The 57,671-nt window shown below is 59.8% G+C and carries 51 protein-coding genes and 1 CRISPR repeat array (2 of these 52 only partly in view); of the genes, 24 read left to right on the top strand and 27 right to left on the bottom strand.

Annotated features, from left to right (window positions below):
- Positions 1–788 carry the final stretch of a protein translocase subunit SecD gene (secD, locus tag KI614_RS04075; protein ID WP_226408072.1) on the top strand. Its footprint begins 1,096 nt before the window's first position, so only the last 788 of its 1,884 coding nucleotides appear in the window; its start codon lies off the left edge, out of view; its stop codon occupies positions 786–788.
- Positions 789–800: 12 nt separating this feature from the next.
- Positions 801–1,745: a protein translocase subunit SecF gene (gene secF, locus KI614_RS04070; protein WP_226408071.1), complete on the top strand. Its 945-nt coding sequence runs from the start codon at positions 801–803 to the stop codon at positions 1,743–1,745.
- A gap of 84 nt (positions 1,746–1,829) precedes the next feature.
- Here the strand turns inward: secF and KI614_RS04065 are convergent, their stop codons facing one another.
- The 5 genes from KI614_RS04065 to purB form a co-directional block, all read right to left on the bottom strand.
- A complete protein-coding gene (locus KI614_RS04065) occupies positions 1,830–2,522 on the bottom strand; it encodes a cytochrome b/b6 domain-containing protein (protein WP_226408070.1) in 693 nt (230 codons plus the stop codon).
- A 69-nt stretch (positions 2,523–2,591) separates the two neighbouring features.
- Positions 2,592–3,047, bottom strand: coding sequence for a c-type cytochrome (locus KI614_RS04060; RefSeq protein ID WP_203468811.1), 456 nt, complete (start codon positions 3,045–3,047; stop codon positions 2,592–2,594).
- 163 nt (positions 3,048–3,210) lie between these two features.
- On the bottom strand, positions 3,211–3,528 hold the full coding sequence (locus KI614_RS04055) for a DUF2322 family protein (RefSeq protein WP_226408069.1): 318 nt from the start codon (positions 3,526–3,528) through the stop codon (positions 3,211–3,213).
- Positions 3,529–3,804, bottom strand: coding sequence for a zinc ribbon domain-containing protein (locus KI614_RS04050; RefSeq protein WP_226408068.1), 276 nt, complete (start codon positions 3,802–3,804; stop codon positions 3,529–3,531).
- A complete protein-coding gene (gene purB, locus KI614_RS04045; protein ID WP_226408067.1) occupies positions 3,805–5,172 on the bottom strand; it encodes an adenylosuccinate lyase in 1,368 nt (455 codons plus the stop codon). It lies immediately after the preceding gene.
- A gap of 95 nt (positions 5,173–5,267) precedes the next feature.
- On the opposite strand from purB, the gene KI614_RS04040 reads away from it, so the two are divergent.
- Both KI614_RS04040 and KI614_RS04035 read left to right on the top strand, forming a co-directional pair.
- Positions 5,268–5,876 (top strand): glutathione S-transferase, encoded by a 609-nt coding sequence (locus tag KI614_RS04040; RefSeq protein ID WP_226408066.1) that lies wholly within the window; start codon positions 5,268–5,270, stop codon positions 5,874–5,876.
- A 77-nt stretch (positions 5,877–5,953) separates the two neighbouring features.
- Positions 5,954–7,426 (top strand): IS1182 family transposase, encoded by a 1,473-nt coding sequence (locus KI614_RS04035; RefSeq protein WP_226408065.1) that lies wholly within the window; start codon positions 5,954–5,956, stop codon positions 7,424–7,426.
- Between the two features lie 146 nt (positions 7,427–7,572).
- Here the strand turns inward: KI614_RS04035 and KI614_RS04030 are convergent, their stop codons facing one another.
- The 5 genes from KI614_RS04030 to KI614_RS04010 form a co-directional block, all read right to left on the bottom strand.
- Positions 7,573–8,487 (bottom strand): patatin-like phospholipase family protein, encoded by a 915-nt coding sequence (locus KI614_RS04030; protein ID WP_226408064.1) that lies wholly within the window; start codon positions 8,485–8,487, stop codon positions 7,573–7,575.
- A gap of 9 nt (positions 8,488–8,496) precedes the next feature.
- Positions 8,497–9,075 carry an OmpA family protein gene (locus KI614_RS04025; RefSeq protein WP_226408062.1) on the bottom strand — a complete coding sequence of 193 codons (579 nt, stop codon included), beginning with the start codon at positions 9,073–9,075 and terminating at the stop codon, positions 8,497–8,499.
- A 269-nt stretch (positions 9,076–9,344) separates the two neighbouring features.
- Entirely contained in the window at positions 9,345–10,442 is a 1,098-nt protein-coding gene (mnmA, locus tag KI614_RS04020) for a tRNA 2-thiouridine(34) synthase MnmA (RefSeq protein ID WP_226408060.1), read from the bottom strand.
- Complete coding sequence (locus KI614_RS04015; protein WP_226408058.1) at positions 10,435–10,986, bottom strand: hypothetical protein; 552 nt, start codon at positions 10,984–10,986, stop codon at positions 10,435–10,437. The genes mnmA and KI614_RS04015 overlap by 8 nt, the downstream gene beginning before the upstream one ends.
- On the bottom strand, positions 10,986–11,432 hold the full coding sequence (locus KI614_RS04010; protein ID WP_226408056.1) for an NUDIX hydrolase: 447 nt from the start codon (positions 11,430–11,432) through the stop codon (positions 10,986–10,988). Before KI614_RS04010 ends, KI614_RS04015 begins: the two co-directional genes overlap by 1 nt.
- 90 nt (positions 11,433–11,522) lie before the next feature.
- On the opposite strand from KI614_RS04010, the gene KI614_RS04005 reads away from it, so the two are divergent.
- From KI614_RS04005 to KI614_RS03970, 8 genes are all read left to right on the top strand, one after another.
- Entirely contained in the window at positions 11,523–12,443 is a 921-nt protein-coding gene (locus tag KI614_RS04005; protein WP_203468801.1) for a branched-chain amino acid transaminase, read from the top strand.
- Between the two features lie 15 nt (positions 12,444–12,458).
- The gene (locus KI614_RS04000) at positions 12,459–12,647 is read left to right on the top strand and encodes a zinc-finger domain-containing protein (RefSeq protein ID WP_226408054.1); all 189 of its coding nucleotides are present in this window, start codon (positions 12,459–12,461) and stop codon (positions 12,645–12,647) included.
- A gap of 33 nt (positions 12,648–12,680) precedes the next feature.
- Positions 12,681–13,706 (top strand): lipopolysaccharide heptosyltransferase II, encoded by a 1,026-nt coding sequence (waaF, locus tag KI614_RS03995; RefSeq protein WP_226408052.1) that lies wholly within the window; start codon positions 12,681–12,683, stop codon positions 13,704–13,706.
- Positions 13,703–14,134, top strand: a complete 432-nt coding sequence (locus KI614_RS03990; protein ID WP_226408050.1) for a YybH family protein — start codon at positions 13,703–13,705, stop codon at positions 14,132–14,134. The genes waaF and KI614_RS03990 overlap by 4 nt, the downstream gene beginning before the upstream one ends.
- Positions 14,131–15,135, top strand: coding sequence for a YheT family hydrolase (locus KI614_RS03985; RefSeq protein ID WP_226408047.1), 1,005 nt, complete (start codon positions 14,131–14,133; stop codon positions 15,133–15,135). The genes KI614_RS03990 and KI614_RS03985 overlap by 4 nt, the downstream gene beginning before the upstream one ends.
- Positions 15,132–16,508 (top strand): phosphomannomutase/phosphoglucomutase, encoded by a 1,377-nt coding sequence (locus KI614_RS03980; RefSeq protein WP_226408046.1) that lies wholly within the window; start codon positions 15,132–15,134, stop codon positions 16,506–16,508. The genes KI614_RS03985 and KI614_RS03980 overlap by 4 nt, the downstream gene beginning before the upstream one ends.
- A gap of 9 nt (positions 16,509–16,517) precedes the next feature.
- The gene (locus KI614_RS03975; protein WP_226408045.1) at positions 16,518–17,771 is read left to right on the top strand and encodes an EAL and HDOD domain-containing protein; all 1,254 of its coding nucleotides are present in this window, start codon (positions 16,518–16,520) and stop codon (positions 17,769–17,771) included.
- Positions 17,772–17,888: 117 nt separating this feature from the next.
- The gene (locus KI614_RS03970) at positions 17,889–18,221 is read left to right on the top strand and encodes a hypothetical protein (RefSeq protein ID WP_226408044.1); all 333 of its coding nucleotides are present in this window, start codon (positions 17,889–17,891) and stop codon (positions 18,219–18,221) included.
- A gap of 102 nt (positions 18,222–18,323) precedes the next feature.
- On the opposite strand, the gene alaS is transcribed toward KI614_RS03970, so the two are convergent.
- From alaS to KI614_RS03950, 4 genes are all read right to left on the bottom strand, one after another.
- Positions 18,324–20,945 carry an alanine--tRNA ligase gene (gene alaS / locus KI614_RS03965; RefSeq protein ID WP_226408043.1) on the bottom strand — a complete coding sequence of 874 codons (2,622 nt, stop codon included), beginning with the start codon at positions 20,943–20,945 and terminating at the stop codon, positions 18,324–18,326.
- Positions 20,946–21,040: 95 nt separating this feature from the next.
- Positions 21,041–21,397, bottom strand: coding sequence for a hypothetical protein (locus KI614_RS03960; RefSeq protein WP_226408042.1), 357 nt, complete (start codon positions 21,395–21,397; stop codon positions 21,041–21,043).
- Positions 21,398–21,463: 66 nt separating this feature from the next.
- Positions 21,464–22,207, bottom strand: a complete 744-nt coding sequence (gene ugpQ, locus KI614_RS03955) for a glycerophosphodiester phosphodiesterase (protein WP_226408041.1) — start codon at positions 22,205–22,207, stop codon at positions 21,464–21,466.
- Complete coding sequence (locus KI614_RS03950) at positions 22,207–23,508, bottom strand: extracellular solute-binding protein (protein ID WP_226408040.1); 1,302 nt, start codon at positions 23,506–23,508, stop codon at positions 22,207–22,209. The genes ugpQ and KI614_RS03950 overlap by 1 nt, the downstream gene beginning before the upstream one ends.
- A 92-nt stretch (positions 23,509–23,600) precedes the next feature.
- Here KI614_RS03950 and KI614_RS03945 point away from each other — a divergent pair, with 92 nt between their 5' ends.
- The 5 genes from KI614_RS03945 to KI614_RS03925 all read left to right on the top strand — a co-directional run bounded on the left by KI614_RS03945 (position 23,601) and on the right by KI614_RS03925 (position 30,195).
- A complete protein-coding gene (locus KI614_RS03945; RefSeq protein ID WP_226408039.1) occupies positions 23,601–23,993 on the top strand; it encodes a hypothetical protein in 393 nt (130 codons plus the stop codon).
- A 38-nt stretch (positions 23,994–24,031) separates the two neighbouring features.
- A complete protein-coding gene (locus KI614_RS03940) occupies positions 24,032–26,569 on the top strand; it encodes a sensor histidine kinase (RefSeq protein WP_226408038.1) in 2,538 nt (845 codons plus the stop codon).
- Entirely contained in the window at positions 26,562–26,924 is a 363-nt protein-coding gene (locus tag KI614_RS03935; protein ID WP_203468788.1) for a response regulator, read from the top strand. Before KI614_RS03940 ends, KI614_RS03935 begins: the two co-directional genes overlap by 8 nt.
- A 268-nt stretch (positions 26,925–27,192) precedes the next feature.
- Positions 27,193–28,635 carry a DEAD/DEAH box helicase gene (locus KI614_RS03930; RefSeq protein WP_226409227.1) on the top strand — a complete coding sequence of 481 codons (1,443 nt, stop codon included), beginning with the start codon at positions 27,193–27,195 and terminating at the stop codon, positions 28,633–28,635.
- 87 nt (positions 28,636–28,722) lie between these two features.
- Positions 28,723–30,195: an IS1182 family transposase gene (locus tag KI614_RS03925; protein WP_226408037.1), complete on the top strand. Its 1,473-nt coding sequence runs from the start codon at positions 28,723–28,725 to the stop codon at positions 30,193–30,195.
- Positions 30,196–30,311: 116 nt separating this feature from the next.
- Here KI614_RS03925 and KI614_RS03920 read toward each other — a convergent pair whose 3' ends face one another.
- From KI614_RS03920 to hyi, 7 genes are read right to left on the bottom strand one after another with little or no spacing between them, the layout of a single operon-like run.
- Positions 30,312–31,094: a PP2C family protein-serine/threonine phosphatase gene (locus tag KI614_RS03920; RefSeq protein WP_226408036.1), complete on the bottom strand. Its 783-nt coding sequence runs from the start codon at positions 31,092–31,094 to the stop codon at positions 30,312–30,314.
- Between the two features lie 57 nt (positions 31,095–31,151).
- Positions 31,152–32,036 carry an HDOD domain-containing protein gene (locus KI614_RS03915; protein ID WP_226408034.1) on the bottom strand — a complete coding sequence of 295 codons (885 nt, stop codon included), beginning with the start codon at positions 32,034–32,036 and terminating at the stop codon, positions 31,152–31,154.
- The gene (gene glcF, locus KI614_RS03910; protein ID WP_226408032.1) at positions 32,014–33,267 is read right to left on the bottom strand and encodes a glycolate oxidase subunit GlcF; all 1,254 of its coding nucleotides are present in this window, start codon (positions 33,265–33,267) and stop codon (positions 32,014–32,016) included. The genes KI614_RS03915 and glcF overlap by 23 nt, the downstream gene beginning before the upstream one ends.
- The gene (gene glcE, locus KI614_RS03905; protein WP_226408030.1) at positions 33,267–34,331 is read right to left on the bottom strand and encodes a glycolate oxidase subunit GlcE; all 1,065 of its coding nucleotides are present in this window, start codon (positions 34,329–34,331) and stop codon (positions 33,267–33,269) included. Before glcE ends, glcF begins: the two co-directional genes overlap by 1 nt.
- Positions 34,331–35,812, bottom strand: a complete 1,482-nt coding sequence (locus KI614_RS03900; RefSeq protein WP_413464171.1) for an FAD-linked oxidase C-terminal domain-containing protein — start codon at positions 35,810–35,812, stop codon at positions 34,331–34,333. The genes glcE and KI614_RS03900 overlap by 1 nt, the downstream gene beginning before the upstream one ends.
- A gap of 8 nt (positions 35,813–35,820) precedes the next feature.
- Positions 35,821–37,083 carry a glycerate kinase gene (locus tag KI614_RS03895; RefSeq protein WP_226408028.1) on the bottom strand — a complete coding sequence of 421 codons (1,263 nt, stop codon included), beginning with the start codon at positions 37,081–37,083 and terminating at the stop codon, positions 35,821–35,823.
- Entirely contained in the window at positions 37,080–37,853 is a 774-nt protein-coding gene (gene hyi / locus KI614_RS03890; RefSeq protein ID WP_226408026.1) for a hydroxypyruvate isomerase, read from the bottom strand. The genes KI614_RS03895 and hyi overlap by 4 nt, the downstream gene beginning before the upstream one ends.
- Positions 37,854–37,917: 64 nt before the next feature.
- Between hyi and KI614_RS03885 the strand changes: the two genes are divergently transcribed.
- From KI614_RS03885 to KI614_RS03855, 7 genes are all read left to right on the top strand, one after another.
- Positions 37,918–38,517 (top strand): cob(I)yrinic acid a,c-diamide adenosyltransferase, encoded by a 600-nt coding sequence (locus KI614_RS03885; protein WP_226408024.1) that lies wholly within the window; start codon positions 37,918–37,920, stop codon positions 38,515–38,517.
- A complete protein-coding gene (locus tag KI614_RS03880) occupies positions 38,514–38,798 on the top strand; it encodes a DUF1330 domain-containing protein (RefSeq protein WP_226408022.1) in 285 nt (94 codons plus the stop codon). The genes KI614_RS03885 and KI614_RS03880 overlap by 4 nt, the downstream gene beginning before the upstream one ends.
- A gap of 81 nt (positions 38,799–38,879) precedes the next feature.
- Positions 38,880–39,701, top strand: a complete 822-nt coding sequence (locus tag KI614_RS03875; RefSeq protein WP_226408020.1) for a crotonase/enoyl-CoA hydratase family protein — start codon at positions 38,880–38,882, stop codon at positions 39,699–39,701.
- A 395-nt stretch (positions 39,702–40,096) separates the two neighbouring features.
- Positions 40,097–43,429, top strand: a complete 3,333-nt coding sequence (gene cas9 / locus KI614_RS03870) for a type II CRISPR RNA-guided endonuclease Cas9 (RefSeq protein ID WP_226408018.1) — start codon at positions 40,097–40,099, stop codon at positions 43,427–43,429.
- The gene (gene cas1, locus KI614_RS03865; RefSeq protein ID WP_226408016.1) at positions 43,416–44,318 is read left to right on the top strand and encodes a type II CRISPR-associated endonuclease Cas1; all 903 of its coding nucleotides are present in this window, start codon (positions 43,416–43,418) and stop codon (positions 44,316–44,318) included. Before cas9 ends, cas1 begins: the two co-directional genes overlap by 14 nt.
- Before the next feature lie 27 nt (positions 44,319–44,345).
- A complete protein-coding gene (gene cas2 / locus KI614_RS03860) occupies positions 44,346–44,654 on the top strand; it encodes a CRISPR-associated endonuclease Cas2 (RefSeq protein WP_226408014.1) in 309 nt (102 codons plus the stop codon).
- Positions 44,655–44,717: 63 nt separating this feature from the next.
- Positions 44,718–47,970: a CRISPR direct-repeat array (repeat unit 37 nt; unit sequence GATTGTAGCTTTCCGGGGTGAGAGAGGGAGCTACAAC).
- A 175-nt stretch (positions 47,971–48,145) separates the two neighbouring features.
- Positions 48,146–49,618: an IS1182 family transposase gene (locus KI614_RS03855; RefSeq protein WP_226408012.1), complete on the top strand. Its 1,473-nt coding sequence runs from the start codon at positions 48,146–48,148 to the stop codon at positions 49,616–49,618.
- A 170-nt stretch (positions 49,619–49,788) separates the two neighbouring features.
- On the opposite strand, the gene aroG is transcribed toward KI614_RS03855, so the two are convergent.
- The 6 genes from aroG to KI614_RS03825 all read right to left on the bottom strand — a co-directional run.
- The gene (gene aroG, locus KI614_RS03850) at positions 49,789–50,868 is read right to left on the bottom strand and encodes a 3-deoxy-7-phosphoheptulonate synthase AroG (RefSeq protein WP_226408010.1); all 1,080 of its coding nucleotides are present in this window, start codon (positions 50,866–50,868) and stop codon (positions 49,789–49,791) included.
- Positions 50,869–50,932: 64 nt separating this feature from the next.
- Positions 50,933–51,715 (bottom strand): type IV pili methyl-accepting chemotaxis transducer N-terminal domain-containing protein, encoded by a 783-nt coding sequence (locus tag KI614_RS03845; RefSeq protein ID WP_226408008.1) that lies wholly within the window; start codon positions 51,713–51,715, stop codon positions 50,933–50,935.
- Between the two features lie 98 nt (positions 51,716–51,813).
- Complete coding sequence (locus KI614_RS03840; protein WP_226408006.1) at positions 51,814–52,434, bottom strand: c-type cytochrome; 621 nt, start codon at positions 52,432–52,434, stop codon at positions 51,814–51,816.
- 29 nt (positions 52,435–52,463) lie between these two features.
- A complete protein-coding gene (gene tldD / locus KI614_RS03835; protein ID WP_226408004.1) occupies positions 52,464–53,909 on the bottom strand; it encodes a metalloprotease TldD in 1,446 nt (481 codons plus the stop codon).
- A gap of 10 nt (positions 53,910–53,919) precedes the next feature.
- Positions 53,920–54,693: a carbon-nitrogen hydrolase family protein gene (locus KI614_RS03830; RefSeq protein ID WP_413464190.1), complete on the bottom strand. Its 774-nt coding sequence runs from the start codon at positions 54,691–54,693 to the stop codon at positions 53,920–53,922.
- 32 nt (positions 54,694–54,725) lie between these two features.
- Positions 54,726–57,671: the 3' portion of a YhdP family protein gene (locus KI614_RS03825; RefSeq protein ID WP_226408001.1), read on the bottom strand. The gene runs 933 nt beyond the window's last position; the window shows 2,946 of its 3,879 coding nt (coding positions 934–3,879); the start codon falls outside the window, past its right edge; it ends in the stop codon at positions 54,726–54,728.

Genomic DNA, 57,671 nt, shown 5'->3' with positions numbered 1-57,671 from the left:
CCCGCGAAAATGTCGGCAAGCGGATGGCCATCCTGCTGATTGAAAAAGGCAAGGGCGAAGTCGTTACCGCCCCCGTTATCCGGACTGAAATTGGCGGTGGCCGCGTCCAGATTTCCGGCCGGATGACGACCATGGAAGCGAATGACACGGCCCTGCTGCTGCGTGCCGGCTCGCTCGCCGCCCCGATGGACATCATCGAGGAACGGACCATCGGCCCCAGCCTCGGTGCAGACAATATCCGCAAGGGCTTCCACTCGACGATGTGGGGCTTTGCCGCCATCGCCCTGTTCATGATCATCTACTACCAGATGTTCGGTGTCGTTTCCGTGCTCGCACTGGCGTCGAATCTGCTGTTCCTGGTCGCCATCCTGTCGCTGCTGCAAGCGACGCTGACCCTGCCGGGCATCGCCGCCATCGCACTGACGCTGGGCATGGCCATTGACGCCAACGTGCTGATCAATGAGCGGGTACGCGAGGAACTACGCGCCGGCATGCCGCCCCAGGCGGCCATCTCGGAAGGCTATGAACGCGCTTTCAGCACCATTCTCGACTCCAACATCACCACGCTGATCGCCGGCCTCGCCCTGCTCATCTTCGGCTCCGGCCCGGTGCGTGGCTTTGCTGTCGTCCATTGCCTCGGCATCATGACTTCGATCTTCTCTTCGGTCGTCGTTTCCCGCGCCCTGGTCAATCTGATTTATGGTCGCCAGAAAAAGCTCACCAAGGTTGCCATCGGTCAGATCTGGAAACCAGGCACGGCAAGCCCCACGGTCAACGACCAGAAATAAGGAAAAACGGACATGGAATTTTTCCGTATCAAGCAAGACATACCCTTCATGCGCCATGCGCTGAAGTTCAACATCATCTCGCTGCTCACCTTCCTGCTGGCCGTCGTATTCCTCTTCACCAAGGGACTTCACTTGTCGGTCGAGTTCACCGGCGGCACGCTGATCGAAACCCACTACGAGCAATCGGCCGATCTGGAAAAGATTCGCAGCGCACTGGGTAAATCCGGCTTCAGCGATTATTCGGTACAGAACTTCGGCTCATCCCAGGACGTCATGATCCGCCTGCCGCTCAAGGGCGACCAGAACACCGCCCAATTGGGTGAAGCGGTGATGAAGGCACTGGAAACCGAAGCGTCTGGCGCCGAATTGCGCCGCGTCGAGTTTGTCGGCCCGCAAGTCGGCAAGGAGCTGGCCGAAAACGGTGCCATGGCGCTGTTGCTGGTCATCATCGGCATCATCGTCTACCTTGCGTTTCGCTTCGAATGGCGCTTCTCCGTATCCGCCATCATCGCCAACCTGCACGACGTGATCATCATTCTGGGGTTCTTCGCATTCTTCCAGTGGGAATTCTCACTCTCAGTCCTGGCAGCAGTCCTTGCCGTACTGGGCTACTCGGTGAATGAATCTGTCGTCGTCTTTGACCGTGTCCGCGAAACCTTCAAGGGCAAACGCGGCCTGTCGACGCCAGAAGTACTCGACCACGCAATCACCAGCACCATCAGCCGAACCATCATCACCCACGGCTGCACCCAGTTGATGGTGCTCTCGATGCTGGTTTTCGGTGGCGAAACCCTGCACTACTTCGCCATGGCACTGACCATCGGGATCTGCTTCGGCATCTACTCTTCGGTACTCGTCGCCAGTCCGCTGGTCATGTGGCTGGGCGTATCGCGTGAGCAGTTCATCAAGCCGAAAAAAGCGGTTGAAGGCGCCAATGAAGATGGTGCAGTAGTCTGACCGACTGCGCCGGTCGACAATAAAAAAGCCGCCAGATTGGCGGCTTTTTCATGCCCGGAAAATATCCGGATCAATACAGGAGAATCACCAGGCCGGTGTTTCTGCTGCCGGCGGAGGGGGTGGCGGCTCAGGTAGCCAGAGGCCACTGGCGACATAAACCGCTGCGGCGGCCAGCACCAGAGCGACCAGCAGGGCAAGCACTCCGCCACCTTTGGCCGACTCACCCGAAGCCACGTCCTTCCAGCCCGTGACCATCGGCTTGACCAATTTTTCCTTCTTGACGTGGCCGTAGAAGGCAATCGCGGCCAGATGCAGACCAATCAGCGCAAAAAGGACGTTGGCAGCCAGCGTATGCCACCCAGTCAGCCGGTTACTCAGGTTTTTATCAACCAGGTCGAACAGGGGACCGACAAAGGCAATGTCGTCATTGCTGAACAAACCGCTACTCACCTGAAAAGCCAGCAGGCCGAGCAAGCCGAAAACCGAAAAAGCCCCCAGCGGATTGTGTCCGTGAGCGTGCCAGTCGCCAGCCAGATAAGCCTTGAGCTTGGCCGGGGTCGGAAAAAACTGGGAAAACCGGGCATAGGTTGAGCCAATCAGCCCCCAGACCAGACGAAAAACGACCAGCCCGGCAATCAACAAACCAAAGCGCTCATGCCAGACAATCAAATTCCCGCCGATCAGGCCGCTGATAATCGCCCCACTCACCGAAACAACCAGCAACCAGTGAAAAAGACGGGTGGGCAAATCCCAGAGCCGGATACGTTTGCTGTTCATGTCTATCCTTTATGTTCATGAAAAAACAGGCGCCCGAAGGCGCCTGCTGTCATGCCGAACCTGAGGTGATTATTTCTTGATCTTGAAATCGTCGTGACAGCCCTTGCAGGTACCGCCGAGCTTGCCGAACTGCTCACGGGCCGCGGCGACATCACCGGTTGCCGCAACCTTGGCCATTTCGTTGGCTTCCTTGACGAATGCACCGGCCACCTTGCCGACACCTTCCTTGTTGGTGAACAACTCCGGCTTGACGCGGGTATCTTCCCAGCCCTTGCCCTTGTCGGTACCCGGCAGGTAAAGCGCCCCCATGCCTGAATTGGCAATGGCCTGGATGGCGTTGGCCGCCTTGATGACCTCGTCCTTGTTGTACGTGCCTTCAACGTTGGCCTTGATGCGAGTCATGTTCCAGGCCATGAAGGTATAGCCCGATTGACGGAACTTGATGGCCTCTTCCGGCTTGACCTGAGCGACGGCAGTGCCGGTCAGGGTGACGGCGAGCAGAGCGAGCAAAAGCTTGGATTTCATATTATTTTCTCCGTTGTTGTTGAGGTGAATTGGCCTGCAAAACGGTATACGTCTGCCGGCAGCAATTTATTCCGCACAAAAATTATATCTGTCGCGCATGACAGCACGGGGCGGACTTGTTGATCCTTTCTCACACAAACGGTGAGAAAAGATCAACAATCAATCAGACGGCAAAAACGTGTTTGACACGCAAGGCCGGGGCGCCACTTTCGATCGCCAACAGGCGGTCGATATTCGGATGTTTCCCGGCATGCAAACGGGCATCGTCGGTATGCTCGGCAAAAATCTCCAGCCCCTTTTTCGCGGCTTCAAGATTGATCGAACCATAGGTCTGGGCCAGATGGTTGTACACCGCCAGGGAACCCTGGCTACCCGCCTTGTTTTCGATGGTTGCAACCACGCTTTCTTCCTTGTCGAGCAGGTTGACCGCGGCAAGGTGCGAGATTCCGGGCAATTTTTTCAGATTTTCAGCAAACGACATTTATTTCCAGTCCCGTTTGGCCTTGACCATGCCAATGATCAAACCCGTTGTAAAAGTAGCAATCGGCACGGTAAAAGCGATGGCCTTGATACCGCGCTCGGCACCGAAGTGATAAAGCAGCCAGATCATCGGCAACAATCCGAGGAAAAGGCCGATCGATCCACCGCGGATGCCGCCACGGATCACATCCCGATCCGTGGTTTTACGCTCGCCGACGCAATGCGGGCAATAAATGGCGTCGGCCGGCACGTCCTGCCCGCATTTGGCGCACAACATTTAGATACGCTTGGCCAGTTCGGCCGCCTTGCCGGTGTAATCCCACGGCGTCAGCTTGAGCAATTCGGCCTTGGCAGCTTCCGGAATTTCCAGCGTGGACACGAAAGCCTGCATGCCTTCGCGCGAAACGCGGGTGCCACGGGTCAGCTCCTTGAGCTTTTCGTAGGCATTCGGCACGGCGTAGCGACGCATCACGGTCTGGATCGGCTCGGCGAGCAGTTCCCAGTTGGCGTCGAGGTCGGCCTTCATCAGGTCGGCATTGATTTCCAGCTTGCCCAGGCCCTTCAACAGCGAGTCGTAGCCAAGCAGCGCATAGCCCAGGCCGACGCCCATGTTGCGCAGTACCGTCGAGTCGGTCAGGTCGCGCTGCCAGCGGGAGACCGGCAGTTTTTCGGCGAGGAACTTGAGCATCGCGTTGGCCAGGCCGAGGTTGCCTTCGGAATTCTCGAAGTCGATCGGGTTGACCTTGTGCGGCATCGTGGAAGAACCGATTTCACCGGCCTTGACCTTCTGCTTGAAGAAACCGAGCGAGATGTAACCCCAGACGTCGCGGTCGAGGTCGATCAGGATGCTGTTGGCGCGAGCGAAGGCGTCGAACAGTTCGGCCAGCGCGTCGTGCGGCTCGATCTGAATGGTGTAGGGGTTGAAGGTCAGGCCGAGCGATTCAACGAAGCGCTTGGCGAAGCCTTCCCAGTCGTAGCCCGGGTAGGCGGCGAGGTGGGCGTTGTAGTTGCCGACCGCGCCGTTGATCTTGCCGAGCAGTTCGACGGCGGCGATACGAGCGCGGGCGCGCTGCAGGCGGTAGGCGGTGTTGGCCATTTCCTTGCCCATGGTCGACGGCGTGGCCGGCTGGCCGTGCGTGCGGCTCATCATCGGGATGTCGGCATAGGCGTGGGCCAATTCGACCAGCCTGGCGATGACCTTGTCCAGCGTCGGGAGCATGGCCTGCTGGCGGGCGCCCTGGCACATCAGCGCGTGCGACAGGTTGTTGATGTCTTCGGAGGTGCAGGCGAAGTGAATGAACTCGCTGACCTTGACCACTTCGGCATTGCCCTTGGTCTTGTCCTTGATCCAGTATTCCAGCGCCTTGACGTCGTGATTGGTGGTCGCCTCGATGGCTTTCACCTCGGCGGCCTGTTCCGGCCCGAAGTTAGCGACCAGCGCATCCAGCTCGGCCACGGTCGACGATGAAAAAGCGGCAATTTCGGCAAAGTGCGGCTCGGCGGCCAGCGCCTTCAACCATTCAATCTCGACCTTGAGGCGGGATTTGATCAGGCCGAACTCGGAAAAATGTTCGCGCAGGGCGTCGACTTTGCCGGCGTAGCGGCCATCGAGCGGGGAAAGGGCAGTCAATGGATTGAAGGTCATAAAAACATCCTTTTGAGTAAGCCTGCAATTTTACCTGTCCGACGATCCCCTGCGCCATACGCTATAATCCAACTCCCCAAATCAGAGAGCATGTGATGAAGCTGATCGGCTCCCACACCAGCCCTTTCGTCCGCAAAGTACGGATCGTTCTGGCTGAAAAGAAAATCGAGTACGACTTCGAAATCGATTCCCCTTGGCTGGAAGACAGCAAGGTGCCGAACATCAATCCGCTCGGCAAGATCCCGGTCCTGCTACTCGACGACAACACGCCACTCTTCGATTCGCGCGTCATTGTCGAATACATCGACAATGTGACGCCGAACAACAAGCTTTTCCCGGCACCCAATCGCGAACGCATCGAGGTCAAGCGCTGGGAAGCAGTTGCCGACGGTATCTGCGACGCAGCCGCCAGCGCCTTTCTCGAAGCCAAACGCCCGAAGAAAGAGCAAAGCGCCAGCTGGATCGCCCGCCAACGCGACAAGATCATGCGCGGTCTCGATTTCATGGCCGAAGAGCTCGGCGACAAGGCTTTCTGCATGGGAACGCATTTTTCGATGGCCGATATCGCCAGCGTCACCGCACTGGGCTACCTGGCATTCCGTTTTGCCGACATCAACTGGCAGGAAAGCCACCCCAACCTGGCCAAGCTCTACGCCAAACTGATGCAGCGACCCTCGTTCGCCGATTCAGTACCGCACGATTAAAAAAAGGCGCCAACGGCGCCTCAGACTGCTGACAAAGCCTCCAAGCGATTGGGGGCTTTATTTTTTATAATGCAGGCATGCTCAAGCCTGTCTACCCCGCCCAAACGGAACTGGAGATGGTGACGTTGGAGCAATTGGTCCCGAAAGACCACTTGCTCCGGCTGCTCGACCAGCACATCCGGTTTGATTTCATTCGTGAAGCGACCCAGCACCTGTATTGCGAGAACAATGGCCGACCAGCGATTGATCCGGTGGTGTTGTTCAAGATGTTGTTCATTGGCTACTTGTTTGGGATTCGCTCCGAGCGACGGCTGGTGAAGGAAATAGAGGTCAATGTGGCTTACCGCTGGTTTCTCGGCTTTCGTCTGACGGACAAAGTGCCGGATGCCTCGACGCTGTCGCAGAATCGGCGTCGCCGCTTTGTCGGGACGGACATTGAGCAACGCATCTTCGACGGGATTGTCGAGCAAGCCATTGAGCATAAGCTGATTGGCGGGCGGGTGCTTTACACGGACAGCACGCATCTGAAGGCGAATGCCAACAAACGGCATTTTGAGGTGCATCAGGTCGAGCAAACGCCGGCGGCCTATTTGGCCGAGCTGGATGCAGCCATCGAAACGGACCGAGCCGCCGCGGGCAAGAAGTCGCTCAAGCGTGATGACGATGATTCGACACCGCCGATGAAGGAGGTCAAGGTCAGCACAGTCGATCCCGACGCAGGTTTCATGGCCCGCGACAACAAGCCGACCGGCTTCTTCTATCTGGATCACCGGACTGTCGATGGCGTGCATGCTTTGATCGTCGATACCCATGTCACGCCGGGCAATGCCCATGACAGCCAGCCCTACCTTGCCCGCCTGGATCGGGTCATGGAGCGCTTTGATCTGGCCGTGGGCGCCGTCGGGCTGGATGCCGGGTATTTCACACCGCAAGTCTGCAAGGGCATTCTCGAGCGGGCACTGTTCGGGGTGATGGGCTACAAGCGACCCACACACCGCGATGGCTATTTCTACAAACGGGACTATCTCTACGATGCGGTCCAGGACTGCTACCGCTGCCCGGCCGGGGAGGTTCTACCGTACCGGACGACCAACCGGCTGGGTTATCGCGAATACGCCTCGAACCCGGCGCGGTGTGCCGATTGCGGCGTGCGCGGGCAATGCACGCAGAGCCGGAACCATCAGAAGCTCGTGACCCGGCATCTCTGGGAAGGTTTCAAGGAAGCGATCAACGCCAATCGCCTGAGCGACCTGGGCAAACGGCTGTACGCCCGGCGCAAGGAAACAGTGGAGCGCAGCTTTGCCGATGCCAAGGAGTTGCATGGCCACCGTTACGCTCGCTTCCGTGGCTTGGCCAAGGTGCAGGCGCAGTGCCTGCTCTCGGCGGCCTGTCAGAACATGAAGAAGATGGCCCTGTTGCTGGCCCGCAAGGCGGCAGCCTTATTGGCCAAAATCCTCGCACGAACCCGTTTTGCCGCCCCATTCGCCCGCCATCTTTGGCAGATCGGGGTTCCTAACCTGAATTTCAGAATCCGCCTCGCTTCGGCTTGAAGCCAGGAGTCTCCCTGATTTCCAACCAGAAAAACAAAACCCCCGAAAAATCGGGGGTTCGTCAGCAGTCTGAGGCGCCAACGGCGCCTTTTTCAATCCTGCTGCGGTCAACCGGGGAATCACCGCAGAAATCAACGTAAAAACAATCAGCCGCGCCGACGCACAGGCATGGCCATTTTTTCCCGGATCACGGGCAAGAGACGAGCCCCGGCCTGCTGCCCCATCGCAATCAGGGTCCTGCGGGCCGAGAAATCGGTGCTTGAAATACGGCTGACTTCAGGGCGAATGACGATATCCGCATCGGCGGCTTCACGCTTGCGCAATGCCTGTCCCATGATCTCGAATGAGCGCAGCAACAAGTTGTACAAGCCATGTCCATCGTCTCCAGCCGGGTCGAATCCACCGACATCGACCGCCACCACCAGATCGCTCCCCAGCTTGCGGGCCGTCGACACCGGCAAGGGGCTGACCAGACCGCCATCCAGATACTCCTGACCATCCAGGCTGGCCGGAATGAACACACCGGGAATCGAGCACGAGGCACGCACCGCAAAACCGGTATCACCCTTGTTGAAAACCGCCAGCTCGCCACCAGGATATTGCGTGGCAACGGCCGCAAATGGCGTTTTAAGCGATTCGAGGGCACGGTTCTGAAGTAACTGATTGACGAAAGCGTGCAGGCTTTTGCCCGTCACCATGCCTCGTTGCTGCGTCGGGCCATTGACCAAATCGACAATTTCGCTGTCCTTGACCCGCATCGCCAGCTCTTCCATCTGAACGCCGGAAAAACCGGCCGCCCAGAATGCACCGATCAAACTGCCGGCGCTGCAGCCGACAATCAGGTCCGGCCGGATACCGCCTGCCTCAAGCGCCTTGATCACGCCGATGTGGGCAAACCCGCGCGCCGAACCGCCACCCAGCACCACCGCCAAGCGACGCTTTTCAGGCAATGCGCCACTTTGCGCCAAGACATCGAGCGGCGAAGCCAACATGCCTCCGGCCAGCGAAGCGCCCAGCAAACGGCGGCGTAATGGCGAGAAGTCTTCCTGACGATTTTCCATGGCTCAGGATCAGCCTTTGCTCTGCGGCTGTTCAAGCAAACGCTTGAGGCGGTCGAAAGCCTGCTCGAAGGCATTGTCAGGTTCGCCGCGCACCAGATTCTCAAGCTTTTCGCCGAGCAGAATGATTTCAACCCGACGATTGAGCTTGCGCCCGGTTTCCGTATCGTTGGGCGCCAGCGGTTTGCTCAAGCCCACACCGACCGATTTCATGCGGCCCTGCGGCACGCCACGCGTCAGCAGAGCATCGCGCACCGCATCGGCCCGGCGCTGCGACAACGCCTGGTTGAATGCTGCCGCACCGACATTGTCGGTATGCCCCTCAAGCAACAGATCGGCGCTCGATTTTTCCCGTAGAAGCTGAGCCACCCGATCGAGATAAGGCGCGGCCTCGGTCAGATCAAGCGATGCCTTGCCGAACTCGAAGAGCACGGTGTCGGGCAACCAGACCATGACGCCGCGTTCGGTCTGGGCAACGGCCAGCGTCACCTTGGCCGGCGGCAACGGTGCCGTGGCACAACCGCCAATCAACAACAGGCCGAGCACTGCAGCCGAGATTGAAATTTGGCGACGCAAAATAGAGATCGACATGATGATTCCTTCGGAGATGGCAAAGGCTGCTTGTTTGGATCAGAACCCAACAGGGAAGAGTCAGCCGGAATGGGAGCGGATTATGTTCACCCCCCAACAAATAGGCAAACCGGCCAGCCCGCCACATTGCGCACGACAAAAAGTCGTAACCCAATGAAATAAAATGAAAAACAGAGCGCCATGCAGCCCGGCTCGCGGGCAGGAAACTACAACTCTTTACAGAATTTGAGGCGTACGACAGAAATATCGACAGTACGCCTCAAATTCAATCAGCGAATGATCCCGCCGCCGAGACAGACCCGGCTTTCATAGAGCACCACCGACTGCCCCGGGGTCAGCGCCCACTGCGCTTCGGCAAAGCGGATTTCACAGCTTTCGCCATCGACGCGGTCGACCTCGCAAGGCTGGTCGGAAGTCCGGTAACGCGGCTTGGCGGTGTACACCCAATGCGTGTGCGGTGCCTGCCCGGACACCCAGGAAAGCTGCTCGGCAACCAGGCTTTCCTTGAGCAAGGCCGGATGATCGTGGCCCTGAACGACGTAGAGCACGTTCTTTTCCATATCCTTGCCAGCGACAAACCAGGCATCGTGATCGCCGCCGCCCGGCTGCCCTTTCTCTTTCAGGCCACCGATATGCAAACCCTTGCGCTGGCCGAGGGTGTGGTACATCAGGCCATCGTGCTGGCCAAGCACCTTGCCGTCATCGAGACGGCGGATTTCGCCCTGCTTGGGCGGCAGGTAGCGGCTGAGAAAATCCTTGAACGGACGTTCGCCGATGAAACAGATGCCGGTCGAATCCTTCTTCGCAGCCACGTGCAGATTCTCCGCTTCGGCAATCTTGCGTACGTCACGCTTGTAAAGATCGGCCAGCGGGAACAGTGTCTTCGACAACTGCCCCTGATTCAGCCGATAGAGAAAATAACTCTGGTCCTTGGTGCCATCCTCGGCCTTGAGCAACTGAAACTCGCCATTGAATTCGCGCACCCCGGCGTAATGCCCGGTGGCAATCTTGTCGGCACCCAGCTTCATGGCGTGATCGAGGAAGGCCTTGAACTTGATTTCGGAATTGCACAGGATGTCCGGATTCGGCGTCCGCCCGGCCTGGTATTCGCGCAGGAATTCGGCAAAAACGCGCTCGCGGTACTCAGCGGCGAAATTGACCACCTCGACATCGATGCCGATCCGGTCGGCAACGCTCATCACGTCGATCAAATCCTGACGCGACGAACAGTATTCCTCGGTGTCGTCGTCTTCCCAGTTCTTCATGAACAGGCCGATCACCTTCCAGCCTTGCTGTTTCAGCAACAAGGCCGCCACGGAGGAATCGACACCGCCGGACAAGCCGACCACTACAGTTTTTTCAGACATCGGGCCCAGCCCCCTTCTTCCATTCATCCAGCGGCAGGATCACCGCGGGTTGTCCATTATCAACAAACCAGCTATCGACCACAAAGTGGCGGCCATCACCCTCACCCGGCATTTCAATCACGGCCGAGTAATGCGCCGGAAAAACGAACGCCCAGCGACGCATCTCGATAGCTGCAACATGGTGCCAGCGCAAATCACCACGCGCTTCAAGCAGTTGCAGCAAGCGGGTGGTCGACGTCGAATGATCGATGCAATCCATCTTGCCCGACACGCCGGCATCGGCATAGTTGCCACCGCGATCATTGCGGAGATCTGATTGCTCGCCGGCCCAGGCGTACAGTTGTCCGATGACGCCAGCGAGCAATTCGCGCTCGTTTTCAGCGTCGACCGCAGCACGCAAGGTGCGATCAATTTCACTCAACTGCGCATCGCCGTAGCGAATTTCAGCCTGCACCAGACAACCGTAACCGTAGCAAAGTTGCACCTTTTCCTCGGCCAGCAGCGAGCCGCAGCAAAACAGCAGCGCAAGCAGCCAGGACTTCATCAGGCGTAATGCACCAGCAGATCGAGCGGATACGATTTTCCGGCGAGCTGATCCTCGACGCAGCGCAGGATCAGCGGGCTGCGATGCCGCGCCTGCGTTGCCTTGATTTCATCAAGCGTCAGCCAGCGCGCAGCAACAATCCCGTCATCGAGCTTGCGCTCGGCCTCGAAGCCGCGCAATTCACCGCCAAACGCAAAACGCAGGTAGGTCACATCCTTGGTCGGATGTTTCCAGTTGTAGATCCCGACCAGATGTGTCGGCTTGAAGTGGTAGGCCGTTTCTTCGAGCGTTTCGCGAACCACGGCATCAATCAGTGCCTCACCCTCTTCAAGGTGTCCGGCCGGCTGGTTGAAGGCCAGCCCGGCTTCGGTTTCCTCCTCGACCAGCAGGAACTTGCCGTCGCGCTGAATGACAGCAGCAACGGTGACATTGGGTTTCCAGATCATGGCAACGACTCTATCGGCAAAGGCGTTATTTTACCCACTGATTTCGGCTAGAATTATGGGCTTTTACGAGCGCATTACGGAGAATCAAGCATGTCGATGGCGGATCGCGACGGATTTATCTGGCAAGACGGCAAACTGGTGCCCTGGCGTGAAGCCACCACCCACGTCCTCACCCACTCCCTGCATTACGGCATGGGCGTTTTTGAAGGCGTACGTGCGTACAAGACGGAAAAAGGCACCGCCATTTTCCGCCTCGAAGACCATACCGACCGCCTGTTCAACTCGGCACACATTTTCCAGATGCAGATGCCCTTCACGCGCGACGAAGTCAATGAAGCGCACAAGGAAGTCATCCGCGCCAACAACCTCGAATCCGGCTACATCCGCCCGATCGCCTTCTACGGCTCCGAAAAGCTCGGCGTTTCGCCGAAGGGTGCCAAGGTACACATCGCCATCGCCGCCTGGCCGTGGGGTGCTTACCTCGGCGAAGAAGGCATGGAACGCGGCATTCGCGTCAAGACCTCCAGCTTCACCCGCCACCATGTGAATATTTCCATGGTTCGCGCCAAGGCTTGCGGCCACTACATCAACTCGATCCTGGCCAATAACGAAGCGACCAACGACGGTTACGACGAAGCCATGCTGCTCGACCCGGAAGGCTATGTCGCCGAAGGTGCTGGCGAGAACCTGTTCATCGTCAAGAAGGGCAAGCTGTACACGCCGGACCTGACCTCGTGCCTGGAAGGCATCACGCGCGCCACCGTGCTGCAACTGGCCGCTGAAATGGGCCTCGAAGTCTGCGAAAAGCGCATCACCCGCGACGAAGTCTATACCGCCGACGAAGCCTTCTTCACCGGCACCGCCGCTGAAGTCACGCCGATTCGCGAACTCGATGGCCGTCAGATCGGCATCGGCAAGCGCGGCCCGCTGACCACCCGCATCCAGGCCAAGTATTTCGACGTGGTGTACGGCCGTTCCGCCGAACACGACGGCTGGCTGGCTTACGTATAAATCAGGGAGTTTTCGATGTCCGACAAGACCACCGTTGAAGTCACCGCACACGACCTGCCGCTGCACTGCCCGCAACCGGGCGCAGCACTGGCCGGCCTGCATCCGCGCGTCTTTCTCGACGTACTGAAAAGCGGCGAAGTAACCTGCCCGTATTGCAGCACCCAGTACGTTTTCAAGGGCGAAGCGCCCAAGGGCCATCACTAAACGGGCGGCGGGCCAAAAGCCCGCCTTCACCGCATGAAGAAGGCACTGATCGTCGCCCCCTCGTGGATCGGCGACACCATCATGGCGCAGCCGCTTTTTGCGCGGCTGCACGCCAAACATCCCGGCCTGCAACTCGACGCCCTCGCGCCGCGCTGGGTCGCCCCCGTATTGCAGCGCATGGCGGAAATCACCGACATCGTGGACAGCCCCTTCGGGCACGGTCAGCTCTCGCTCAAGGCGCGCTGGCGGCTTGGCCGCGAGTTGGCGGCACGCGATTACGACGCGGTCTACGTGCTACCCAATTCACTGAAATCGGCGCTGGTGCCGTTCATGGCCGGCATTCCGCTACGCGTCGGCTTCATCGGCGAATCGCGCTACGGCCTGATCAATCGGCGCCACACGCTCGACAAGGCCGCTTTGCCGCTGATGGTCGAACGCTTTGCCCAACTGGCTGAAATACCAGGCGCCAGCCTGCCTCGCCCGATTTCGTACCCAACGCTACGGTCGACCGCAGCAGAGCAGCAAAATACGCTGACCCAGCTTGGACTTGAGCGCCCGTCTCGTATCGTCGCCTTCTGCCCCGGCGCCGAGTACGGCCCGGCCAAACGCTGGCCAGCAGCCCACTTCGCCGAACTGGCCAGGAAGCTGGCCGAACAGGGTTGCGCCATCTGGCTGTTCGGTTCGCCGAAGGATCACGCCGTCGCTGAGGAAATTGCGCAACTCGCTCCCGGCCTGTGCCGCAATTTATGTGGCGCAACCTCGCTTGGTCAGGCGGTCGACCTGCTGGCCATGGCTGATCTGGTCGTCTGCAACGACTCCGGCCTGATGCATGTTGCCGCCGCACTCGACCGGCCGCTGGTCACGCTCTACGGCTCGTCCTCACCCGGTTTCACACCACCACTCTCGAATCAGGCCGACGTTCTCAGCCTCAAGCTGGAATGCAGCCCGTGTTTCAAGCGCGAATGCCCGCTCGGCCACCTCGACTGCCTGAATCAACTCTCCCCCGGCACGGTCTTTGCCGCCTGCCTGACCAGAATTGCCCCGAGAACGACCCGATGAGCAAACCCGTCGCTTATGCCTCACCCGAAGATGTCGAGCAGGCTTTCTACGAAGCACTGACCAAGGGCGATGCCGACCTGATGATGTTGCTCTGGGCCGAGGACGAAGAAACCATCTGCATTCATCCGACCGGCGTCCGCTTGCAAGGCGTGGTGCCGATCCGCGAAAGCTGGCGCAGCATTTTCGGCAATGCCAAGCTGCGCGTCGAAGCCGAACAACTAACTCACTGGCAGGGCTCGGTGATGGCCATTCATCATCTGACCGAAGTGCTTTATGTCGGCGACGACCCAAGCCCGCACGGCCCGCTCTATGTCACCCACGTCTACACGCTGGGTGCCCATGGCTGGCGCATGGTCAGCCGCCACGCCTCGGCGGCCGACGACGGCCATCAAGCCATGGCTGAGTCGATTCCGCACACGCTGCATTGAAGACTGCGCTCAAGCCCGGGGTCAAGCCCGCCTTCAAAGCCTATCGCGCTCCCGGCTGGCTGCCCGGCGGACACGCCCAGACAATCTGGCCCTTGCTCATCAAGCCCCGCCCGATCAAGCTACGGCGCGAACGCTGGACAACGCCGGATGACGATTTCATCGACGTCGACTTTCTCGACGGCCCGGCCGACAGCCCGCTGCTTGTTCTCTTCCATGGACTCGAAGGCAGCGCCCGCAGCCACTATGCGATTTCCACAGCACACGCCTGCCAGCAAGCCGGCTGGCGCTTCGTCATGCCGCATTTCCGGGGGTGTTCGGGCGAACTGAACCGCCGGCCACGCGCCTACCATTCCGGTGATTCGGCAGAGATCGACTGGATATTGCATCGCCTGCACGACATCAATCAGCAACAGCCAATCCACGCAGCAGGCGTTTCGCTCGGCGGCAACGCCTTGCTCAAGTGGGCCGGCGAACAAGGCCCGGCAGCCAGCGCACTGGTCACCGGCGTCGTCTCGATTTGCGCCCCGCTTGATCTCGCCGCCTGCGGCCATCACCTGGCACGCGGTTTCAACCGGATCTACACCCGGCATTTCCTGAAAACGCTCAAGGCAATTTCGCACGCCCGCCTGCGCCAGTTTCCCGGACTGTTCGATGCAACAAAAATGCAGCAGGCCAGCAACCTGTACCAGTTCGACGATGCGGTCACCGCGCCGGTTCATGGGTTTGCCGGCGCCGACGATTACTGGCTGCGCGCGTCGGCCAAACCCTGGCTGAAATCGATCGCTGTGCCGACGCTCGCGGTCAACGCCCGAAATGACCCGTTTTTGCCGGCTCGATTCCTGCCCGATGCCGCCGAGGTGAGCCGTTTCGTCCATCTTGAGCATCCAGCCGGCGGCGGCCATGTCGGTTTTGTCAGCGGCCCCTTTCCGGGAAATCTGGACTGGTTGGCCCAAAGACTCTTACACTTCTTCCTTTTCGAACGTCATACGACCTCATCATGAGCCAACTTCCTGCTGAAATCTTCAAGGCCTACGATATTCGCGGCATCGTCAATAAATCCCTGACCGCCGACGTTGTGCGCCGGATTGGCCACGCACTCGGCTCACTCGCCGCCGAGCAAGGCCAGAAAGCCATTGCCGTCGGTCGCGACGGTCGCCTGTCCGGCCCGGAACTGGCCGGCGCCCTGATGGACGGCATCTGTGCCGCCGGCATCGATGCGATCGACGTCGGCTGCGTGCCGACCCCGGTCACCTACTTTGCCGCCTACGAGCTCGGCGTGCACTCCTGCGTTTCGGTCACCGGCAGCCACAACCCGCCGGATTACAACGGCCTGAAGATGGTGATCGGCGGCACGACGCTGGCCCTCGATGCCATCCAGGACCTCAAGAAGCGCATTGAAGCCGGCAATCTGAAACACGGCCAGGGCAAGCGCAGCAGCGCCGATGTGCTCGGCGCCTACGTCGAAAAAATCGTCGGTGACGTCAAACTGGCCCGCCCGATGAAAATCGTCATGGATTGCGGCAACGGCGTGGCCGGCGCCATCGCCCCCGAACTGTTCAAGCGCCTGGGCTGCGATATCGTGCCGTTGTACTGCGAAGTCGATGGCAACTTCCCGAATCACCACCCGGACCCGTCCAAGCCGGAAAACCTGTCCGATGTCGTCAAAGCCCTGCAGGAAACCGATGCCGAAATCGGCATCGCCTTCGATGGCGACGGCGATCGCCTCGGCGTGGTGACCAAGGATGGCGAGATCATCTTCCCGGATCGCCAGTTGATGCTCTTCGCCGCCGACGTGCTTTCCCGCGTACCGGGCGGCCAGATCATTTACGACGTCAAATGCACTCGCCTGCTCGCACCATGGATTCGCCAGCACGGCGGCGTTCCGCTGATGTGGAATACCGGCCACGCGCTGGTCAAGGCCAAGCTCAAGGAAACCGGCGCTCCGCTGGCCGGCGAAATGTCCGGCCACACCTTCTTCAAGGAGCGTTGGTACGGCTTCGACGACGGCTTGTACACCGGCGCCCGGCTGCTCGAAATCCTGTCTCGCGCGGCCGACGCCAATCCGGTACTAAAAAATCTGCCGAATGCGCCGTCTACACCTGAGTTGAACATCAAGATGGCTGAAGGCGAACCGTTTGTCCTGATCGACAAGCTGAAAGCCGAAGGCAAATTCGAAGGCGCCGAAGAGATCATCACCATCGACGGCGTTCGTGTCGAATACCAGGATGGATTTGGTCTGGCCCGCCCATCGAATACCACGCCGGTCGTAGTGCTGCGTTTCGAAGCCGACAACGATGTCGCGCTGGAGCGCATCCAGGCCGGTTTCCGTAATGCCCTGAAGGCCGTCTGGCCGGGGATTGAACTGCCGTTTTAAGGAGTTTTCGTGAGCGACACCGCTGCTGATCAGTTATTTCTCGGCCGGCAACCCATTCTCGACCGCGAGCAGCGGCTCGTCGCTTACGAACTGCTTTTCCGCAACGGTACGCGCAACAGCGCCGAAGTAACGGATGGCGTCCAGGCCACCGCCACGGTGATCGCCAACGCCTTCAGCGAACTCGGCGTCGAAGCGGCGCTGGGTAATTGCCGCGGCTTCATCAATGTCGATGAAGCCTTCCTGTTCAGCGACATGCTTGAACTGTTGCCGCGCCACGCCGTCGTACTCGAAATTCTCGAAACCGTGCCGCCCAGCGCCGCCGTCGTCGAACGCTGTGCCGCACTCAAGGCGGCCGGCTTCACGCTGGCCCTGGATGACGTGATCCAGCTCGAACCTGAATTTGCCGACCTGCTGGCCCTGGTCGAAATCGTCAAGGTCGACATCCAGCCGCTGTCCCGCGTCCAGTTGATGCAACTGGTCATGAAGCTGAAGCCGCTCGGCAAACAACTGCTGGCCGAAAAAGTCGATTCGCGCGAACAGATGGAGCAATGCCTCAAACTTGGCTTCACGCTGTTCCAAGGCTATTACTTTGCCAAACCGACGATCATCGCCGGCAAGAAACTGGATCATTCCCAGTTGTCGCTGATGAAGCTGATGGGCCTGCTGCTCAGCGATGCCGATAGCAGCGAACTTGAAACAGCCCTGAAGCCGGAACCGGGTCTCACGGTCAACCTGCTGCGCATGACCAATTCCGTCGGTGCTGGCAGTACCGAGAAAATCACTTCGCTGCGCCACGCCATCACCGTACTCGGCCGCCGCCAGTTACAACGCTGGCTGCAACTGCTGGTTTTTGCCTCTGGCAGCCAGAGCGGAAGCGTCAATCCATTGCTGCTCATGGCCGCAACACGCGGCCGCCTGATGGAACTGCTGGCCGCCGAATTGAGTCCAGGCGATGCGGCGCTGGCCGACCAGGCATTCATGGCTGGCATCATGTCGCTGATGCCGGCACTGGTTGGCCTGCCGATCAATGAAATCGTTACTCCACTCGGCCTTTCCGGCACGGTACGCGATGCCTTGTGCGATGGCAGCGGCCCGCTCGGTCAAATGCTGAGACTGGCAGAAAACAGCGAAAGTGGCGAACTGGCGCAACTCGCCGAGAGCCTTTCGCGACTGCCCGGCCTTGGCCCCAAAGCCCTCAACCGCGCCCAGACGCAAGCCTTGCAATGGGCCAACAGCATCGGCCAGGAAACACCATCGAATTGAGCGCAAGCCATGGGTGATACAGATAGTCACCAAACGCTACACGACAGTGCTGGCTCAAGGTTGAATCCCCCTGCAAAATAGGGGTCTTGACACTAATCAGCTGCGCCAAAATCTGCCATGAGCCACGAAGAGTCCCCCGCCTTTTCCCAACAGCACATCTACCTCCAGCAAGCGCCCAAAAGCCTGGCCGGCAAGCTGATTTCGCTGATCCTCGGCATCGCCTTCCTGACGCTGGCCTTCATGTTCTCACTCGTTGCCCTGGCGGTTGTCGCCGTTGGCGGAGTCGCCCTGTGGGGCTGGCTGTGGTGGAAAACCCGCGCCATTCGCAAGCAGATGCGCGAACAACCCGCACAAGACAGCCCCACCGGTTTCGAGACCGGCCGGGTCATCGACGGTGAAGTCATCCGTGAAACGACAGGCACCCCCCCGGCCGGCTACCTGCCTCGCTAAGCCCCAGCCTCGCCCGATATTAAAAAAATGCCACCGATCCGGTGGCATTTTTGTTTCCCGCCGAACGAGCCGGGAGCGGCCCATCCGGTGACTAAAAAAGAATTACAGCTTGCCGTCGACCCAGGCCGCGACAGAGGCCAGCGCAGCCGGCAGATTTTCCGGCTGCGTACCGCCCGCCTGCGCCATGTCAGGACGACCGCCGCCCTTGCCGCCGACCTGCTGGGCAACCAGATTGACCAGTTCACCGGCCTTGACCTTGCCGGTCAGATCAGCCGTCACGCCGGCAATCAGCGTAACCTTGCCATCGGCGACCGAAGCCAGCACGATGGCCGCCGACTTGAGCTTGTCCTTCAGCTTATCCATCGTTTCGCGCAGCGAATTGAGATCGGCACCTTCCAGGGTTACCGCCAGCACTTTGGCACCCTTGATGTCGACCGCCTGATTGAGCAGATCATCGCCTTGGGAAGAGGCCAGCTTGGATTTGAGACGGGCCAGTTCCTTTTCGAGATTACGGACATTGTCGAGAATACCGACGACACGCTCGGCAACCTCTTCCGGCTGCGTCTTGAGCAGGGCGGAAACACCCAGCACCTGACGTTCCTGCTGCTGGACGTAGCGCAGCGCGTTATGGCCGGTTACCGCTTCGACGCGACGCACACCGGCGGCGACGCCGGATTCGGCCAGAATCTTGAACAGGCCGATGTCGCCGGTCCGGCTGACGTGCGTCCCGCCGCACAGCTCTTTCGACGAACCGATACCGACAACGCGCACTTCATCACCGTATTTTTCGCCGAACAGCATCATGGCACCCGACTTCTGGGCATCCTCGATGCCCATCACGCGGGAATCGGTTGCGGCATTGGCCAGGATTTCGTGATTGACGATTTCCTCGACCTCGCGGATTTCCTCAGCACTCATCGCGGCAGTGTGGGCAAAGTCGAAACGAGTCTTGTCCGGATCGACTTGCGAACCCTTTTGCTGGACATGCTGACCCAGCACTTCGCGCAACGCCTTGTGCATCAGGTGCGTCACCGAGTGATTGCGTGCCGTGGCGGCTCGCGACGGTGCATCGACCCGTGCCGTGACGGACTGACCGACGACCAGCGAACCGGTCTTGACGACGCCGTGGTGACCAAAAACGGTGGCCTGAATCTTCAGCGTATCCTCAATGGCAAAAATGCCGGCTGCGGCCTTGAACTCGCCGCGATCGCCGACCTGGCCGCCGGACTCGGCGTAGAAAGGCGTGTTGTCGAGTACGGCCACACCCAAATCGCCCTCGTGCAGCTCGTTGACCGCGACACCGTCCTTGTACAGCGCCAGGATCTTGCCCTGCGCTTCAAGACCATCGTAACCGTGGAAAGTGCTGGCCGGACCATCGTATTCGAGATTGGCCGCCATCTTGAACTTGCCGGCGGCACGCGCCTGTTCCTTCTGACGCGCCATGGCGGCATCGAAGGCCGCTGCGTCGACGGTGATTTCCTGCTCACGGCAGATGTCCTGCGTCAAATCGAGCGGGAAGCCGTAGGTATCGTGCAGCTTGAAGGCGGTATCGCCGTTGAAAACCTTGTTGCCGGCAGCCTTGAGGGCAGCCAGTTCACTTTCGACAATCGCCATGCCATGTTCGATAGTGGCGAAGAAACGCTCTTCTTCCTGCTTCAACGTGGCAGTCACTCGCGCCTGATTCTGAACCAGTTCGGAATAGGCGCCGCCCATTTCGGCGACCAGATCCGGCACCATTTTGTGGAAGAAGGCCGCACGGGCGCCCAGCTTGTAGCCGTGACGGATGGCGCGGCGGATGATTCGGCGCAGCACGTAGCCGCGGCCTTCGTTACCCGGAATGACGCCATCGGCCAGCAGGAAGGAACAGGCGCGAATATGGTCGGCCAATACCTTGAGCGACGGGCTGTTGATGTCAGCATCGCTGGTTTCGCGCGCAGCAGCCTTGATCAGGCTCTGGAACAGGTCAATTTCGTAGTTGGCGTGCACGCCCTGCAACACGGCCGAGATACGCTCCAGCCCCATGCCGGTGTCCACCGAGGGCTTGGGCAGCGGATGCATCACGCCGGCTTCGTCGCGGTTGAACTGCATGAAGACGTTGTTCCAGATTTCAATGAAACGGTCGCCGTCTTCTTCAGGCGATCCCGGGGGGCCGCCCCAGTGCTTTTCGCCGTGATCGTAGAAGATTTCGGTGCACGGGCCGCAGGGACCGGTGTCGCCCATCATCCAGAAGTTGTCGGAGGCATAACGGGCGCCCTTGTTGTCACCGATGCGAATGACGCGCTCGGCCGGCACGCCGACTTCCTTGGTCCAGATATCGTAGGCTTCGTCATCCTCGGCATAGACGGTGATGGTCAGCTTGTCCTTGGGCAACTTGTAGACTTCGGTCAGCAACTCCCAGGCGTAGGTAATTGCGTCGCGCTTGAAGTAATCGCCAAACGAGAAATTGCCAAGCATTTCGAAAAAAGTATGGTGACGCGCGGTGTAGCCGACATTTTCGAGGTCGTTATGCTTGCCGCCGGCGCGCACGCATTTTTGCGAGGTCGTTGCGCGGCTGTAGGGACGCTTGTCGAAACCGAGGAAAACGTCCTTGAACTGATTCATCCCGGCGTTGGTAAACAACAGGGTTGGGTCCTCGTGTGGCACGAGCGAACTGGAGGCCACGATCTGATGCCCCTTGGAGGCGAAGAAGTCGAGGAACTGCTGGCGGATTTCGGCGCTTTTCATAAGCTGTCGGCCCTAAATGGCATTGAATTCGAAACCGTCGATTTTAAAAGAAAAACCCGCCGGGGGGCGGGTTCTTCGTGCATGCCTGCGGCAAATCAGCGGGAACGATACGGCCGGTCCTTGCGCCCATCATGGTTATAGTCATGCTGCCGGTCGTGCTTCTCGGCGGCAATGTGACGATTCTGCACATTCTGGGTATGCTCAAGATGCCGACGCTCCTGACGCGTCACGACACCATCCGACTTGGCGCGCGCCTCCATGTTTTCGACCCGTTGCTGACCACGCTCAAGACGAGCCGTCTCGCGGGGCGTCAGGCTGCCGGAAGCGGCACCTTGCTGAATACGGGCTTCCTGACGCGCCTCACGCTGGTCGACGCGAGGCGTAGCGGTTTGTGCCCAGGCGGCGACAGGCAGCAAGGCGCAGAGAACAGCAATACTCTTGAAATTTTTCATGACTGGCTCCTCCAGAAGATCGGGCGTTTTCCCTGAGTTGCATTAGAAAACAAACGCCGGAGAAAATCAGCCGCCTGATTGCAAGCTTTTGTAAGCAGTTGTTTCGGGTGAAAACCAATCAAGCCGATCGGTAAACAAGGCACTGACGCCTCGCCGGAAAAGCATTTCTGCCGTTTCCGGCACGTTGACCGTGTAACACAGCACCGGGATGCCCAGCTGTCGACAACCGACCAGGGTTTCATCGGTCAATTGCGCGGCATCGCAGTGCAGCGAAAATGCCTGCAAACGCCGGATATCTTCAAGCCACCCGGCAGGCACGGATTCATAGAGCACACCACGCCTGATCTGCGGTGCAACATCGCGGGCCACGGCCAGCGCATCCAGCGAAAAGGAAGAAAGCAAAGGCGGAACATCGGCCCCATGCCAGTACTCCGCCGTCAGCGCAGCGACAAGCTCCGCCGTCCGGATTTCATGGCCGGATGCCGGCTTGATTTCAACGTTGGCCAGCAAACCGTATTGTCGGCACAGGGCGGCGGCCTCCGAAAACCGGGGGATGCGCTCCCCGTCGCCGGCATTCAGTGAAAAAAGCTGCGCGTCAGTGCTTTCACACACCTGGCCGACACCGTTGGTCGTCCGTTCAAGGGTTTCATCGTGAATCAGGATGGGCGTGCCATCCCGACTCAACATGACATCAAACTCCACGGCCCGAAACCCCAGGCTGGCCGCAAGATGAATCCCGGCCAGCGTATTTTCCGGCGCCAGCGAGCCGCCACCGCGATGGGCAAACCAGCGCGGCAGCGAATCATGCATCAGAAGGGCTGGGCCTTCTTCAGGCCCGGCTTGGCGCCGAGCACCGCATTACCACGGCTCACGGCGGTATCGAGTGCCGCCTTGGCCGGCTTCTTGTCAGACCAGACTGCTTCCAACTCTTCGTTGGTGATAATACGGACCGGATCGATATTGGCCACACGAACACTCGGCTGGGCGCCCTTGCCGTTCAGGGAACCATACGCCACCTGCAGCGACTGGTCGTCATCCTTGAGCAGCTTGCTGCGAGCGGCAGCCCGAGAAGCAGCCGTCAGCGGCAGTTGACCGTAGGAACGGACCAAGTCGACCTGCATTTCAGGCGACAGCAGATAGGCAACAAACTTGGCTGCCTGCTTGTACTGTGCCGGCGTATAACCAGCCCCGGCCCAGAGCGACGCACCGTCTGCCAGTGTGTGCTGGCGGCCGCCGTACACATCATCGTGGAAAGGCATCGGGGCAACCCCCAGCTCGACACCCTTGGCATCGCGGAAATCGGTCACTTCGCGGGAGTCGGTGGTGATCATCGCGCACTCGCCATCCTGGAACTTGGCGCTGGCTTCATCGCGCCGGCCGAAAGTCCGGAAATAACCGGCCTTGGCCCAGGTCGCCATCATTGCAACGTGCTTGACCTGAGGCAGGCCGTTGAAAGTGAGCAGGCCCTTTTCGTTCATCGCCGGCACACCGGAAACCGAGCTGACATTATCGATATGCACCCAGACCGGCCATGAGGTCGTGTAAGGACAGGCGTAACCGGCATCCTGCAGCTTGTCGAGCATGCCCTGCATTTCAAACCAGGTCTTCGGCGGCTGCTCGGGGTCGAGCTTGGCCTTGCGCATGGCATTCTTGTTGAAGAACAGGACCGGCGTCGAATAGGCCAGCGGCAAGGCCACCAGACGCCCCTTGGCATCGACCACTCCAGCCTTCAGATCACCGGAAAGTTCACCAACATTCAGCGGCTGCCCGGCTTTCGCCATCATGTCGTAGAGCGGCACGAAATTCTTGGGATAGGCCAGCACCTCGGCCAGATCGTAGCGACGAATGAGATTCAGGCTGGCCGGCTTTTGCCCATGCTCATGACGAATCAACTTCAGTGCAGACCCTGTCTCCTTGTTGAAACGATCGACCACGACCTGCAAGCGCTCCTCACCCGCCGGACCAAGGTTATGGGCCAGAGCCAGTTCGGAAGGCGCAGCGGGGGCAGCGGCAGCAGGCTTGGCTGCCTGTTTTGCCGGCTTGGCCGCCTGTGCCGAAAATGCCATTACGACGCAGGCTGCGGCGACCAGGGGACGAAGAGGACGCGACATGAAAACTCCAGTAAGCATAAAGGGATAATTATAACGTCGGCACCACGGTCGGCGGTTGGCCAAATCCGCTGACAATGTGCGAGAATCTGCCCATGATCAAGCGCATTTTTCTCGCCACCACGCTACTTCTGGCTCTTGCCGGCTGCGATCAGGTCAATCAGAAACTGGGATTGGAAGATCCGGCCAAAAAAGAAGCCGAAGGCAAGGCTGTCGGCAGCGCCTGCCGGCATTCCGGCCGAGCCATCGAGGATTGCTATTCAATCTACAGTTGGCTGCCCAAAGCCAGTGTGTACGGTGGCTGGCGCGAGATGGACGAATATATGCGCGAGAACAAGATAGAAACCATCGCGCCGCAACTGCCGCCGGCAGATCCGCCCGGCGCAGCCAAAAAGAAGAAAAAAGCGCCGGCCAGCGAAGAGGCGGATTCGCCCGAGACGGCCAAGGAACCAGAAAAGAGCGCCGAGAAAGGCGCCAGCAAACACTAGGGCGCGGCAGCGTTGCGGTAGCCCGTGGAGGAGTGATTGTGAAGCTACCCGCCTTTTTGATTGGCATTCGCGGCAAACTGATCGCGATTTTCGTCCTGATCAAGGTTGTACCCCTGATTTTGCTTGCCTGGTTCGCCTGGCATGCCGCCCAGCAATTGGGCGCCGACGTCTCGATCAAAGCCGGCAGCATGGCCGACGCGATGCTGTCGAGCATCAAGGCCGTTGGCCAGACGGTCACCGACGACTCGATTCGCGCACTGGACCTGCGTTCGCGCGAGGCAATCGAAGCCCTGACGACCGATGCGGCCAAGGAAATTGCCGATTTCCTCTACGACCGTGACCGTGACATCCAGATCGCCGCCGGCATGGAACCGTCAGAAGGGGCCTTCCGCCGCTTCCTGGCCGATCGCAACCGCCCCCTCTTCCAGCACGCCAAATGGATACTTGCCGCAGATGGCAAATCATGGGTGCCGGAAAAACCGGTCGTCTGCGAAGCCAAGGTGACACGGCCCATCCTGCCGGACAATGCCAAGGATTTTCACACCCGCGCACCGGAATACTTTGGCGAGCAGGAAAACCGGCCGATTTTTGTTGAAATGACCTTCGTCGATCTCAACGGCCAGGAAAAAATCAAGGTAACGCGCGGCAATCTGACTGAAAAACAGCTGAAAAACGTTGTCGACCGCAAGAACACCTTCGTCAAGGCAGAAAACTACTTTGCCGAACTGAAAAAACTCAAGCCGGGTGAAATCTACGTCTCGGATGTCATCGGCGCCTACGTCCCGACCCAGGCCATCGGCCCTTACCTTCCTGCAGCACTGGAAAAAGCCGGCAAGCCGTTCACGCCGGAGGAATCGGCCTACGCCGGCACTGAAAACCCGGCTGGCAAGCGTTTCCGGGGCATTGTCCGCTGGGCCATGCCGGTCGTCAGAAACGGGCAGATCAGCGGCTACGTCACGCTGGCTCTCGATCACGATCACATTCGCCAGTTCTCAGACCGCCTGATGCCGACCGAAGAGCGCTACACGCCGATCGCCGATGCCATCAAGGGCAATTACGCCTTTATTTGGGACTACAAGAGTCGCTCGATTTCGCATCCGCGGGATTACATGATTGTCGGCTACGACGCCGAGACCGGTCGTCCGGCAACGCCCTGGATGGATCAGCAACTCTACGAAGAATGGCAAGCCAGTGGCAAACCCTCCGATGAGTTTCTGGCCGACGTACCGCCTTTCCGCGACCAGAACCTGAAGCGCAAACCGGCCAAGGAACTGGTCAAGGCGGGAACCGTCGGACTGGATTGTCGCTACCTCAACTTCTCACCGCAATGTGATGGCTGGAATGCCGTCACGGAACACGGCGGTTCGGGCTCTTTCGTCATTTTCTTCTCAGGCCTGTGGAAACTGACTACAGCCGCTGCGATCCCCTACTACACCGGCCAGTATGGCAAGACACCGCAAGGATTCGGCTTTGTCACGATTGGTGCGAATGTCGACGACTTCCACAAGGCGGCGACCGAAACCGCTGGCAAGATCAATGCGCTGGTCGCCGAAAAGGATGCCAGCTTCAAAAGCCAGCAAGGCGAGATGCTCGACGGCATCAAGTCCAGCCTGACCTCGACCGCAATCGGCCTGTGGGGGTCGACCCTGCTGATGACCATCCTCGTCATTGCCATTGCCATCTGGATGGCCAACCTGCTGACACGACGCATCACCGGCATGATCACCGGCATCCACGCCTTCCAGAGCGGCGATCTCAAGCATCGCCTGGAGGCACGCTCAGCCGATGAAATGGGCGAACTGGCACGTTCATTCAACAACATGGCCGACTCGGTCGAAGAATCCTTCCTGCGCCTGGAAGAAGCGAAGGAAAAGGCCGAAGAGGCCAGCCGCCTCAAATCCGCGTTCCTGGCCACGGTATCGCACGAACTGCGCACCCCGCTGAATGGCATCCTGGGTTTTGCCGAGCTGCTCAAATCGGAACTCGACGACCCTGATCAGCAGGAGTACGCCAACATCATTCACCAGAGCGGAGAACACCTTCTGACGCTGGTCGGCGACATCCTCGACCTGGCCAAGATCGAATCCGGCGAAATGACCTTCAACTGGACCAATACCTCGCTGGCAACGTTCGTCAGCGACTGCGTCGCGGTGCACCACAACCCGGCTGCCGCCAAGGGGCTGAAACTGGGGATGCAACTGGCCGACAACCTGCCGGAATCGCTGCGCACCGACCCAACCCGCCTGCGTCAGTTGCTCAACAACCTGTTGAACAACGCCATCAAATTCACCGAACACGGCAGCATCACACTTTCCGTCAACCGTGACGAGCACGAAATCACCTTCGCCATCACCGACACCGGCCCCGGCATTCCGCCGGAAAGTCGCGAAGTCATTTTCGCAAAATTCAAGCAACTCGAAACCTTTTTGACCCGGGAACACGGCGGCACCGGATTGGGCCTGGCCATCGTCAAGCAACTCGTCGAGCACATGGGTGGACGGGTTACACTCGACTCAACCGTCGGCACCGGTTCAACCTTTACCCTGCACTTTCCCCTGGAGCCAATCCATGGCTGATCGCAACGCACTGGTCGTCGATGACCACCCGACCAACCGACTGCTCGCCACCACCCTGCTCAAGAAACTGGGCTGGAGTCCGCTAGAGGCAGACAATGGCGAAACCGCACTGATACTTGCCGGACAAAACAATTTCAGCCTGGTTCTGCTCGACATCAGCATGCCGGGCATTTCCGGCGAAGAAACCTGCACGCGCCTGCGTGCCATGCAGGGTGACCGCCCACTGCACATCATTGCCTACACGGCTCATGCTTTTCCGGAAGAACGAGAGCGTTTCCTGGCCTATGGCTTCGACAACATCCTGGTCAAACCAATTAATCGACAGCGGCTGGAAGAACTGATCGCCGACCTGTGATCGCGATTCCCCCCGCCGGAGGGTCGCGGTCAACGCTATCCCTGGCGCCAAAATGCCGGCAAGCAATTGCCTGGATAGCTGAATTGGCGGGCAATTGAGCGGCAACCCCGACTGAGGCCCCCAGACAGCCGGGAGACGCCCCCAAAATGCACACTGGACACATCCGGGTACTCGGCCCCGGCTAGGCGTATAATACGGCCCCATGTCTGAAATCAATACGTTAGCTGGCGACCTTGCCAGCACCCCGGCTGCCGAAGCCGCCCCCGAAATCACCTTCGCCGATCTTGGCCTCGCGCCCGAACTGCTGCGCGCCGTACTCGACGAAGGCTATACCAAACCTACGCCAATCCAGGCCCAGGCCATCCCGCTGGTCATCCGCGGCCAGGACATCATGGGCGGCGCCCAGACCGGCACCGGCAAGACGGCCGCCTTCACGCTGCCCATCCTGCAGCGCATCCTGCCCTTCGCGTCAAGCAGCCCATCGCCAGCCAAGCACCCGGTACGCGCCCTGATCCTCGCGCCAACCCGCGAACTGGCGCTGCAAGTCTTCGAGTCGGTCAAGGCCTACAGCAAGCACACCCACCTGCGCTCGATGTGCGCCTTCGGCGGTGTCGATATCAAGCCGCAGATCGCCGAACTGAAAAAAGGCGTCGAAATCCTGGTCGCCACCCCCGGTCGACTGCTCGACCACGTTGAAAACAAAAGTGTCAGCTTCAGTTCGGTTCAGGCGCTGGTGCTCGACGAAGCCGACCGTATGCTCGACATGGGTTTTGTGCCCGATGTAACGCGCATTCTCAACATGCTGCCGCAGCAGCGCCAGAGCCTGCTGTTCTCGGCCACCTTCTCGGAAGAAATCAAGAAACTGGCCGACAGCATGCTGCGCTCGCCGGTACTGATCGAAGTGGCCCGCCGCAACCAGGTTTCCGACACCATCACGCACCGCGTGCACCCGGTTTCGGAATACGGCAAGCGCGGCCTGCTGACCAAGCTGCTGAAATCCGGTGAAATCCGCCAGTGCATCGTGTTCATGCGCACCAAGCAGGGCTGCTCACGACTGACCCGCGAACTGCAACGCGCCGGCATCCAGGCCGATGCGATTCACGGCGACAAGAGCCAGCTCGACCGGATCAAGGCACTCGACGCCTTCAAGGCCGGCCAGACGCACGCCCTGATCGCGACCGACGTCGCGGCGCGCGGCCTCGATGTCGATGACCTGCCCTATGTGATCAACTACGAACTGCCGCACACGCCGGAAGACTACGTACACCGCATCGGCCGGACCGGCCGTGCCGGCAAGAGCGGCAATGCCATCTCGCTGGTCAGCGCCCACGAAGTCGGTTACCTGGTCGATATCGAGAAGCTGATCAAGCGCCCGATCGAACAGGTTGAAGTCGTTGGCTTTGAACCAGAAGCAGAATACGAATACCCGCCGGGCAACAAGAAAAAACGCCCGTCGGCTGCACCGAGCAAGGCCCCGCTGGCCCACAAGCCGGAGCGTAGCGAACGTTACGAGCGAGCCGAACGCAGCGAACGCCGCCCGGCCCGCCGCAACCCGATGATTGCATCCGACGGTTTCGACTTCAGCAAGCCGTACGAGGAAATCTCGCCCCGCGGCGAAGTACCAGACTCGGCGCAGGCCCCGGCCAAACCCGACCCGCATAAGCCGCGTCGAGTCGTTGCCGCCCTACTCGGCGGCCTCGGACGCAAGTAAGACGAAAAAATGGCACCGCAAGGTGCCATTTCAGACCGCTGACAAAGCCTCCAAGCGATTGGGGGCTTTATTTTTTATAATGCAGGCATGCTCAAACCTGCCTACCCTGCCCAAACGGAACTGGAGATGGTGACGTTGGAGCAATTGGTCCCGAAAGACCACTGGCTCCGGCTGCTCGACCAGCACATCCGGTTTGATTTCATTCGTGAAGCGACCCAGCACCTGTATTGCGAGAACAATGGCCGACCAGCGATTGATCCGGTGGTGTTGTTCAAGATGTTGTTCATTGGCTACTTGTTCGGGATTCGCTCCGAGCGACGGCTGGTGAAGGAAATAGAGGTCAATGTGGCTTACCGCTGGTTTCTCGGCTTTCGACTGACGGACAAAGTGCCGGATGCCTCGACGCTGTCGCAGAATCGCCGTCGCCGCTTTGTCGGGACGGACATTGAGCAACGCATCTTTGACGGGATTGTCGAGCAAGCCATTGAGCACAAGCTGATTGGCGGGCGGGTGCTGTACACCGACAGTACCCACCTGAAGGCGAACGCGAACAAGCGGCACTTTGAAGTGCATCAGGTCGAGCAAACCCCTGCGGCCTACCTGGCCGAACTGGATGCAGCCATCGAAACGGACCGAGCCGCCGCGGGCAAGAAGTCGCTCAAGCGTGATGACGATGATTCGACACCGCCGATGAAGGAGGTCAAGGTCAGCACGGTCGATCCCGACGCAGGTTTCATGGCCCGCGACAACAAGCCGACCGGCTTCTTCTATCTGGATCACCGGACTGTCGATGGCGTGCATGCTTTGATCGTCGATACCCATGTCACGCCGGGCAATGTCCATGACAGCCAGCCCTACCTTGCCCGCCTGGATCGGGTCATGGAGCGCTTTGATCTGGCCGTGGGCGCCGTCGGGCTGGATGCCGGGTATTTCACCCCGCAAGTCTGCAAGGGCCTCCTCGAGCGGGCACTGTTCGGGGTGATGGGCTACAAGCGACCCACACACCGCGATGGCTATTTCTACAAACGGGACTATCTCTACGATGCGGTCCAGGACTGCTACCGCTGCCCGGCCGGGGAGGTTCTACCGTACCGGACGACCAACCGGCTGGGTTATCGCGAATACGCCTCGAACCCGGCGCGGTGTGCCGATTGCGGCGTGCGCGGGCAATGCACGCAGAGCCGGAACCATCAGAAGCTCGTGACCCGACATCTCTGGGAAGGTTTCAAGGAAGCGATCAACGCCAATCGCCTGAGCGACCTGGGCAAACGGCTGTACGCCCGGCGCAAGGAAACGGTGGAGCGCAGTTTTGCCGATGCCAAGGAGTTGCACGGCCACCGTTACGCCCGTTTCCGTGGCTTGGCCAAGGTGCAAGCGCAGTGCCTGCTCTCGGCGGCCTGTCAGAACATGAAGAAGATGGCCCTGTTGCTGGCCCGCAAGGCGGCAGCCTTATTGGCCAAAATCCTCGCACGAACCCGTTTTGCCGCCCCATTCGCCCGCCATCTTTGGCAGATCGGGGTTCCTAACCTGAATTTCAGAATCCGCCTCGCTTCGGCTTGAAGCCAGGAGTCTCCCTGATTTCCAACCAGAAAAACAAACCCCCCGAAAAATCGGGGGTTCGTCAGCAGTCTGAAATGGCACCGCAAGGTGCCATTTTCACAACTGCCGGCCGAAAACTATTTCATGAATGACGAAGGCGATGGACGCGGCGCAGGTACGTCGACAATCTTGATCACCGCCAGCGAAACGTTATCACCCGCACCACGCGCCCGTCGCCGGGCTTCGTCGATCATGATTTCACAGGCTTTGCGGGCAGAATTGCCAGCGACCAGCAGACCCATCTCGACCTCGCCGAAATAAGCCCACAGGCCATCCGAACAAAGCACGAAAGAGTCGCCGGCGACGACCTCGATGCTGTTGGAAAAATCGATGCGCGGCTCGTCGACACCGCCGAGCGAGGTCATCAAGACATTGCGATTGGGGTGGGTCAGCGCCTCTTCCGGTGAAATCCGGCCGATATTGACCAAATGTTCGACGTAGGAGTGGTCGACCGTACGACTGACCAGATCCTTGCCATGGAAACGGTACAAGCGACTATCGCCGCAATGCCCCCAGGTCAGCCGACCCGGCTGGAGCAGCAGCATCACGGCCGTACTGTGTGGCTCTTTTTCATTGATGAAGCGCGAGGCGCGAATCATCGTATGCGCTTCAAGCATTGCCGCCTCAAGCATTTTTTCCGGCGCCTCTTCGGCTGGAGAAAAATGTTCCAGACTACTTTTGGCGGTGTGCAGCACCTGCTCAGCCGCCAGCGAGCCACCGGCATAACCGCCCATGCCATCGGCCACAAGGGCGAGCACGACCCCTCGTTTGCGCGGGTGGGAAAGAATGGCGACGCGGTCCTGCTGTTCCTTGCGGTCGGCCTGATGCTGGGCGGCGCAGGCGTCAATGGCTATCGGCACATCACCTCCAGGGCAGTCGACACAATACGGGGGTTACCAGGGCACGCCCTGCATCGGTCAATGTGCATCGCCATGAAACCGCTCGATGATGATATCGACAAATTCGAGCAACGCATCGCTATCCAGCCCCAGCTCAGCCATCACTTCATCCTGCACCAGCTCCCATTCGGGATGCGGTACACGCTGATCGCGATAGTAGATATCGATCGCCAACTGAAGAATCGCCACCATGGTGCGCGAGGCATGCATGTCGAGTTCGTTGATCGCATGGTGGTAACGAATGGCATCGCAGATGAATTCCGGCAAATGCCAGTGGCGGGCGACGAGATAGCCGACAACGCAGTGATCGGCATTGAACTTGCGGTCTTCCTCGACCATGCAGGTCCAGCAACCCGGCTGATCGAGCTTCATCTCGGCACAATAGGTCGGGAAACGCTGCATCAGCAGGAGCACGCCGCAATCGTGAAAAATACCGGCCATGTAGGCCTGGTCCGGGAAGATGTTGCAGACGGCAATCCGTTCATCGGCGATCAGCATCGCCAGTTGGGCGACCACTTGCGAACGCGACCAGAACGCTTCGTAGGCCAAGCGGTTTTTCTTGATGTCGCCCATCCCGGTCAGCGCAATCGCCTGGACCAGGTTGAAGGTCTGGCGCACGCCAACGGCATGGAGAATATCTTCAACCGACTCGAAGGGCTGATGCTGATGATAAGCCGCGTTGCCAACCACCTTGAAAAGCATCGCCGTTACGCCGGGATCCTGATTGATCACCCGGGCCAGCGCACGCACGTCGAATTCCTTGCGCGTCATGTATTTGCGCAACTCTTCGACGACCCGGGGCTGGGGCGGTATTTTGACGCCACCTTCCAGCAGCCGCTTGATTCGCGCCCCATCGACTTCACCCAGTGACTTGGTTACTTCAAATACCGAAGCCCGGCTCATTCAAAACCTCATCAATCAATTCGATCCAGTGCCTGACAGCCAACAGGCTTCCAGCCTGCAAATGACAGAGACAACCAATATTGGCGGTCGCAACCTGCCGAGGCGAACCGGCATTGAGCGCCACCAGCTTGTTGTTGCGCAGCTTTTGCGACAATTCAGGCTGCAGCAGGGAATACGTTCCGGCCGAACCGCAGCACAAATGCGCATCGGCCACTGGCGTCAGCTCAAAACCAGCAACGCACAGCAATTCTTCAATCACGCCCTTGATCTTCAAACCATGCTGCAGGGTACAAGGCGAGTGAAACGCCAGTTTACCTTGCGGCACAGCCGACTGGCGTAAAAGATGAAACAAAGTGTCACGTTCGGCCACCAGTATTTCCGACGGATCGCGCGACAAGGCGCTGACCCGCTCAGCCTTGGCCGCATAAACCGGATCGTCGGCCAGCAAATGGGCATAGTCGCGAACCTGGACGCCACACCCCGAGGCCGTGACGACAATCGCTTCGACCCCTGCCTCGACGTGCGGCCACCAGGCGTCGATATTGCGGCGCATGTCGTCCAGCGCGGCAGACTGGTCATTCAGATGAAAACGTACGGCGCCGCAACATCCTGCTTTTTCTTCCTCAAGCAGGCTGATCCCCAGACGGTCCAGAACGCGTGCGGTTGCCCGGTTGATATTGGGGGCCAGCGCCGGCTGGGCGCAACCGGCGAGCACCAGCATGCGGCGCTCGTGAGCGGCGACCGGCCATGCACCGGTCTTGCCGGCAGACTCGGGCGGCAGTTTGTCGGCCAGCGCGTTCGGCAATAGCGGACGCAGGGTTCGCCCAACCTTGACCAGTGCGCCAAACACGGCAGGACGTGGCAGGATTTCCCGCAACAGCTTGCGTGGCACCGCTTCGCGCAGCGGGCGAGGCAGGCGCTGCTCGACGATCTGGCGCCCGATGTTGAGCAAACGGCTGTATTCGACGCCTGACGGACAGGTCGTTTCGCAGGAACGGCAGGTCAGGCAACGGTCGAGGTGCGTCCGCGTCTTTTCAGTAACCGCCTTGCCCTCCAGCAATTGCTTGATCAGATAGATGCGCCCCCGCGGCCCGTCCAGTTCATCTCCGAGCAATTGATAGGTCGGACAGGTCGCGGTGCAAAACCCGCAATGCACGCATTTGCGCAAAATCGCCTCGGCTTGCTGCCCGGCGCGGGCATCACGGATGAAATCGGCGAGCTGGGTATCCATCAGAACTCCGCGTAAAGGCGACCGGGATTGAGGATGCCTTTCGGATCGAAAGACTTTTTCAGCCGCCGGTGCAGCGCCAGCAAGGCCGGCGAAAGTGGCGCGAACGCCCCGTCGAGACAGCGTTTCGATTCGGCCGCACGGTACAGCACGGCATGGCCACCGGATGCTGCCGCTTCGCTGCGCAAACCATCCGGCGCGTCGGCATACCAGCGCAAGGCGCCACCCCACTCGATTGCCTGCAAGCTGTCATCGGACGATAACGGTGCGGTACTCGGCAAGGCACAACGCCATAGCGTTGCTGCAGCAAACGCCGGATGCGTCTGTTCGCGCACCGAAATCCAGTGTTTTGCGGCGTCGACCGCAGCAATCGGCTTACCGCCGGCCTGGGCCAACGCGCGGATCGCCGCATCGACCGCCGCCTGCGCACCGGAAAGACGCAGGTACAGGCAGTCGGCAAACCAGAAGGAAGCCGAAATCGGCAGCGGACGACCACCCCATTCATTCAGCTTGGCAATGCTTTCGGCCGCATCGAAGTCAAAACACAGCGTCTGTTCGGCAACCGGCCGGGGCAGCACCTTGAGCGTCGCTTCGGCGATCAGGCCCAGCGTTCCCAAACTGCCGGCAAGGAGTCGCGACACATCGTAGCCGGCGACGTTTTTCATCACCTGACCACCGAAATCGAGCACCTGCCCGGTGCCGTCGATCAGTTTTGCGCCAAGTACGAAATCACGCACGCCACCGGAGGTCATCCGGCGCGGCCCGGACAGGCCGGCAGCGATGCAACCGCCGAGCGTCGCCGCGCCGAAATGGGGCGGCTCAAAGGCCAGCATCTGTCCTCTACCGGCCAGCTCGGCCTCGATCTCGGCGAGCGGTGTGCCGCAGCGTGCCGTGATGTACAGCTCGGTCGGCTCGTAAGCCAGAATGCCGGCGTAGGCAGCGACATCGAAGAGTTCACCGGCCAGCATACCGCCGTAGAAATCCTTGCTGCCGGCACCGCGAATGCGCAGCGGCGCATGCGCCTGACATGCCGCCTTGATGCGCTCAATCAGATCGTCAAGCTGCATCAGAAACGCTCCAGTTCGGGAAATTTGAGATCGCCGCGATGCACGTGCATGCGCCCGTATTCGGCACAACGATGCAGGCTGGGGATGGCCTTGCCGGGATTGAGCAGCCCCTTGTCGTCGAACGCCGCCTTGATCCGACGGAAGGCGTCGAGCGCCGGCGCACTGTATTGGACGCACATCTGGTTGATTTTTTCGATGCCGACACCGTGTTCGCCGGTAATCGAGCCGCCGAGTGCGACCGAGAGTTCGAGAATTTCGGCCCCGAAGGCTTCGGCCCGCGCCCATTCGCCGGGCTTGGCCGCGTCGTACATGATCAGCGGGTGCAGATTGCCGTCACCGGCATGAAAGACATTGGCGCAACGCAACTGGTATTTGCTTTCCATCGCCGCAATCGCCGCCAGCATCTCGGCCAGCCGTTTGCGCGGAATGGTGCCATCCATGCAGTAATAATCCGGCGTGATTCGCCCGACCGCCGGAAAGGCGGCCTTGCGCCCGGCCCAGAAACGCAGGCGCTCGGCCTCCGATTGCGACACACGAATGTCGCGCGCCCCTGCCGCGGTCAACACCGCCGTCACGCGCGAAATCTCCTCGGCAACCTCCTCCGGCGTGCCGTCCGATTCGCACAACAGAATGGCCGCTGCATCGAGGTCGTAGCCGGCCTTGACGTAAGGCTCGACGGCGGCCGTCGCCGGTTTGTCCATCATTTCCAGACCAGCCGGAATGATCCCGGCCGCGATGATCGCCGCAACGGCATCGCCGGCCCGCGCCACATCGTCGAACGAGGCCATGACGACCTGGGCCAGTTCCGGCTTGGGCACCAGCTTGACGGTCACTTCGGTGACCACGCCGAGCATACCCTCGGAGCCGATGACCAGCGCCAGCAGATCGTAGCCGGGCGCATCCGGCGCGGCCGAACCAATCTCGAACACCTCGCCCTCGATGCTGACCACCCGGACGCGCAGGACGTTATGCACGGTCAGGCCGTACTTCAGGCAATGCACGCCGCCTGAGTTTTCGGCCACGTTGCCGCCCAGCGTGCAGGCAATCTGCGACGACGGATCGGGCGCGTAATACAGCCCGAACGGCGCGGCCGCTTCCGACACGGCGAGGTTGCGCACGCCGGGTTGCACGACCGCTGTCCGGGCGCTGCGGTCGACCTGCAAAATCTTGTTGAATCGGGCCATCGACAAGACGACGCCCTGGGCATGCGGCATCGCCCCGCCGGACAAGCCGGTGCCGGCCCCGCGCGCCACCACCGGCACGCCCAACTGGTGGCAGGTGCGCAGCACGTCGATGACCTGCACCTCGCTCTCCGGCAGACAAACCGCCATCGGCAGTTCGCGATAGGCGGTCAGGCCATCGCATTCGTAAGGCCGCAAATCCTCCTCATCGGTCAGCAGGCAATGCGCCGGCAGGATCATTTTCAGGCGCGTTGCCAGCGCCGCGCGGTCGGTCGTGAAGACGGAATCGGAAAGCGTCATGGTCAGCCTTATTCTAATCCGACGAGGATGGCACGAAAGTCATTGACGTTGGTTCGCGTTGGTCCGGTGACCAGCAAATCGTCCAGCCCGGAAAAATAGCCCCAGGCGTCGTTGACCGCGAGATGCTGGCGGATATCGAGCCCCAACCCACGCGCCCGATGCAGCGTCGATGGATCGACAAAAGCACCGGCATTGTCTTCGCTGCCGTCGATGCCATCAGTGTCGGCAGCCAGCGCATGAATACCCGGCACGGCATCGAGGGCCTGCGCCAGACCGAGCAGGAATTCAGTATTGCGCCCGCCCCGACCTTCGCCCTTGAGCGTCACCGTGGTTTCGCCGCCAGACAGCAGAACGCAGGGCTTTTTGGCCGGAATATCGTGTTGACCGCAGCAACGCGCCATACCGGCCAGCACCTTGCCAACTTCACGCGACTCACCCTCCAGCGCATCGCCGAGAATCAACGGGGTGATGCCCATTTGCTGCGCCGCATCGGCCGCGGCCTGCAACATTTGCCGTGGGCTGGCGATCAGCCGGAAGGTGCTGCGCGCCAGACGCGGATCACCCGGTTTGGGCGTTTCCAGATCGCCCGTTTCAAGGCGCTGGCGCAGCCGCTCAGACACGTCAATGGCGTAAGCGTCGAGTACGCGCAGGGCATCGAGCGCAGTGCTCGGATCACCCACCGTCGGGCCGGAAGCGATGACCGCCGGAACGTCGCCCGGCACATCCGAAATGGCCAGCGTCAATAGTTGTGCCGGCCAGGCGGCCAGCGCCAGTCGTCCGCCCTTGCTGGCAGACAAGTGTTTACGCACGCAGTTGATCTCGCCAATGCTCGCCCCCGACTTGAGTAGCACCGAGGTGAGTGCCCGCTTCTCGGCCAGCGTAATGCCTTCGGCCGGGGCGGCAAGCAAGGCCGATCCGCCGCCGGAAATCAGCGCCAGCACGCGGTCGTTTTCATTCAGGCCGCGCAACTTGTCGAGAATGCGCGCCGCCGCCCGCTCGCCGGCGGCATCGGGGACCGGATGGGCGGCTTCGACGATCTCGATGCGCTCACAAGGCACACCATGGCCATAGCGCGTGATGACCAGGCCATCGAGCGGCCCGGACCAATGCTGCTCGACCGCCCGCGCCATCGCCGCCGATGCCTTGCCGGCTCCGATCACGATCAGCCGGCCACCGTCGTCCAGTGGCAAATGCGGCGGCACACAGATAGCCGGATCGGCGGCGGCAATGGCCGCGTCGAACAAGCGGCGCAAAATCTCGCGCGGCGTCATGCCGACATCCAGCCAAGGCCGGCCTCGGTGGTGGTTTTCGGCTTGTATTCGCAGCCGACCCAGCCGTCGTAGCCGAGGCGATCAAGCAATTCGAACAGGAAGGGATAGTTGATCTCGCCGCTACCCGGTTCGTGCCGGCCGGGGTTATCGGCAATCTGGATATGGCCGATGCGGTGTAGATTGGCCTCCAGCGTCCGGGCCAGATCGCCGGCGATGATCTGGGCGTGATAGATGTCGTACTGAAGTTTGACGTTGCTGCGGTCGACCGCGTCCAGCAGGCGAAATCCCTTGGCCACGTCGTCCAGCCAGTAGCCCGGCATGTCGATGCGGCTGTTGATCGGCTCAATCATCAGCGTCACGCCGACCGTGGCGCAACGGTCGGCGGCGTAGCGCAGATTAGCGATGAAGGTTTCCTCCAGCTCGGCCTCGTCATGCCCGGCCGGGCGCAGGCCAGCCATGCAGTGCAGGCGCTCGCAATCGAGCACCATCGCGTAGTTGATCGCCTGCTCGACCGATTCGGCAAATTCGCCCTGACGATGCGGCAGGCAGGCCAGGCCACGCTCGCCGGCCGCCCAGTCGCCGGGCGAGAGGTTGAACAGGACCTGTTCGAGATCGGCCGCCTTCAGCCAGTCGGCCACATCATGCGCCGGATAATCGTAGGGAAAGAGATATTCAACGCCTTTGAAGCCGGCCGCGGCAGCTCGCTGGAAGCGCTCCGGAAAAGCAACATCGGCAAACAGAAAACTCAGATTGGCAGCGAACTTTGGCATGGCGATGACAGTCAGTATCCGGGCCCGCCAGTATAATTCGGCGCACAACAACGAGGAGAAACCAGTGAGCAACACCGGGAACAGCGAACAAGAAACAAGCAGCGAACGCAAGGGCAACCGCCTCTCGAAGATCGTCACCCGCACCGGCGACGCCGGCACCACCGGGCTCGGCGACGGTAGCCGGACGACCAAGGACAGCCTGCGCATCGACACCATCGGCGAAGTCGATGAACTCAACTCCAGCCTCGGCCTGCTGCTCTGCGAAGAGTTGCCGGAAAAAGTGCGCACCGCCCTGCTCGACATCCAGCACGATCTGTTCGACCTTGGCGGCGAACTATGCCTGCCCGGCATGAGCGTGATGAAGGACGCCCAGGTCGCCCGGCTTGAGGAACTGGTCGAAGACTTCAACGCCGACCTGCCGATGCTCAAGGAATTCATCCTGCCCGGCGGCACCCGCCCGGCGGCCATCGCCCACCTCTGCCGCACCATCTGCCGGCGCACCGAGCGCTCAATGGTGCGCCTGAACAATGCCGAGGCGCTTTCCGAAGCCGCCCGCCGCTACGTCAATCGACTCTCCGACCTGCTCTTCGTACTCGGCCGCGTCCTCAACCGGGCCGGCGGCCGGGGCGATGTGCTGTGGCAAAAAGGCAAGAACGCCGCATGAGCGCCTGCGTCATCGGCCACATCACGGTCAAGGATGCCGACAAATGGGCGCAATACCGCGCCCAGGTGCCGGCAACCATCGCCCCGTGGGGGGCCGAACTGGTCTTTCGCGGCCTGACCGTGAAGGTACTGGCCGGCGAACATGCCCACACCGATACCGTCGTCATCCGCTTTCCCGACCAGGCTTCGGTCGATGGCTGGTATCAGTCGGCGGCATACCAGGCCCTGATCCCGCTGCGCGAACAGGCTGCCGATCTGGTCCTGGCCAGCTTTAGCGATTGACCAGACCGATTGCGGCGCCCCACTTCACCGGGCGCCGCCGCTTCGGTTAAGCTTCTCCGCACAAAAACACGGAGACAGCTCATGCAACAACCCACACTGACCACTATCGCCCTCAGCCTCGATCAGGGCATTGCCGAAATCCGCCTCAACCGGCCGGACAAATCGAACGCGATGAACGATGCGATGTGGCAGGAAATCCGCCTCGCCTTCGACTGGGTAGACGCCACGCCGGCAGCGCGTGTCGCCATCCTTGCCGGCGAAGGCCGCAACTTCTGCGCCGGCATCGACCTGAGCATGCTCGGCAGCATCCAGCAACGCATCGCCCACCCGGACGGCGCACGCAGCCGCGAAGCCCTGCGCCGCTTGATTCTCGATCTGCAGGATTGCCTGAGCAGCCTCGAACGCTGCCGCAAACCGGTACTCGCCGCGATCCAGGGCGCCTGCGTCGGCGGCGCGCTCGATCTGGTCACCTGTTGCGACATGCGCTACGCCTCACCGGAAGCCATTTTTTCAATCAAGGAAATCGACCTCGGCATGGTTGCCGACGTCGGCACACTGCAGCGCCTGCCGCGCCTGATCGGCGACGGCATGGCCCGTGAACTGGCTTACACCGGGAGCAATGTCGATGCCACAGAAGCCGAACGCCTCGGCCTGGTTAACCGCGTTTTTGCCTCACCGGAAGCGTTGACCGCAGGCGTCCGCACCCTGGCCGCGACGATTGCCGCCAAATCCCCCCTGGCCACCCGCGGCCTCAAGGAAGTCATGAACTACAGCCGCGAACACAGCGTAGCCGACGGCCTCAACCACGTCGCCAGCTGGAATGCCGCCATGCTGCTCTCGGGCGACCTCAACGAAGCCATGCTCGCCCAACGCGAACGACGGGCGGCGAGTTTTTCGGATTGAGGTTGGGTAACGTGAACTTTGGGAATGGGAAAGAATAGCTGTTCGGCCATTACTAACCTAAACCACCTTTCCAGAACAAGACGGAAACACACCGCTTACCTGCTGTGCAGCACTTAAGGAATCAATGGCGGGGTTTCACTCGGTAAAAACGTATCCCAAAACCAATCAGAAGTTGGGGGAACTGAGATCTTGATACTTGGAATGCACGCAGGTGCGACCAATATTGCTTAGTTACTCAAATATTGTGTGGCGAAAATAAGAAAGCCCGGCAGGTTTCCCTGCCGGGCTTGGATTCGGTCGTCACCCGAAGGTGACACCTTATTGTAGCAACGGCTCTCACCCCGGAAAGCTACGACAGGCGTATTCTACTCGCATTATTCATACGCCGACAAATCATGAACTCGACATACACCATTGGACTGGACATCGGCATCGCCTCGGTTGGCTGGTGCGTCCTCGGGGAAAACCACATCATCGACCTGGGCGTTCGCGCCTTCGACAAAGCCGAGACAGCCAAGGAGGGCGAGTCGCTGAACCTGGCCCGGCGTAGCGCTCGACTGATGCGCCGCCGCCTTTTCCGCCGGGCATGGCGACTGAAAAAGCTGGCACGCCTGCTGAAAACTGAAGGCTTGATCGCCGACACCAAGATTTTCCAGCCCGATCGGCCGTTCACGAAATCGCTGTGGCAGCTACGCGTCGACGGACTCGACTGCCAACTGAACGAGGAAGAATGGGCCCGCGTCATTTACCACCTGTGCAAACATCGCGGCTTTCACTGGATCAGCCGCGCCGAAGCCAAGCAGGCCGAGGGCGACAGCAAGAGCGAAGGTGGCAAGGTTAAGCAGGGGCTGGCGGGAACAGCCAAGCTAATGGCTGAAAAAGGCTACCGCAGTATGGCAGAGATGGTGTTGGCTGAATACCCGGAGGCTCAGCGCAACAAACAAGGCGAATACACCAAGGCACTTTCGCGTATCTTGCTGGCCGACGAGTTTGCCCTGCTTTTCACAAAACAGCGGGCGTTGGGCAATCCTCACACTTCCGAGCAACTGGAAACAGCCATCCTCGGCACCGGCGACCGAAAAAGCGGTTTGTTCTGGCAGCAGAAACCGGCGCTGGCAGGCGCAGACCTGCTCAAGATGCTCGGCACCTGCACCTTCGAGAAAGGCGAATACCGCGCGCCCAAGGCCAGTTTCACGGCCGAACGCCACGTCTGGCTGACCCGCCTGAACAATCTGCGCATCGTCACCGACGGCGTGACACGTCCGCTCACCGATCAGGAGCGCCAACTTTGCCTGCCGCTGCCCTATCTCCAGGCAGGTGATCTGACCTACAAACAATTGGGCAGCGCACTGAGCAAAGCCGGTCTACTCGAAGCCGGCAGTTTCAAATTCATTGGCCTTGCCTACCCTACCGAAGCGCAAAAAGCCGAGGGCAAGGCGAAAGACCCAGAATCGGCCACGCTGATTAAAATTCCGGCATGGCATGAATTGCGAAAAACGCTTACCAGCGCCACGGCAGGCCTTACCGACGAATGGGAAAAACTCTCGGGCGACGCCCTCTGCGGTCAACCGGAAATTCTCGATCAAATTGCCAGGGTACTCAGCGTTTACAAGGATGACGACGAGGTCAGGAGCGAACTCGCCAAACTCGCGCTACCCAATCCGCCGGCACTGATCGAAGCGCTGCTCGATATCCGTTTCGACAAGTTCCACGCCCTGTCGCTCAAAGCTCTGCGCGCCATCGTCCCGCACATGGAAAAAGGTCTGCGCTACGACGAAGCCTGCGTGCAGGCCGGCTACCACCACAGCCAGTTGCACAAGGTCGGCGCAGGCGAACACAAGTACCTGCCGCCGCTCTACGACGGGCGCGACAAGGATGGCCGGATGATCTTTGCGGAGGATGCTGACATTCCCCGCAACCCCGTCGTACTGCGTTCGCTGAACCAGGCGCGCAAGGTGGTCAATGCCATTATTCGCAAGCAAAAATGCTCCCCTACAGCCGTTCACATTGAAATGGCCCGTGATCTCTCCCGGCCGCTCGATGAGCGGAACAAGATCAAGAAGGAGCAGGACGAATATCAGTCACGCAACCAGCGTGATCGAGAGATGTTTACCGAGCAGTTTGGTCAGCCGCCAAAGGGCAGTGAATTTGAGAAATTCCGGCTATACCGGGAACAGCTTGGTAAGTGTCCTTATTCGTTGGAGGCCATTGTCCTTGAGCGCCTGTTGGAGCCCGGTTATGTTGAAATCGACCATGCTCTGCCGTATTCGCGCAGCTTCGATGACAGTAAAAACAACAAGGTGCTGGTATTTGCCAATGAAAATCGCAATAAAGGCAACAGCACCCCTTATGAATATCTGAATGGCGCTGCAAATAGTGAACGCTGGCAACGTTTCGCTGCCTTTGTCGAAGGCACCAAGTCTTATCGACTAGCCAAACGAACCCGTCTGCTGCGCAAGGATTTCAGCGCCAAAGAAGCCGAGGACTTCCGCGAACGCAATCTGAACGATACGCGCTACATCTGCAAATTCTTCAAGAATTATGTTGAGCAGCACCTGAAACTTGCCGAAGGGAGCACGGAGAAACGCTGCGTGGTTCTCAGCGGCCAACTGACCAATTTCCTGCGCGCCCGCTGGGGCTTGCTCAAGGTCCGTTCAGACAGCGACCGTCACCACGCGCTCGACGCAGCCGTGGTCGCAGCGTGCAGCCACAGCATGGTTCAGCGACTCTCCAATTACTCACGCACCCGCGAACTGGAACAGGTACGGGACGGCTTTGTCGATATTGCCACCGGCGAAATCATCAACCCCGCCATGCATCAGCAATTGCGCGAACACTTCCCCGATCCTTGGCCCAACTTCCGGCATGAACTGGAGGCCCGGCTGAAGATCGATTCGCCAGAATTGCTGCGCGAGGAATTGGCGCGTTTAGGCAGCTACAGCGATGAAGAACTCGCTGCGGTGAAACCCCTGTTCGTTTCCCGCGCACCGCAGCGGCGCAATGGTGGCGCTGCACACAAGGACACCATCTACGGTCAACCGGAAAAAATGAAGAAAACCGGCGGTGTCACGCAGAAGGTGCCACTCTCCAGCCTGACGCTGAAAGACCTCGATTCGCTCGCCGATCCGCATCGCAATGTGAAACTGTACGATGCCATCGCCCAGCGTCTTGAAGCTCACGGCGGCAAAGGCGACAAAGCTTTTCCACCTTCCAACCCACTACACAAACCGGATAAGGATGGCAACCCGACCGGCCCCATCGTACGCACAGTGACCAAGGTTATCGACAAGCTCTCCGGCATCCCGGTGCGCGGCGGCATCGCCAAGAACGACACTATGCTGCGGGTGGATGTCTTTTCCAAGGCCGGCAAGTTCCATCTGGTGCCGGTTTATGTCCATCATAGAGTAACGGGGCTACCGAACCGGGCAGTTGTCGGCAAGAAGGATGAAAGCCAATGGACTTTGATGGATTCAAGCTATGAATTTCGCTTCACTCTGTACCCAAATGATTTATTTTTCCTGAAGGTTGATGGAGAAGCTTTGTTTGGCTATTTCAGTGGGATAAACATAAACGACTGCGGTTTGAAGTATTTTCCTCACGACCAGAAATCAGTAGAAAGCCTTAGAAAAAAAGGCGTCTCCAGCGCAAAGGCATTTCATAAATTTAACGTCGACACCCTAGGCAACATTTACCCCGCCCCACCGGAGAAACGTCGTGGGCTGGCGTAGCGTGATGATTTCCCGGCCGGCCAAGCTGCGCCGGGAACATTATTCCCTGGCTATCGAGCAGGAACAGACAGCCTTTGTTCCCTTCGAAGACATCGCCATCATTGTCCTCAACCATCGCGAAATCCAACTCACCCACCCCGTTCTCTCCGCCTGCGCCGACTACGGCATCGGCTTATACGCAACCGGCGACAACCACCAGCCCAACGGAGTCTTCCTGCCATTTCTCGCGCACTCCCGCACCACACGCCTGATGCGCAAGCAGATGGAGATTCCGCGCCCCTTGGCCAAGCAAGCCTGGGCCAACATTGTCCGGCGCAAGATCGAAAACCAAACTGCCGTACTTCGGCTTTGTGGAAAAAATGGCGTCGACCGTCTGGACTCCTATGCCCGGCGTGTGCGCTCCGGTGACACCGAAAACCTCGAAGGCCAAGCTGCCGCCTTTTATTTCCCCCAACTCTTTGGCCAAGGCTTTTATCGCGCAGAAGAACGCTGGACCAATGCCGCACTCGATTACGGCTATGCCGTTCTTCGCGGCGCCATCGCCCGTGGACTCGTCGCCCATGGCATGCATCCGCCTATCGGCCTTTTCCACGCCAGCGAACAAAACGCTTTCAATCTGGCCGACGACCTGATCGAACCTTTCCGCCCTCTGGTTGATTTGCACGTAGCCAAACATCCGGCCACCACCGAAGGTGATCTGGCGCCGCAAGACAAGGCGGCGTTGGTTGCCTTGCTTAATGTTGACGTAGGCATGCCCCAAGGAAAAATGTCTGCGCTTTCCGCCATCGAATACGCCGTCGAAAGCCTGGCCCGATTATTCGAGCAAGGCGACAGCGAGCTAGAGCTCCCAGCCTTGCTTGGCCTGCAAGCTCACAGGCTGGACTGCTGAGGCATGGGACTGGAGACACGACGCTTCATGCGACTCATTGTCTTCTTCGATCTCCCTATGGTCACCAAGACCGAGAAGCGCGCCTATGTTCAATTTCGCCGCTTTTTGCTGAACGACGGCTACGACATGATTCAATGGTCCGTCTATGCCCGCTTGCTAAATGGCAACGATGACCATGAGAAACACCTCAAGCGATTAGTCGACAGCCTTCCTCCAGCTGGTTCCATTCGCTGCATGACCGTGACCGAAAAACAATTTGCCGGTATCAAGTTCCTGGTCGGCATGCCCCTTTTTCAGGAAAAAAAGGTCCCGGCAAACCAAATGTTGCTGTTCTGATAGCAAATCTGAACAAAAAAATTCCCGCCCAGCTTGCGCCAGGTGGGAATTTTGGGTTTGTCAGATTGTAGCTTTCCGGGGTGAGAGAGGGAGCTACAACCGCCGGCAGGGTGGGATGATTCAAAAGCCCGATTGTAGCTTTCCGGGGTGAGAGAGGGAGCTACAACCACCGGCAGGGTGGGATGATTCAAAAGCCCGATTGTAGCTTTCCGGGGTGAGAGAGGGAGCTACAACAGTGCCAGTCGTCGGCGTGGTCGATACCAGGATTGTAGCTTTCCGGGGTGAGAGAGGGAGCTACAACCGGCCAAGGTAGTTCGCATACTCGCCTTCAGATTGTAGCTTTCCGGGGTGAGAGAGGGAGCTACAACCGCTTAGCTGTACGGCCTGCGCGGCTTTTCGATTGTAGCTTTCCGGGGTGAGAGAGGGAGCTACAACGCACAAAGATAGATATATGACGCTGCTTTAGATTGTAGCTTTCCGGGGTGAGAGAGGGAGCTACAACGTATTCAATCGTCGTAAAACGCGGCAACAAGATTGTAGCTTTCCGGGGTGAGAGAGGGAGCTACAACCCGTTTGAAGCAAGGCATGATAACCGACGAGATTGTAGCTTTCCGGGGTGAGAGAGGGAGCTACAACATCGGAAGGGGGGGATGAATCAAAAGCCCCGATTGTAGCTTTCCGGGGTGAGAGAGGGAGCTACAACCTGCTCTATACGCGCGAGCTGGCCAGCGGCGATTGTAGCTTTCCGGGGTGAGAGAGGGAGCTACAACCACTGCCACACCCGGCAAATACAAATGGGCGATTGTAGCTTTCCGGGGTGAGAGAGGGAGCTACAACGCGGCCAGCGCGATCAATTCAACGCTCCTGGATTGTAGCTTTCCGGGGTGAGAGAGGGAGCTACAACCGAAACGCCGCAATGCCAATGCCGCCGGACGATTGTAGCTTTCCGGGGTGAGAGAGGGAGCTACAACTCAAAAGCCAGCGACATGCCACCACCGCCGGATTGTAGCTTTCCGGGGTGAGAGAGGGAGCTACAACGCTGCGCCGTGTCGCACCCGCGCAGCGCGGGATTGTAGCTTTCCGGGGTGAGAGAGGGAGCTACAACAAAAGTTTTTCAATCCCCCCGGTGACATCAGATTGTAGCTTTCCGGGGTGAGAGAGGGAGCTACAACCAACGTACCTGCCCCTAGAGCCTGGCTGAAGATTGTAGCTTTCCGGGGTGAGAGAGGGAGCTACAACCCGTCGAGCGTGCCAGCTTCAAGGGCGCGAGATTGTAGCTTTCCGGGGTGAGAGAGGGAGCTACAACTGTTGTAAGAGCCCCTGACGTCAATCAGGGGATTGTAGCTTTCCGGGGTGAGAGAGGGAGCTACAACAGCGGCAGGGGGGATGACTCAAAAGCCCCCGATTGTAGCTTTCCGGGGTGAGAGAGGGAGCTACAACGTTTCTCACCCAGGAACACGAGCCCTCTTCGATTGTAGCTTTCCGGGGTGAGAGAGGGAGCTACAACATCCCTACAGCGCCAGCCGCCGCCCTCGTTGATTGTAGCTTTCCGGGGTGAGAGAGGGAGCTACAACCCTGCGGCGGGTCGAAAGCGCCGGGTTGCTGATTGTAGCTTTCCGGGGTGAGAGAGGGAGCTACAACTTTTCCTTGAACGTCTCGCGGTAGGCCTCGGATTGTAGCTTTCCGGGGTGAGAGAGGGAGCTACAACAGGGGCTGCGTGATGGCCGCTAAGACGCGCGATTGTAGCTTTCCGGGGTGAGAGAGGGAGCTACAACCGTTGAAGTTGGTCTATTGCGACCGAAGAAGATTGTAGCTTTCCGGGGTGAGAGAGGGAGCTACAACTTCAAAGCTGCCATTGGTTTCGGCCTTCTTGATTGTAGCTTTCCGGGGTGAGAGAGGGAGCTACAACGCCAGCTCAGAGGCTACAGACGACTTCGTTGATTGTAGCTTTCCGGGGTGAGAGAGGGAGCTACAACGCAACTACAGCAGCGCCAGCCAGTGGCCCAGATTGTAGCTTTCCGGGGTGAGAGAGGGAGCTACAACGCGCCCCCCGTCCTGTCGTCCGTGAACTTTGATTGTAGCTTTCCGGGGTGAGAGAGGGAGCTACAACTCTTCGCGAAGCGTCAAACACCGGTTGCTCGGATTGTAGCTTTCCGGGGTGAGAGAGGGAGCTACAACGGTGTCGCAATGGACAAAGGTTGTCGATGAGATTGTAGCTTTCCGGGGTGAGAGAGGGAGCTACAACAGTCCACGTAACCTTCCCGATGCATTCCTTGATTGTAGCTTTCCGGGGTGAGAGAGGGAGCTACAACGGGTCCGGCGGGAGTTCCTTCACAGAGTCCGATTGTAGCTTTCCGGGGTGAGAGAGGGAGCTACAACCAATAGATCAACCTGGGCGCACAACGGGCAGATTGTAGCTTTCCGGGGTGAGAGAGGGAGCTACAACCAAGAACAGCCTGATCGAGCGCCAGACGCGGATTGTAGCTTTCCGGGGTGAGAGAGGGAGCTACAACCGAATGGCTCTTGTAGAGCGAAAAATAATCATTGTAGCTTTCCGGGGTGAGAGAGGGAGCTACAACCTCAAGATCGCGGCATTTACGCCAGACAGCGATTGTAGCTTTCCGGGGTGAGAGAGGGAGCTACAACGCCGCCATCGCAATGCCACCGGTCGAAAGCGATTGTAGCTTTCCGGGGTGAGAGAGGGAGCTACAACCGCGGGGATGTGGTCCTCGCCATGGGCCTCGATTGTAGCTTTCCGGGGTGAGAGAGGGAGCTACAACCTCAAACTCACAGCCCTTCGAGGCCAGCAGGATTGTAGCTTTCCGGGGTGAGAGAGGGAGCTACAACGCCAACGTCTGCGCACCCGTCCCGGTCGCAGATTGTAGCTTTCCGGGGTGAGAGAGGGAGCTACAACCCTGCGGCGTGTCGAAAGCGCCGGGTTGCTGATTGTAGCTTTCCGGGGTGAGAGAGGGAGCTACAACTTGCTCGCCGGCTGCATGACGACATTAACCGATTGTAGCTTTCCGGGGTGAGAGAGGGAGCTACAACAGGTCTTCCATTCCTTCCGCGACACGGCGAGATTGTAGCTTTCCGGGGTGAGAGAGGGAGCTACAACCGCGCCTACGAGAATCCGACAGCGTTCGTGGATTGTAGCTTTCCGGGGTGAGAGAGGGAGCTACAACATCAGGTCAGTCGTAACAGCAGGATTCAGGGATTGTAGCTTTCCGGGGTGAGAGAGGGAGCTACAACGTGGATCCCATTTCTGAAGAGATTCTTATCGATTGTAGCTTTCCGGGGTGAGAGAGGGAGCTACAACTCTACAGTTCGGATCGTCGCCCATTGCTTGGCAACATAAATTTCTGTTCGGCATGCGACACCTTGATATCCCCCAAAACAGCTCAAAAAAAGCCACACCCCCAACAGGGTGTGGCTTTTCAGACCGCTGACAAAGCCTCCAAGCGATTGGGGGCTTTATTTTTTATAATGCAGGTATGCTCAAGCCTGTCTACCCTGCCCAAACGGAACTGGAGATGGTGACGTTGGAGCAATTGGTCCCGAAAGACCACTGGCTCCGGCTGCTCGACCAGCACATCCGGTTTAATTTCATTCGTGAAGCGACCCAGCACCTGTATTGCGAGAACAATGGCCGACCCGCGATTGATCCGGTGGTGTTGTTCAAGATGTTGTTCATTGGCTACTTGTTCGGGATTCGCTCCGAGCGCCGGCTGGTGAAGGAAATCGAGGTCAATGTGGCTTACCGCTGGTTTCTCGGCTTTCGGCTGACGGACAAAGTGCCAGATGCCTCGACGCTGTCGCAGAATCGCCGTCGCCGCTTTGTCGGGACGGACATTGAGCAACGCATCTTTGACGGGATTGTCGAGCAAGCCATTGAGCATAAGCTGATTGGCGGGCGGGTGCTGTACACCGACAGTACCCACCTGAAGGCGAACGCGAACAAGCGGCACTTTGAAGTGCATCAGGTTGAGCAAACCCCTGCGGCCTACCTGGCCGAACTGGATGCAGCCATCGAAACGGACCGAGCCGCCGCGGGCAAGAAGCCGCTCAAGCGTGATGACGATGATTCGACACCGCCGATGAAGGAGGTCAAGGTCAGCACGGTCGATCCCGACGCAGGTTTCATGGCCCGCGACAACAAGCCGACCGGCTTCTTCTATCTGGATCACCGGACTGTCGATGGCGTGCATGCTTTGATCGTCGATACCCATGTCACGCCGGGCAATGTCCATGACAGCCAGCCCTACCTTGCCCGCCTGGATCGGGTCATGGAGCGCTTTGATCTGGCCGTGGGCGCCGTCGGGCTGGATGCCGGGTATTTCACCCCGCAAGTCTGCAAGGGCATTCTCGAGCGGGCACTGTTCGGGGTGATGGGCTACAAGCGACCCACACACCGCGATGGCTATTTCTACAAACGGGACTATCTCTACGATGCGGTCCAGGACTGCTACCGCTGCCCGGCCGGGGAAGTTCTACCGTACCGGACGACCAATCGGCTGGGCTATCGGGAATACGCCTCGAACCCGGCGCGGTGTGCCGATTGCGCCGTGCGCGGGCAATGCACGCAGAGCCGGAACCATCAGAAGCTCGTGACCCGGCATCTCTGGGAAGGTTTCAAGGAAGCGATCAACGCCAATCGCCTGAGCGACCTGGGCAAACGGCTGTACGCCCGGCGCAAGGAAACAGTGGAGCGCAGCTTTGCCGATGCCAAGGAGTTGCACGGCCACCGTTACGCCCGTTTCCGTGGCTTGGCCAAGGTGCAAGCGCAGTGCCTGCTCTCGGCGGCCTGTCAGAACATGAAGAAGATGGCCCTGTTGCTGGCCCGCAAGGCGGCAGCCTTATTGGCCAAAATCCTCGCACGAACCCGTTTTGCCGCCCCATTCGCCCGCCATCTTTGGCAGATCGGGGTTCCTAACCTGAATTTCAGAATCCGCCTCGCTTCGGCTTGAAGCCAGGAGTCTCCCTGATTTCCAACCAGAAAAACAAAACCCCCGAAAAATCGGGGGTTCGTCAGCAGTCTGAAAAGCCACACCCCCAACAGGGTGTGGCTTTTCTTTATTGCCAGTAACGAGATGCTAAGCGGGGATTACCCGCCCCCCTCATCCGACGTCACAACCGCTTATTCAGCAGCCTTAGCTGCGCGGCGGGCGCGGACGGCGGCGGCCAGTTTTTCCAGCACGAGCAGGCTGTCGTCCCAGTTGATGCAGGCATCGGTGATGCTCTGGCCGTAGGTCAGTTCCTTTTCGGGCGAGAGATCCTGACGGCCTTCGACCAGGTGGGATTCGACCATCACGCCGACGATACGGTCTTCGCCGCTGTTCAGCTGTTCGCAGATGCTGTCATTCACTTCCATCTGCAGCTTGAACTGCTTGCGGCTGTTGCCGTGCGAGAAATCGACCATCAGCCGTGCGGCCAGACCGGCCTTGGCGATTTCGGTGGCGGCAGCGTCAACGCTGGCGGCGTCATAGTTCGGTTCCTTGCCACCGCGCAGGATGACGTGGCAGTCCTCGTTGCCCATCGTCGACACGATAGCGGTGTGACCGGACTTGGTGACCGACAGGAAATGGTGCGGCGAATTGGCCGAACGGATGGCGTCGACCGCGATACGCATGTTGCCGTCGGTGCCGTTCTTGAAACCGACCGGGCAGGACAGGCCGGAGGCCAGTTCGCGATGCACTTGCGACTCGGTGGTACGCGCCCCGATGGCGCCCCAGGCGATCAGGTCGGCAGTGTATTGCGGGGTGATGGTATCGAGGAACTCGGTGGCACAGGGCAGATCGAGTTCGTTGATGTCGAGCAGAATCTTGCGTGCCAGGCGGATGCCTTCGTTGATGCGGAAGGTGTTGTCGAGGCGCGGGTCGTTGATCAGGCCTTTCCAGCCCACCGTCGTACGCGGTTTTTCGAAATAGACACGCATCAGCACAACGAGATCGTCGGCATATTTGCCGGCCTCCTTGGCCAGTTTCTTGGCGTAATCCAGCGCCAGGTCGTAATCGTGAATCGAGCAGGGGCCGATCACGACCAGCAAGCGGTCATCGGCACCGTGCAGAATGCGGTGGATCGCCTGGCGTGCGGTGTAGGTGGTCTGTGCGGCGCGATTCGACAGCGGGTATTCGCGGAAGACGTGAGCCGGCGGAACCAGTTCCTTGATTTCCTTGATGCGAACGTCGTCAGTATTCGGTTTGCTTTGCGGCGTCATGGCCAACCCCAGTAAAAAGCCTGAAAACCTGGCATTCTACCGGATCGGCATGGAAGATTCAGGCTTAGTGCGGCAAGCGCTCGTACAAGGTGACCACCGATTCCATTTCTTCGAGGATACGTTCGCTGGTTGTCGCCACCGCGGTCTGCGGGCGATTGTCGGCGCCGCTTTTCTGGCCGAGGGCATTTTCGAAGAAAAACCACTGCTGGCCGACCAACCCAAGCGCGTCCTTGAGCTGCGGCGTGTTGACCGACGAAGCCAGCAATTCGGCTTGCGCATCGGCGAATTCACGCCGTGCCTTGCCCAGCCCGGCCGAGCTATTGGCATCGCCAACCCCCCAGGCCATCGCCTGGTAATACTTGGCCATGCGCTGCGACAACATGCGCTGGCGACCGGAGAGATTGAGCAGGCGACCGGCGGTCGTGCCGGAACGCTTTTCGAGCTGTTCGGTGCCCTGATTGGCCAGCAACAGGACTTCTTCAGACAGGTCAAGCACCTTGCGGCCGTTATCGGGCGAAGACGGCGCGCCGAGCAGGATGTCCTTGTAGGCCAGCCAGGATTTTTCAAGCTTGAGATAGGTCTCGCGTATTTCCGGGGTCGGCGCAAAACCTTTCAATTCAACCAATTGGCGATCAAACAAGGCCACCGAGACATCCAGCGCCTTTTTGCTGCGGTCGACATCGATTTTCTGGCCAATCTGAAAATAAGCCTTGGCAATGCGCTGTGAAAGCATGCGCTGGCGCCCGGCCTTGTTGATGGCTGAATTGATATCGCTGATCTGGGCCATCGCCTCGGGTGAGGGAAGGCAAAGCAGGCATGCCAGGAAGAGGCCAAGCAGATATTTCACAATGAATCCATCGGAAAAATGCGATGTGCCAGCTTATCGGCGGATGTAACATATTTGCCATGATCTGCATCAACCGTGCCTGATGCGACACAATCAAATCAAGGAAGCTGGGTCAGGTAATGGGCGATGGCAACGATGTCTTCGTTCTTCAGCGGCGCCGTCGCGATCGACATCAACTGGTTGTTGCGCACCCCGGTCTGGTCACGATAGCGCGCGATCGACGTCTGCAGATAAGGTAGCTTCTGGCCGGCCAGTCGAGGATAGGCATCGTTGCCATGCGCCTGCTCACCATGACAGCGAACGCACAATTTGTCGAACAAGCCCTTGCCGCGGGCAACCTGAACCGGATCGGCCGACGAGGGACGAACGCTGACCCCGGCGTAATACAAGGTGATCTGGAGGCGCTCATCGTCCTTGAGCACCTTGATCAGGCCCTGCATGAAGGGATCCTTGCGTTCGCCACTGCCGAACTTGCGAATCTGCTCCAGCAGGTAAGCCGGATTTTGCCCGGCCAGATTGGGGACTTCCGGCGACTTGCTGATGCCGTCTTCACCATGGCAATTGGCACAGAAAAACGACGCTTTCTTGCCGGCTTCGACGGCCTGCTTGAGGGCAGCCGGGTCTGCCGAAACTGATTTCAGGCGCTCTTGCAGCGCCGGCTGGGCATGCGCCATACCGCTTGCGGCCAAGATTCCCAGCACATAAAACCAAGACCGCATGACACCAACCCCTTCAAAATGACTACATATTATGCCGTACCACCCACCGTCAGTCCATCAATACGCAAGGTCGGCTGACCGACACCGACCGGGACGCTCTGGCCATCCTTGCCGCAGGTGCCGACACCGGGATCAAGCTGCAGATCGTTGCCGATCATCGAAATGCGCGTCATCGCATCCGGCCCGTTGCCGATCAGCGTCGCCCCCTTGATCGGGCGCGTCACCTTGCCGTCCTCAATCAGGTAGGCCTCGCTCATCGAGAAAACAAACTTGCCGCTCGTGATATCGACCTGCCCGCCACCGAAATTGGCCGCGTAGATGCCCTTCTTGACCGACTTGATGATTTCCTGCGGGTCGTGCTCGCCGGCCAGCATCATGGTGTTGGTCATGCGCGGCAGCGGCAGGTGGGCGAAGGATTCGCGCCGGCCGTTACCGGTCGGGGCAACGCCCATCAGACGGGCATTCAGGCTGTCCTGCATGTAGCCCTTGAGAATGCCGTCTTCGATCAGCACGGTGCGCTGCGTGGTATTGCCTTCATCGTCGATATTCAAGGAACCACGGCGATCGGCAATAGTGCCGTCATCGATCACGGTAACGCCCTTGGCCGCAACGCGCTGGCCAACCCGGCCGCTGAACGCCGAACTGCCCTTGCGATTGAAATCACCTTCCAGGCCGTGGCCGACCGCTTCGTGCAGCAGGATGCCGGGCCAACCGGAACCGAGTACAACGGTCATCTGGCCGGCCGGCGCCGCTTCGGCGTGCAGGTTGATGACGGCCTGATGAACCGCTTCCTTGGCGTAGCGCTGGAGCACTTCGTCGTCAAAATAGGCAAAGTCGAAACGACCGCCACCACCGGCGCCGCCCTGCTCGCGCTTGCCGTTTTCCTCGACGATGACCGACACCGAGCAACGGACCAGTGGACGAATATCGGCCGCCAGGCGACCATCCGACCCGGCCACCAGGACAACATCGTATTCACCGGCCAGCGAAGCCATGACTTGAACGACGCGGGAGTCGAGCGCCCGGGCAAAACCTTCGAGCCGTTCGAGCAACTTGACCTTGGCCTCGGCCGGCAAGGAGGCAATCGGATCATTGGGCAAATACAGCGCACGTGCTGCGGTCGACGCCTTGAAAGCCGGCAAAATGCCATTCTGGCCAGCGGCGGCAATCGCCCGCACGGCCACGGCAGCATCATTCAGCGCCAGCGAACTGATGTCGTCCGAGTAGGCAAAGGCCGTTTTTTCGCCGGAGATGGCGCGCACGCCAACGCCCTGATCGATATTGAAACTGCCCGACTTGACGATGCCTTCATCGAGACTCCACGCTTCGGAGCGGGAGTACTGGAAGTAGAGATCGGCGTAATCGACCTGATGCGTCAGAATCTGGCCGAAGGTGCGCGACAAATCACCTTCGTTCAGCGAAAAAGGGGTCAGCAGCAGCGATTCGGCCTGGGCCAGTGCGCTTTGTGAATTCATTGAAGCTCCGTCAGAGAATACGGTGGGCGAGCGCCGGCAGGCTCTCGCGGATTTCGGCAATGCGGGCGTGATCGAGGTCGGCGATAACCACGCCCGGCCCCTTCACCTTGCGGTCGAGGATTTCGCCCCAGGGATCGACAATCATGCTGTTGCCGTGGGTCATTCGGCCATTTTCATGCTGGCCGCCCTGTCCGACCGCGAGCAGGTAGCATTGGTTCTCGATGGCGCGGGCGCGCAGCAGGATTTCCCAGTGCGCCCGGCCGGTCGTATCGGTGAAGGCGGCCGGCATCAGGATCAGGTCGACCGGCCCGAGCGAGCGGTACAGCTCGGGAAAACGCAGGTCGTAGCAGATCGACAGCGCGATGCGGCCAAACGGCGTATCGACCGCGACCGGCGTATCGCCCGGTTCGATGAAGGCCGATTCGTTATACGCCTCGGCCCCCTTCTTGAAGCCGAACAGGTGAATTTTGTCGTAGCGCGCGACGCAATCGCCGCCATCGTTGAAAACCAGCGTGCTGTTGCGCATCTGGTGCGGCTGCGTCGCGGTCAACGGGATGGAACCGGCAATAATCCAGACATCGTGCCGCGCCGCCGTGGCCGCCAGCCAGTCCTGCACCGGGCCGTTGCCGAACTGTTCGCGCGCCCGTACCCGGTCCGCGTCGGCCGCGCCGATAATCGGAAAATACTCCGGCAGCGCAACCAGCTGCGCACCTTGATCGACTGCCTCGGCAACCAGGCGCCCGGCCACTTCCAGGTTATCGGCCACACGCGGCCCGGAAACCATCTGTAATGCAGCGATCCGGCAATTTTTCTTGATCACGGCTTGTTTCCCTCTTCAGCGGATGATTTGACCTCGGGGGCAGGTTCTCCGGCCTTATCGACCAGCGGATCGCTCCAGCTGCCGGTGACATGATAACGGTAGCTGAACAGGCGATTGAGCGGCTTTTGCAGCACGGTATTGGCAACCAATGCCGCCGCGCCGACCACCGGATTGACCAGCGCCGCCGCCCCGACCGCCGCCAGGCCGCCCAGCTCGGGACGCACGACAACCTGCAAATCCTGCGTTTCGGCCCGCAGATCGGTTTCGCCGCGCATTTCGATCTGCGCAGCCGGACCGGAAATACGCAAAGGTTCAGTCGTCCGCATGATGCCCTTGCGCACCGACAGGCTGCCCTCGATGCTGTCGAAAGCCAGCCCGTCACTGAAAATATCGCGGAAATCTAGCGTCAGGCGACGCGGCAGCGATTGCAGCGAAATCAGCCCGAGCAACTTGCCGACGCCCGGTTCCAGCTTGTTGAACTGCCCTTTTTCAGCCAGCACATTCAACTGACCGGTCAGCGACGGGTAATGGATAGCCGTCAGCGGCCCGCTCCACTGCAGGTCGCCGCTCAGCTTCGCTGTTCCCCGGCGAACAGCATCGACATAGCCAAGACGGGCAAGCAACTTGCCCGCATCGGCCGCATTCAGTTCAAAATTCATCCGCGTCTGGTGGCGCCCGGTATTCAGCCAGGTCGCCCGCCCCTTGAGGCTGCCGTCCGGATTGTGCAGGCTGAAGTTATCGAGATTCCAGGCCCCCTTGTCGTTACGCGCCCGCAACTCCAGCTTGCCCAAGGCCTTTTCGCCGATGTAGAAGTCGTCGACCGCAAGATTCATCCCGGGCAGCGAGTTAACCAGTTCGCTGTGTGCATCGCCGCCCTCACTGGCGGGGCGGATGACCAGGCGCTTGAAACTGCCCTCGACCCAGCCTTCACCGGCGCTGCGCCAGAAAATATCGCCGACCGCATCGCGCGTACTCAGGCCGATCTGCCAGCCGCCATCACGCGGTCTCAGGGTGCTTTCAACCTGGCTGTAATCACGTCCGAACAAATGCAGGCGCGGCGTTTTCAGGGTCAGCAGACTGAGCGCCAGCCCGCCTCCCGACGTGTTTTCCTGAGCCGAGCCGGCCGGGATGAAGTTTTTCCAGGCATCGGCATCGATCTGCGGCGCAGCGACACGCACCGCCAGTCCCTTTTCTGGCAGACGCAAATCGGCCTCGCCCACGGCAAAGACCCCGCGCTCCCAATTCCCCTGGCGGCGCACCATCAGCCCCTGAGCCACCTTGCCCAGGACGATCCGGTATTGCTCGCGCGTGGCATCTGGCGCACTGCGTTCGATGCGCAAGGGCAAGGCTGTCGTCGCATTCTTGTTGAGCGGATCGGGCAAGGGGGAGCTGACGCCCAGCAAGTCGGACTCGATGACGAAATCGGCATTCCGCTTGCGGATCGCGATATCGGCCTTCCAGCCGGCGCTGCCGGTCAGATGCTCCATCAGCGGAAAGCCGAAATGTCGATGCACCTCAGCCACATTGGCCGTTCCGCTCGCCACGACCCCCACCTTGTCGCCGGCACTTTTGACATTGACCTTGATCGGCCCGCCAAAAACCTTGCCGACAATATCCTGCGCCGCCACCGTATTTTCGGTCAGCACCAGGCGACCATTGACCTGGGTGATCGGCGGCAATGCGGCAAGCGGCTCAAGCACGTTGTTCTGGAAGCGATAATCGCCGCGCATCTTGGTATCGAGCGCATGGCGCAAGGGAATATCGAGTTCCAGATTGAGCCGGCCGCTGCCCGTGGCCTTCATGCCATCGGTGAAATGGTCGATGGTCGCCGCCACCGGGCTGCGCTCGATGAATTTGAAGAATTCGCTGGTCGGCCCCTGCGCCACACCGCGCACCAGCAGCATTTCTTCGTGCGATTCGAAATCGGGCAACTCGACCGTCACCGCCGACAGCTTGGCCCCCAGGATAGCGCCCTTGTCGGCTTCGATTTTCATGCCAACACCGAAAGTCATGTTGGCGTCGATATTCTCGATCGTCGGCCAGCCAGCCACGTAATCAACCTTGGCATCGGCCGCCTTGGCGGTGACGATGAACTGGCCCTTGCTGGCATCGCGGAAGGGGAAATCCCTGAGGTTGCCCTTGAGCACCAGGCGGCCATCGTAGCCACGTCCGGCGACAATGCCGCGCCGAATCCAGTTGCGCGCTTCGGCATTGACGGCGTGCGGCATGTAACGCCAGACCGCCCGGCCATCGGCGCGGTCGACTGTTGCCAGCAGGTCGATTTCACCCGGACCGTCACCGCTATAACGGTAAGTGCCGCGCGCCGAACCGGCGGCCTCGGGGCCGGCGAAGTCGAGCTTCTCCAGCTTGATATCGACCGCGTCGGCGCTTGTTTTCCAGTTCAGGCGAGCTTTCAGGCTATCCAGCGCGATATCCGGTACGGGAAACACCGCGGGCAACGACAGGCCGGACGTTCCCGCATCGAAACTGAGTTCGCCGCCCTTTTCAGTCAGATCGAGTTTGCCGGTAATGCCCGAAGCTCCGGGCACATAACCATCAGCCCGGATGCCCATTTCGCTGAACGCGGCCTTGAGGGCATAGCGCTTGAGTTCCTCGCCCTCCAGGCCCCAACTGGCGCGCAACTCGGCAATCCGCCCTTGTGGCTGGTGCTTTTGCAACAACTCGCGACTGCGCGCATCGAGCGGCATGTAGGCCGCCAAGCGGGCGAGAATCGAGAGATCAAGAAAACTGGCACTGGCATTGCCGTTGACCGCAGCAGTCTGGGTATTCTGGCGCAGCTCGACCTGGAAATCGGTCGGGGCGATGCGCAGGCCATCCAGCGTCAGCAGTTCAACCTTGCGCCCGGCCAGCATCCACTGATCCGCCTTGTAGCGTCCTTCGAAGCGACCGCGCAGGCTGGCCAGATCGAGTTCGGGCAATTT

The organism is Dechloromonas denitrificans (genome assembly GCF_020510665.1).
GTDB lineage: Bacteria > Pseudomonadota > Gammaproteobacteria > Burkholderiales > Rhodocyclaceae > Azonexus > Azonexus denitrificans_B.
The sequence above is the reverse complement of the archived record's forward strand: the minus strand, read 5'-3'. Positions and strand labels throughout refer to the sequence as shown.

Bases quoted from the DNA above. Each gene is read 5' to 3' on its own strand.
- glcE (WP_226408030.1), bottom strand. From the start codon at position 34,331: ATGCAGCTTGACGATCTGATTGAGCGCATCAAGGCGGCATGTCAGGCG.
- cas9 (WP_226408018.1), top strand. From the start codon at position 40,097: ATGAACTCGACATACACCATTGGACTGGACATCGGCATCGCCTCGGTT.
- KI614_RS04065 (WP_226408070.1), bottom strand. From the start codon at position 2,522: ATGAACAGCAAACGTATCCGGCTCTGGGATTTGCCCACCCGTCTTTTT.
- KI614_RS03970 (WP_226408044.1), top strand. From the start codon at position 17,889: ATGAGCCACGAAGAGTCCCCCGCCTTTTCCCAACAGCACATCTACCTC.
- KI614_RS03840 (WP_226408006.1), bottom strand. From the start codon at position 52,434: ATGCGGTCTTGGTTTTATGTGCTGGGAATCTTGGCCGCAAGCGGTATG.
- KI614_RS03830 (WP_413464190.1), bottom strand. From the start codon at position 54,693: ATGGTTTCCGGGCCGCGTGTGGCCGATAACCTGGAAGTGGCCGGGCGC.
- KI614_RS04025 (WP_226408062.1), bottom strand. From the start codon at position 9,075: ATGTCGATCTCTATTTTGCGTCGCCAAATTTCAATCTCGGCTGCAGTG.
- KI614_RS03990 (WP_226408050.1), top strand. From the start codon at position 13,703: ATGAGCAAACCCGTCGCTTATGCCTCACCCGAAGATGTCGAGCAGGCT.
- KI614_RS03855 (WP_226408012.1), top strand. From the start codon at position 48,146: ATGCTCAAGCCTGTCTACCCTGCCCAAACGGAACTGGAGATGGTGACG.
- KI614_RS03880 (WP_226408022.1), top strand. From the start codon at position 38,514: ATGAGCGCCTGCGTCATCGGCCACATCACGGTCAAGGATGCCGACAAA.
- KI614_RS04010 (WP_226408056.1), bottom strand. From the start codon at position 11,432: ATGATCTGGAAACCCAATGTCACCGTTGCTGCTGTCATTCAGCGCGAC.
- aroG (WP_226408010.1), bottom strand. From the start codon at position 50,868: ATGACGCCGCAAAGCAAACCGAATACTGACGACGTTCGCATCAAGGAA.
- secF (WP_226408071.1), top strand. From the start codon at position 801: ATGGAATTTTTCCGTATCAAGCAAGACATACCCTTCATGCGCCATGCG.
- cas2 (WP_226408014.1), top strand. From the start codon at position 44,346: ATGCGACTCATTGTCTTCTTCGATCTCCCTATGGTCACCAAGACCGAG.
- KI614_RS03925 (WP_226408037.1), top strand. From the start codon at position 28,723: ATGCTCAAACCTGCCTACCCTGCCCAAACGGAACTGGAGATGGTGACG.
- alaS (WP_226408043.1), bottom strand. From the start codon at position 20,945: ATGAAAAGCGCCGAAATCCGCCAGCAGTTCCTCGACTTCTTCGCCTCC.
- KI614_RS03980 (WP_226408046.1), top strand. From the start codon at position 15,132: ATGAGCCAACTTCCTGCTGAAATCTTCAAGGCCTACGATATTCGCGGC.
- KI614_RS03945 (WP_226408039.1), top strand. From the start codon at position 23,601: ATGATCAAGCGCATTTTTCTCGCCACCACGCTACTTCTGGCTCTTGCC.
- KI614_RS04030 (WP_226408064.1), bottom strand. From the start codon at position 8,487: ATGGAAAATCGTCAGGAAGACTTCTCGCCATTACGCCGCCGTTTGCTG.
- tldD (WP_226408004.1), bottom strand. From the start codon at position 53,909: ATGAATTCACAAAGCGCACTGGCCCAGGCCGAATCGCTGCTGCTGACC.
- KI614_RS04040 (WP_226408066.1), top strand. From the start codon at position 5,268: ATGAAGCTGATCGGCTCCCACACCAGCCCTTTCGTCCGCAAAGTACGG.
- KI614_RS03915 (WP_226408034.1), bottom strand. From the start codon at position 32,036: ATGAGCCGGGCTTCGGTATTTGAAGTAACCAAGTCACTGGGTGAAGTC.
- glcF (WP_226408032.1), bottom strand. From the start codon at position 33,267: ATGGATACCCAGCTCGCCGATTTCATCCGTGATGCCCGCGCCGGGCAG.
- mnmA (WP_226408060.1), bottom strand. From the start codon at position 10,442: ATGTCTGAAAAAACTGTAGTGGTCGGCTTGTCCGGCGGTGTCGATTCC.
- KI614_RS04050 (WP_226408068.1), bottom strand. From the start codon at position 3,804: ATGTTGTGCGCCAAATGCGGGCAGGACGTGCCGGCCGACGCCATTTAT.
- KI614_RS03875 (WP_226408020.1), top strand. From the start codon at position 38,880: ATGCAACAACCCACACTGACCACTATCGCCCTCAGCCTCGATCAGGGC.
- KI614_RS04005 (WP_203468801.1), top strand. From the start codon at position 11,523: ATGTCGATGGCGGATCGCGACGGATTTATCTGGCAAGACGGCAAACTG.
- KI614_RS04035 (WP_226408065.1), top strand. From the start codon at position 5,954: ATGCTCAAGCCTGTCTACCCCGCCCAAACGGAACTGGAGATGGTGACG.
- KI614_RS04055 (WP_226408069.1), bottom strand. From the start codon at position 3,528: ATGTCGTTTGCTGAAAATCTGAAAAAATTGCCCGGAATCTCGCACCTT.
- KI614_RS04000 (WP_226408054.1), top strand. From the start codon at position 12,459: ATGTCCGACAAGACCACCGTTGAAGTCACCGCACACGACCTGCCGCTG.
- KI614_RS04060 (WP_203468811.1), bottom strand. From the start codon at position 3,047: ATGAAATCCAAGCTTTTGCTCGCTCTGCTCGCCGTCACCCTGACCGGC.
- KI614_RS03960 (WP_226408042.1), bottom strand. From the start codon at position 21,397: ATGAAAAATTTCAAGAGTATTGCTGTTCTCTGCGCCTTGCTGCCTGTC.
- purB (WP_226408067.1), bottom strand. From the start codon at position 5,172: ATGACCTTCAATCCATTGACTGCCCTTTCCCCGCTCGATGGCCGCTAC.
- KI614_RS04015 (WP_226408058.1), bottom strand. From the start codon at position 10,986: ATGAAGTCCTGGCTGCTTGCGCTGCTGTTTTGCTGCGGCTCGCTGCTG.
- ugpQ (WP_226408041.1), bottom strand. From the start codon at position 22,207: ATGCATGATTCGCTGCCGCGCTGGTTTGCCCATCGCGGTGGCGGCTCG.
- waaF (WP_226408052.1), top strand. From the start codon at position 12,681: ATGAAGAAGGCACTGATCGTCGCCCCCTCGTGGATCGGCGACACCATC.
- KI614_RS03895 (WP_226408028.1), bottom strand. From the start codon at position 37,083: ATGACGCCGCGCGAGATTTTGCGCCGCTTGTTCGACGCGGCCATTGCC.
- hyi (WP_226408026.1), bottom strand. From the start codon at position 37,853: ATGCCAAAGTTCGCTGCCAATCTGAGTTTTCTGTTTGCCGATGTTGCT.
- KI614_RS03935 (WP_203468788.1), top strand. From the start codon at position 26,562: ATGGCTGATCGCAACGCACTGGTCGTCGATGACCACCCGACCAACCGA.
- KI614_RS03900 (WP_413464171.1), bottom strand. From the start codon at position 35,812: ATGACGCTTTCCGATTCCGTCTTCACGACCGACCGCGCGGCGCTGGCA.
- KI614_RS03950 (WP_226408040.1), bottom strand. From the start codon at position 23,508: ATGTCGCGTCCTCTTCGTCCCCTGGTCGCCGCAGCCTGCGTCGTAATG.